This window comes from Methanobacterium aggregans, from assembly GCF_017874455.1.
In the GTDB taxonomy this organism is placed as follows: Archaea; Methanobacteriota; Methanobacteria; order Methanobacteriales; family Methanobacteriaceae; genus Methanobacterium_C; species Methanobacterium_C aggregans.
Map to the genome: position 1 here is coordinate 1 of NZ_JAGGLN010000004.1, position 57,671 is coordinate 57,671.

General features: G+C 40.1%; 51 protein-coding genes (1 of these 51 running past the window's edge). 28 read left to right on the forward strand and 23 right to left on the reverse strand.

The window, feature by feature from the left end:
• On the reverse strand, positions 1-355 hold a 355-nt coding region (locus tag J2756_RS06760), incomplete at its 3' end, for a glycosyltransferase family 2 protein (protein ID WP_209583946.1).
• 617 nt (positions 356-972) lie between these two features.
• On the opposite strand from J2756_RS06760, the gene J2756_RS06765 reads away from it, so the two are divergent.
• From J2756_RS06765 to J2756_RS06785, 5 genes are all read left to right on the forward strand, one after another.
• Entirely contained in the window at positions 973-2,403 is a 1,431-nt protein-coding gene (locus J2756_RS06765; RefSeq protein ID WP_209583948.1) for a flippase, read from the forward strand.
• A 13-nt stretch (positions 2,404-2,416) separates the two neighbouring features.
• Complete coding sequence (locus tag J2756_RS06770) at positions 2,417-3,766, forward strand: hypothetical protein (protein ID WP_209583949.1); 1,350 nt, start codon at positions 2,417-2,419, stop codon at positions 3,764-3,766.
• A 273-nt stretch (positions 3,767-4,039) separates the two neighbouring features.
• Positions 4,040-4,825, forward strand: a complete 786-nt coding sequence (locus tag J2756_RS06775) for a glycosyltransferase family 2 protein (RefSeq protein WP_209583951.1) — start codon at positions 4,040-4,042, stop codon at positions 4,823-4,825.
• 462 nt (positions 4,826-5,287) lie between these two features.
• On the forward strand, positions 5,288-6,355 hold the full coding sequence (locus J2756_RS06780) for a hypothetical protein (protein WP_209583953.1): 1,068 nt from the start codon (positions 5,288-5,290) through the stop codon (positions 6,353-6,355).
• 135 nt (positions 6,356-6,490) lie between these two features.
• The gene (locus J2756_RS06785) at positions 6,491-7,552 is read left to right on the forward strand and encodes a GNAT family N-acetyltransferase (protein WP_209583955.1); all 1,062 of its coding nucleotides are present in this window, start codon (positions 6,491-6,493) and stop codon (positions 7,550-7,552) included.
• A 263-nt stretch (positions 7,553-7,815) separates the two neighbouring features.
• On the opposite strand, the gene J2756_RS06790 is transcribed toward J2756_RS06785, so the two are convergent.
• The 5 genes from J2756_RS06790 to J2756_RS06810 form a co-directional block, all read right to left on the reverse strand.
• Positions 7,816-12,570 (reverse strand): cobaltochelatase subunit CobN, encoded by a 4,755-nt coding sequence (locus J2756_RS06790; protein ID WP_209583956.1) that lies wholly within the window; start codon positions 12,568-12,570, stop codon positions 7,816-7,818.
• 629 nt (positions 12,571-13,199) lie between these two features.
• A complete protein-coding gene (locus J2756_RS06795) occupies positions 13,200-16,157 on the reverse strand; it encodes an FmdE family protein (protein WP_209583959.1) in 2,958 nt (985 codons plus the stop codon).
• A gap of 359 nt (positions 16,158-16,516) precedes the next feature.
• Positions 16,517-16,996: a hypothetical protein gene (locus tag J2756_RS06800; RefSeq protein WP_209583961.1), complete on the reverse strand. Its 480-nt coding sequence runs from the start codon at positions 16,994-16,996 to the stop codon at positions 16,517-16,519.
• A gap of 12 nt (positions 16,997-17,008) precedes the next feature.
• A complete protein-coding gene (locus J2756_RS06805; RefSeq protein WP_209583963.1) occupies positions 17,009-17,632 on the reverse strand; it encodes an energy-coupling factor ABC transporter permease in 624 nt (207 codons plus the stop codon).
• Positions 17,633-17,764: 132 nt separating this feature from the next.
• Complete coding sequence (locus J2756_RS06810; RefSeq protein ID WP_209583965.1) at positions 17,765-18,271, reverse strand: hypothetical protein; 507 nt, start codon at positions 18,269-18,271, stop codon at positions 17,765-17,767.
• 258 nt (positions 18,272-18,529) lie between these two features.
• Here J2756_RS06810 and J2756_RS06815 point away from each other — a divergent pair, with 258 nt between their 5' ends.
• The 4 genes from J2756_RS06815 (at position 18,530) to cbiQ (ending at position 21,189) form a co-directional block, all read left to right on the forward strand.
• Entirely contained in the window at positions 18,530-18,931 is a 402-nt protein-coding gene (locus tag J2756_RS06815) for a hypothetical protein (RefSeq protein ID WP_209583967.1), read from the forward strand.
• A gap of 335 nt (positions 18,932-19,266) precedes the next feature.
• Positions 19,267-19,938, forward strand: coding sequence for a cobalt transporter CbiM (cbiM, locus tag J2756_RS06820; protein ID WP_209583969.1), 672 nt, complete (start codon positions 19,267-19,269; stop codon positions 19,936-19,938).
• On the forward strand, positions 19,935-20,240 hold the full coding sequence (locus tag J2756_RS06825; RefSeq protein WP_209583971.1) for a PDGLE domain-containing protein: 306 nt from the start codon (positions 19,935-19,937) through the stop codon (positions 20,238-20,240). Before cbiM ends, J2756_RS06825 begins: the two co-directional genes overlap by 4 nt.
• 151 nt (positions 20,241-20,391) lie before the next feature.
• Positions 20,392-21,189 (forward strand): cobalt ECF transporter T component CbiQ, encoded by a 798-nt coding sequence (cbiQ, locus tag J2756_RS06830; RefSeq protein WP_209583981.1) that lies wholly within the window; start codon positions 20,392-20,394, stop codon positions 21,187-21,189.
• Positions 21,190-21,754: 565 nt separating this feature from the next.
• On the opposite strand, the gene J2756_RS06835 is transcribed toward cbiQ, so the two are convergent.
• Positions 21,755-22,894, reverse strand: coding sequence for a type II secretion system F family protein (locus J2756_RS06835; protein WP_209583983.1), 1,140 nt, complete (start codon positions 22,892-22,894; stop codon positions 21,755-21,757).
• Between the two features lie 168 nt (positions 22,895-23,062).
• Complete coding sequence (locus J2756_RS06840; RefSeq protein ID WP_209583985.1) at positions 23,063-24,676, reverse strand: CpaF family protein; 1,614 nt, start codon at positions 24,674-24,676, stop codon at positions 23,063-23,065.
• A gap of 41 nt (positions 24,677-24,717) precedes the next feature.
• On the opposite strand from J2756_RS06840, the gene J2756_RS06845 reads away from it, so the two are divergent.
• The gene (locus J2756_RS06845; protein WP_209583987.1) at positions 24,718-25,731 is read left to right on the forward strand and encodes a 50S ribosomal protein L11 methyltransferase; all 1,014 of its coding nucleotides are present in this window, start codon (positions 24,718-24,720) and stop codon (positions 25,729-25,731) included.
• 52 nt (positions 25,732-25,783) lie between these two features.
• Here J2756_RS06845 and J2756_RS06850 read toward each other — a convergent pair whose 3' ends face one another.
• The 11 genes from J2756_RS06850 to ercA form a co-directional block, all read right to left on the reverse strand.
• Positions 25,784-27,031, reverse strand: coding sequence for a tripartite tricarboxylate transporter permease (locus J2756_RS06850; RefSeq protein WP_209583989.1), 1,248 nt, complete (start codon positions 27,029-27,031; stop codon positions 25,784-25,786).
• Between the two features lie 446 nt (positions 27,032-27,477).
• Complete coding sequence (locus J2756_RS06855) at positions 27,478-27,747, reverse strand: elongation factor 1-beta (RefSeq protein WP_209583991.1); 270 nt, start codon at positions 27,745-27,747, stop codon at positions 27,478-27,480.
• A gap of 45 nt (positions 27,748-27,792) precedes the next feature.
• On the reverse strand, positions 27,793-27,954 hold the full coding sequence (locus tag J2756_RS06860) for a zinc finger domain-containing protein (protein WP_209583993.1): 162 nt from the start codon (positions 27,952-27,954) through the stop codon (positions 27,793-27,795).
• Entirely contained in the window at positions 27,955-28,599 is a 645-nt protein-coding gene (locus J2756_RS06865) for an amino acid kinase family protein (RefSeq protein ID WP_209583994.1), read from the reverse strand.
• Positions 28,600-28,696: 97 nt separating this feature from the next.
• On the reverse strand, positions 28,697-29,038 hold the full coding sequence (gene pth2, locus J2756_RS06870; RefSeq protein ID WP_209583995.1) for a peptidyl-tRNA hydrolase Pth2: 342 nt from the start codon (positions 29,036-29,038) through the stop codon (positions 28,697-28,699).
• Between the two features lie 267 nt (positions 29,039-29,305).
• Positions 29,306-29,839 (reverse strand): PsbP-related protein, encoded by a 534-nt coding sequence (locus J2756_RS06875; RefSeq protein ID WP_209583996.1) that lies wholly within the window; start codon positions 29,837-29,839, stop codon positions 29,306-29,308.
• Between the two features lie 355 nt (positions 29,840-30,194).
• Complete coding sequence (locus J2756_RS06880; protein ID WP_209583997.1) at positions 30,195-30,770, reverse strand: PsbP-related protein; 576 nt, start codon at positions 30,768-30,770, stop codon at positions 30,195-30,197.
• Positions 30,771-30,895: 125 nt separating this feature from the next.
• Entirely contained in the window at positions 30,896-32,086 is a 1,191-nt protein-coding gene (locus tag J2756_RS06885; protein WP_209583998.1) for a YcaO-related McrA-glycine thioamidation protein, read from the reverse strand.
• 294 nt (positions 32,087-32,380) lie between these two features.
• The gene (locus tag J2756_RS06890; RefSeq protein WP_209583999.1) at positions 32,381-33,010 is read right to left on the reverse strand and encodes a site-2 protease family protein; all 630 of its coding nucleotides are present in this window, start codon (positions 33,008-33,010) and stop codon (positions 32,381-32,383) included.
• A 99-nt stretch (positions 33,011-33,109) separates the two neighbouring features.
• Positions 33,110-34,231, reverse strand: a complete 1,122-nt coding sequence (locus J2756_RS06895; protein WP_209584000.1) for a sensor histidine kinase — start codon at positions 34,229-34,231, stop codon at positions 33,110-33,112.
• On the reverse strand, positions 34,221-35,372 hold the full coding sequence (ercA, locus tag J2756_RS06900; RefSeq protein WP_209584003.1) for an alcohol dehydrogenase-like regulatory protein ErcA: 1,152 nt from the start codon (positions 35,370-35,372) through the stop codon (positions 34,221-34,223). The genes J2756_RS06895 and ercA overlap by 11 nt, the downstream gene beginning before the upstream one ends.
• A 311-nt stretch (positions 35,373-35,683) precedes the next feature.
• On the opposite strand from ercA, the gene J2756_RS06905 reads away from it, so the two are divergent.
• The 5 genes from J2756_RS06905 (at position 35,684) to J2756_RS06925 (ending at position 40,145) form a co-directional block, all read left to right on the forward strand.
• Positions 35,684-36,136, forward strand: a complete 453-nt coding sequence (locus tag J2756_RS06905) for an HIT family protein (protein ID WP_209584005.1) — start codon at positions 35,684-35,686, stop codon at positions 36,134-36,136.
• A gap of 95 nt (positions 36,137-36,231) precedes the next feature.
• Positions 36,232-37,230 (forward strand): M24 family metallopeptidase, encoded by a 999-nt coding sequence (locus J2756_RS06910; RefSeq protein ID WP_245315975.1) that lies wholly within the window; start codon positions 36,232-36,234, stop codon positions 37,228-37,230.
• A gap of 165 nt (positions 37,231-37,395) precedes the next feature.
• Positions 37,396-38,328, forward strand: a complete 933-nt coding sequence (locus J2756_RS06915; protein WP_209584007.1) for a type II secretion system F family protein — start codon at positions 37,396-37,398, stop codon at positions 38,326-38,328.
• Between the two features lie 37 nt (positions 38,329-38,365).
• Positions 38,366-38,557, forward strand: a complete 192-nt coding sequence (locus J2756_RS06920; protein WP_209584009.1) for a class III signal peptide-containing protein — start codon at positions 38,366-38,368, stop codon at positions 38,555-38,557.
• A gap of 181 nt (positions 38,558-38,738) precedes the next feature.
• Positions 38,739-40,145 carry a lactaldehyde dehydrogenase gene (locus tag J2756_RS06925; protein WP_209584011.1) on the forward strand — a complete coding sequence of 469 codons (1,407 nt, stop codon included), beginning with the start codon at positions 38,739-38,741 and terminating at the stop codon, positions 40,143-40,145.
• 171 nt (positions 40,146-40,316) lie between these two features.
• Here J2756_RS06925 and J2756_RS06930 read toward each other — a convergent pair whose 3' ends face one another.
• The gene (locus J2756_RS06930; protein WP_209584014.1) at positions 40,317-41,804 is read right to left on the reverse strand and encodes an MBL fold metallo-hydrolase; all 1,488 of its coding nucleotides are present in this window, start codon (positions 41,802-41,804) and stop codon (positions 40,317-40,319) included.
• Between the two features lie 353 nt (positions 41,805-42,157).
• Complete coding sequence (locus J2756_RS06935; RefSeq protein WP_209584016.1) at positions 42,158-42,880, reverse strand: tRNA-binding protein; 723 nt, start codon at positions 42,878-42,880, stop codon at positions 42,158-42,160.
• A gap of 612 nt (positions 42,881-43,492) precedes the next feature.
• On the opposite strand from J2756_RS06935, the gene J2756_RS06940 reads away from it, so the two are divergent.
• From J2756_RS06940 to J2756_RS06960, 5 genes are all read left to right on the forward strand, one after another.
• Entirely contained in the window at positions 43,493-43,675 is a 183-nt protein-coding gene (locus tag J2756_RS06940) for a hypothetical protein (protein WP_209584018.1), read from the forward strand.
• Between the two features lie 264 nt (positions 43,676-43,939).
• Entirely contained in the window at positions 43,940-44,272 is a 333-nt protein-coding gene (locus tag J2756_RS06945) for a PRC-barrel domain-containing protein (protein ID WP_209584020.1), read from the forward strand.
• 11 nt (positions 44,273-44,283) lie between these two features.
• Complete coding sequence (locus J2756_RS06950; protein WP_209584023.1) at positions 44,284-45,048, forward strand: aspartate dehydrogenase; 765 nt, start codon at positions 44,284-44,286, stop codon at positions 45,046-45,048.
• 276 nt (positions 45,049-45,324) lie between these two features.
• Positions 45,325-46,068 (forward strand): tRNA(His) guanylyltransferase Thg1 family protein, encoded by a 744-nt coding sequence (locus J2756_RS06955; RefSeq protein WP_209584025.1) that lies wholly within the window; start codon positions 45,325-45,327, stop codon positions 46,066-46,068.
• Positions 46,069-46,123: 55 nt separating this feature from the next.
• Complete coding sequence (locus J2756_RS06960) at positions 46,124-46,525, forward strand: Mov34/MPN/PAD-1 family protein (RefSeq protein ID WP_209584027.1); 402 nt, start codon at positions 46,124-46,126, stop codon at positions 46,523-46,525.
• A gap of 288 nt (positions 46,526-46,813) precedes the next feature.
• On the opposite strand, the gene serA is transcribed toward J2756_RS06960, so the two are convergent.
• The gene (serA, locus tag J2756_RS06965; RefSeq protein ID WP_209584029.1) at positions 46,814-48,385 is read right to left on the reverse strand and encodes a phosphoglycerate dehydrogenase; all 1,572 of its coding nucleotides are present in this window, start codon (positions 48,383-48,385) and stop codon (positions 46,814-46,816) included.
• Positions 48,386-48,687: 302 nt separating this feature from the next.
• Between serA and J2756_RS06970 the strand changes: the two genes are divergently transcribed.
• A complete protein-coding gene (locus tag J2756_RS06970) occupies positions 48,688-49,032 on the forward strand; it encodes a heavy metal-binding domain-containing protein (RefSeq protein WP_209584031.1) in 345 nt (114 codons plus the stop codon).
• 222 nt (positions 49,033-49,254) lie between these two features.
• The gene (locus J2756_RS06975) at positions 49,255-50,010 is read left to right on the forward strand and encodes a hypothetical protein (protein ID WP_209584032.1); all 756 of its coding nucleotides are present in this window, start codon (positions 49,255-49,257) and stop codon (positions 50,008-50,010) included.
• Positions 50,011-50,293: 283 nt separating this feature from the next.
• Here J2756_RS06975 and J2756_RS06980 read toward each other — a convergent pair whose 3' ends face one another.
• The gene (locus J2756_RS06980) at positions 50,294-51,289 is read right to left on the reverse strand and encodes a transcriptional regulator (RefSeq protein ID WP_209584035.1); all 996 of its coding nucleotides are present in this window, start codon (positions 51,287-51,289) and stop codon (positions 50,294-50,296) included.
• Positions 51,290-51,346: 57 nt separating this feature from the next.
• On the opposite strand from J2756_RS06980, the gene J2756_RS06985 reads away from it, so the two are divergent.
• The 6 genes from J2756_RS06985 to ahaH all read left to right on the forward strand — a co-directional run.
• Positions 51,347-52,636, forward strand: a complete 1,290-nt coding sequence (locus J2756_RS06985) for a tRNA(Ile)(2)-agmatinylcytidine synthase (RefSeq protein ID WP_245315976.1) — start codon at positions 51,347-51,349, stop codon at positions 52,634-52,636.
• A gap of 268 nt (positions 52,637-52,904) precedes the next feature.
• Positions 52,905-54,296 (forward strand): MmgE/PrpD family protein, encoded by a 1,392-nt coding sequence (locus J2756_RS06990; RefSeq protein ID WP_209584040.1) that lies wholly within the window; start codon positions 52,905-52,907, stop codon positions 54,294-54,296.
• Between the two features lie 135 nt (positions 54,297-54,431).
• Positions 54,432-55,337 (forward strand): peptidase, encoded by a 906-nt coding sequence (locus J2756_RS06995; protein ID WP_209584043.1) that lies wholly within the window; start codon positions 54,432-54,434, stop codon positions 55,335-55,337.
• Positions 55,338-55,377: 40 nt separating this feature from the next.
• The gene (locus J2756_RS07000; RefSeq protein WP_209584045.1) at positions 55,378-56,277 is read left to right on the forward strand and encodes a fumarate hydratase; all 900 of its coding nucleotides are present in this window, start codon (positions 55,378-55,380) and stop codon (positions 56,275-56,277) included.
• A gap of 137 nt (positions 56,278-56,414) precedes the next feature.
• Positions 56,415-57,287, forward strand: a complete 873-nt coding sequence (locus tag J2756_RS07005) for a citryl-CoA lyase (protein ID WP_209584047.1) — start codon at positions 56,415-56,417, stop codon at positions 57,285-57,287.
• A 109-nt stretch (positions 57,288-57,396) separates the two neighbouring features.
• Positions 57,397-57,671 carry the 5' portion of an ATP synthase archaeal subunit H gene (ahaH, locus tag J2756_RS07010; protein WP_209584050.1) on the forward strand. The gene runs 40 nt beyond the window's last position, so only the first 275 of its 315 coding nucleotides appear in the window; it begins with the start codon at positions 57,397-57,399; the stop codon falls past the right edge of the window.

Here is a 57,671-nt window from a genome sequence, read left to right on the forward strand (position 1 = left end):
CCAAAACTTGAGTTTCATCCAAAACTTGAGTTTCATCCAAAACTTGAGTTTCATCCAAAACTTGAGTTTCATCCAAAACTTGAGTTTCATCCAAATTTTTAAGTTCTTCCTCTCCTACTTCCAGTAACTCTACTGGTTTGTTACCTGGATGGTAGTCGAAGAAGGGGGATTCAACCTTCAATTTTCCATCACAGTACTCCCTTATCCTTTCAATTGAATCATCCACGGAGTGGTTGTCAACAACCACAACATGGTAATTTGGATATTCTATTTGATACAGTGATTCCAAAGCTTCAACAGTATCTTTCCAACCGTTCCAGTTCAGAATTATTATTGAAACCCTGGGATAATTCATATTTCCACCCTACACCATCATGGAAGTTGTAATTGCTCAGCTAAAGACACAGATGTTAAAGGATAGTATTTATTTAATATTATAATTAGTTTAGCATTTCTTCTGCAGTTCATGGGTAAACAGCGTGTTACTTGTATACGGGTTTTATAGACCGGGATGCTGTTTATAAATCCTGAAACTAACCTTACAAATCCATAAACCATTTATAAACCCTGAAACTAACCTTAAAAACCCATAAACCATTTATAAACCCTGAAACTAACCTTAAAAACCCATAAACCATTTATAAACCCTGATATTGATCTTATAAACCGAATACTAATTTTATAAACCCAGATACGGATCTTACAAACCATGATGCCTGATCCTACAAACCAGGCACACTGATCCTTCATTCCATCATCCAAATTCCAGCCCATAGAATGGATGATAGAATAATTCACAGCTAACCCATTCCCAGTGCGTAATAATACTAATGCTTCAATTTAACTTGCAGTTTAAACCGGGTTACAGACCAGTTTAGGTTAAAAGTTTAGGTTAAAGATATAAGGTTGGACTGATAAATACATACACATTAATAATACTGTAACTTATGATGTACCTATAAGGAGGATGAAATGGCTGCGATTCGGAGAATAGCAAAGAACACAGGTGTTTTGTTCATAGCCCAGATAATAACATACGTGCTGGGCTTTTTTATCACCATGTACACTGCCAGGTACCTGGGAGCTGGGGGGTTCGGTGTACTTTCCCTGGCACTTTCCATAACTGGTATCTTAGGTGTTTTCAGCGACCTCGGTCTGAGCACCCTCATGGTAAGGGACGTTGCACGGGACAAGTTCCTTACAGGTAAATACGTGGTGAACCTTTCGGTACTGAAGGTTTTTCTGAGTGTCCTGACCTTCGGACTTGTTGCAGCAACAGTTACAATTCTGGGCTACCCAGAACTCGTTGGCACAGTTATTTACCTCATCACATTATCAACTGTGCTGAACGCCTTTACCCTGGTTTTAAATTCTGTTTTCCAGGCCAATGAAAAAATGGAGTACATATCAGTTAACTACATTTTGAACAGCGTTTTAATGGCCGCGGGTACTGCCCTTGGAATATACTACGCTTTAGATGTGGTTTACTTCGCTTCAGTTTACGTTATCTCATGTCTCCTGGTTCTGATCCTCGCCTTCATCATCTACGTCTGGAAGTTTTCTTTACCCAAACTGGAAATTGATCTAAGTTTTTGGAAACCTACACTGAATGAAGCCTGGCCCTTTGGAGTGAGCACGGTTCTGGCTAACATTTACTACTTTGCAGACTCAGTGATACTGTCTGTGATGGTCAGTACTGAAGTGGTGGGCTGGTACAACGCAGCCTACAGGATACTGGCAGTTATGCTGTTCATTCCAATCCTCCTCAACACTGTGCTCTTTCCAGTGATGTCCCAATTCTACGTAACATCCAAAGATTCCTTCAAGCTGGTTTATGAAAAATATTTCAAGTACATGGCAATGATTGGAATTCCAATAGGTGTGGGAACAACGCTGCTGGCTGACAAGATCATCCTTCTCATCTTTGGAAGTGAGTACGCACCCTCAATAATTGCCCTGCAGATACTCATCTGGGCACTTGTAATCAGCTTCTTAAGCGGTGCATTCACGCTTTTACTACAAACATCAAATAAACAGATGGTTATAACCAAGATAACCTCTATCAACGTGGTTTTAAATGTTGTTCTCAACTTAATTTTGATACCCTACTTCAGTTACGTAGGGTCAAGTGTTGTTACAGTTGTAACACAATTATCTGCTTTTTTATTATCCATGAAGGCAGTTTCTGACGGCGGATATGGGTTAACCAGGAAAGAGAGATCATACCTGGCTAAAACAGTTTTTGCAAGCATGATCATGGGAATATTCCTTTTTTACTTCAGGGATATGAATTTATTTGCCCTGATTCTAGTGGCCACTGCAATATATTTCATAGTGGTGTGCCTGATCAACGGATTCGACGACGAGGATATTGCTATTGTTAAAAATATTATCAATAAATAGATTGAATTGAGGTATGGCCATGCATATTAAGGGAATTGGAAGAATTAAATTAGAGCACGAAGCAATTTATAAAATAATAGAAGATGGCGACAGGATCATTGTTAACACCATTGAAAAGGTGGCGTCAAAGGTGCAGAAGTTATCGAAGGCCAGTGAAACAGAGGAGGCTGGTTTCCAGGACATCATTATTTTGGATGATCTCTTTCCCCATCCAGTGTCTGCCTTCAGGTTTCAGGAGTACAACTCCTACCTGGAACACTTTGAAAAAATAAAGATTTACTCCACAGGATCAGCCCTCGAGTATATAAACGAAGAAAAACCCCTTGAAACTGTGATCAATGACTACGAAGAAAAATTTCCCCAGTTCAAAGGTAAAGTTGAAAGGTACACTCCTAAAACAATTTTACATCCTAAAACGATTTTATGTTCCGAAAGGGTTCCACAGTCAAAGGTGGCTTACACGATGTTTTTAAACAACATCTACTCCTGCATGGACACCATAGAAAGATGCAAGGTACCCTTCGTGTTCACACTGTACCCTGGCGGAGGTTTTTATTTAAATGATAAGATTTCAGATAAAAAGTTAAAAAAAGTCTTTTCTTCCCCTTACTTTAGAAAGGTCATTGTGAATCAAAAAATCACCTACGATTACCTGGTGGACAATGATCTATGTGAAGCAGAGCAAATCCAAAATATTTTTGGTGTTGTAACCCCTTTAAAGATGTTAGAGAAGGAATATAATGACAAGAAGTATTTTGGCAGGGACAAATCTGTTCTGGATATATGTTTCGTCTCCCATAAGTACACCAAAAGGGGTGTGGATAAGGGATACGATGTTTTTATAGAAGTGGCCCATGAACTGGCAGCCAAGTACCATGATATCCATTTCCATGTTGTTGGTGGTTTTGATGAAGATGAAATTGATGTTACTAAAATAGGGGACAGGATCCATTTTTACGGGCCCCAGTTATCTGATTGGTTCCATGAGTTTTACAGGGATAAGGACATTATTCTATCCCCCAATATCCCTTTTAAATTGAGGGATGGAGCATTTGACGGATTTCCAACGGGTTGCTGTACCGATGCAGGTTTGCATAAGGTTTCAATCTTTTGCACTGATGAACTGCATGAGAGTACAGGAAAATATGAAGATGAGGAGGAGATGGTGATCATTCCCCACAACACCCAGGAGATCATGAAGATAATCGAAAACTATTATCACAAACCTGGGAAACTGCAGGAAATTGCTGAAGCAGGATGTTTAAAAATAAAGGATCTTTACAGCTACGAAAACCAGATAGCTCCGAGAATAAAGATTTTAGAAGATGTGATAAAGGATCAGAAGGAAGTGATAAAGGCTTGATTAGGACCAGCAAGGAAGGATGAAAGATCAGAGAGCAGCAATGAAGAATCAGCAAAAGAGTGATAAAGGATCAGCAGCAATGAATGAACAGAAAATATGAAAAAAATAATATTTGACAACTCATTTATCTGACGGGGAACAAAAATATTCCTGATGAGTTCAAGGCTGCCCCTGCAGAACCCCATTAAAAAGAAGATTTGAATCAGTTATCCGCAGTACTTGTTTAAAATTACACTGAGATTCTTTAAAAAAGAGGGTGAGTGGAGAATTAAAATGAAAACCTGGGAGAATGTTAAGTTCTATTCTAAGATGTACGCCAGAAGAATCAGGTACGTGTATCCCATCAAGAATCGTCTGGAGAGTAAGAGGAATAAAAAGATCCTTGAAGAAAAGAGGTTAAAGAGTAAAAATACAAATGAACCACTTGTTTCAGTCCTAATCCCCACATATAATCGCCCCGAACTCTTAACAGAACGTACAGTGCCCTCAGTACTGAGGCAAAGCTACCAGAACTTTGAACTGATAATCGTTGGCGACCACTGTACAAATGACACCGAGGAGAAATTAAAAAAGTTCCATGATGAAAGGATAAAGTTTTTCAACCTTCCTGAAAGGGGTAAGTATCCAGAAAATCCCCATGAACGATGGCTGGTTGCAGGTTCAGTGCCTGCAAACAAAGCCATTGAACTATCTTCTGGTGAGTGGCTGGCACCCCTGGATGATGATGATGAATTTTCTGATGACCACATTGAAACACTCCTGAAATTTGCCATGGACAACGATTATGAGATGGTTTATGGAAAGGTTCGCATGGAAACTGAACCTGATAAATGGGAGGAACTGGGTTCCTATCCACTTGAGGGCAGCTGTATCTCCCACATGTCTGTACTCTACAGTTCCAAATTAAAATTCCTTAAATACGACCTCAACTCCTGGAAGTACATTGAACCCACTGACCTTAAGATGTGGAGGCAGATGAAGGAAGCAGGTGCAAGAATTGGATTCATTGACAGGATCGTTGGAAACCACTACCTGGAAAAAAACCAGGAAAATAAATGATTTTTTTTATTAACAAAACGTTTGTTAGAAAAAAAGGTTAGAAAAAAACATTTATTAAAAAAAAGGGATTACTACAAAAAAACCTTTGTTAGAAAAAAATGATCCATCAAACTGGCCAGAATTAAAAAAAAAGCTGAATATTGGGAGCATTGGCTTTTTAAGTGCACAGGCCATCGACTGATATAACCACACATTTCCACATAATTTATTACTCTGATGCAACATAGATACTATTAAATTTGTTGGGTGCAGACTGGTGATGGGAAACCTTGAGAAAAGATGCTAATGGCAGACATTTTGGGATCTCCATGAACGTGTTAAGCGAAATAAGAAACTGGAATAGAGCTTTATGGAAAATATTTTAGTTTAAATGAGATTCACAGTGAGGCATGGTTTCTAAATAGGTGAAATTAGATGGTAGGTTTAAAAATTAGATAATACCCATGGAAGTTGGTGATTAATATGGAAATTGGCGGTTTTCTTGAATTCCCGGAATTAAAGGATACTGAAAGAAAAGAATCAGCATATTATTACTTAACTAACCTTTACGAGGATTATAATTTCTTTGCAGACGGCAGACAGGCCATAAAATCCGTGCTGTTAAATACAGAAGATATCCGGAATAAAACATGCTATTTACCTGCTTATCTATGCGACTCTATTTTACAATCCTTCAGGGAACTGGAACTGGATGTTAAATTTTACCCCCACAGGGAACTATTAAAACCTGTTTTAGATGGAAACATCAAAGATTCTCTGGTATATTTAATTGATTACTTTGGTACAGAATCAGTCTCTGAAAAAGAGATTGAGGAGTTATTGGATGGAGACAACCTTGTGATCCTGGATGTTACCCATTCCATACTTGATAAAAACAGATTTTCTTTAACCCATGAAAATTTATATTTAATAGCAAGCCTTAGGAAGATGTTTCCCATCCCTGATGGAGGGATAGTTTACCACAGTGATCAGGACTTTAAATCCAGCGATATTCCTCCAAAAAAGTATAAAACAAAATTAGAAGCCATGATATTAAGGAAGCAATATCTAAATGGATCTGATAAATTAAAATGGGTTAAAGAACATTTTCTAAATCTCAATCAAGAATACGAATCTTACAAGTATGATTCCCTTGTTGAACCCCAAAGTATGCCATTGACTTCGTGTTACATCCTTAAAAATATATCAATTACAGATATTACGGATAGAAGATGGCAAAATTTAACTTTTATGTATGAAAAAATACTCAATATGGATTTACTTCTTTTTAATCTGGATAACATAAAAAGCCCATTCATACTAAACTTAAAATTTAAAAATGAAAATGAAAGGGATTTTATCAGGAAAAAGCTTATTGAAAATGATGTGTATCCACCAGTTCTATGGGATATAAAAGGGTATGTCCCTGAAGAGTTTAGTTACGAAAGGAGTTTAAGTAAAAGGATTTTGATGGTGCCCATAGATCAGAGGTATGGACCCCCAGAAATGTCAAAGGTTATAGAAATATTAAATTCTGTTGAAATGGTTTGATTTTAAAGGTTTTAATAGGAATTTAAACATTAAAACAATGCACAATCATTATGTTGAGGATTAAATAAGTGTTGCAGCTATACAAGCAAGTTATTTACCGTGAATTGTAACTGTACTGGATGTTGTGGGATTTAAATGAAAGTTATAACCGAAGGAAAGAAGTGGAACAGAACTCTGGAGGAAAATTTCAGCAATATTGATGTCTATTCCAAATATGAATACTACAATCTATATGAGAAGCATTATGACGTGAAATCAGAATCTATTTTTTGGGAAGATGAATATTTAAAGGTCTTTTGGCCACATCTCATCAGGGACGTATCTAAATTAAAGAGATGTGCTGATTTTTCATGCTACGACCTAACAACTCCCTACGGTTACGGTGGGCCTGTGATTCATATGAATACATCTGATAAGGTTAAAGCATCTGAATCCACCAGATCCTTCTTTGAAGATTACAAGGAATATGCTTTAAACAATGGTTATGTATCTGAATTTATAAGATTTGACCCCTTTTTAAGGAATTGGGAATTTTTTGAAGGAATTTTTCATGTTGAACATGTTAATGATGTTGTATTAGTGGATTTATCACAAGAACTGGATAAAATCTGGAATGATATTCGAAGGGGACATAGACGCCATATCCAAAATTCAATTAAGGAAGGATGTAAAGTACGATTTATAGAAAACCCTTCAGAAGAAGATCTTTCTGATTTCATAAAACTTTATTGCAGCACCATGGACAGGAACCATGCTGATCAAAAATACTACTTTTCAACAGAATTTATTGAAGATCACTTCAAATTATTAAATACTCTGCTGACAGTAGTAGAACATGGAAACAACACTATTGGAATGACCATGTTCATTTATGGAAATGATTCAATCCATTATCACCTTACCGGAACATCTACGGATACTGAAAAGGTATACCCACCTCATTTGACATTATTTGAAACAATAAAATGGGCAAAAGAGCGAAAATTTAGATATTTAAGTTTGGGAGGAGGTAGAGAAATAAATGATAATTTGTTTGAATTTAAAAGACGTTTTTCCAGGTTAACACGCCAAAATCACATTGGTAAGTTGATATTTGATGAAGATGTTTACAGTGAATTAATGAAGCTTAATGAACCAATTCCTGAAACAACGAACTATTTCCCAAAGTACAGATATGGATATGAGAAAATAGTGTAGTACAAATGAAAACTTCTCGTTTTTACATTCATTAATTAAAGTTGAGCTGTCAGGGTTAGGCTGCACAACAAGTCCTGAAAAACATAAGCCCAACTCCAGAAGACCCACAAGAACAATTCGAAAACTCATAACTCAATTCGAAACATCCTAAAAAAACTCTAAAACTCTAAAAATACAAAAAAGGGAGGATCTGAAATCCCCTCAAAAAATACATTGAATACTATTTTTTCTGGACTAAGCTCGTATGAAACTCTTTTCCTGCTTCACCTCCTTCCCCTGAAGTATCCTGCACCAACAAGACCCACAAGAACTATTATGCCCAGTATTGCAGCTATTGGCATGCCTGTCTGGGAGGAACTTGAACCGTTGTTCTTGGTGATCTCGTAGGACTTCTGACCAGTGCTTCCTGCCTGTGAAGAGGAGCTTCCATGATTACTGGACTGGGAACTGCTCTCCCCTGCACCGGTTGAAGCCGAGGTTGATGCTTCCACAGATGTGGATCCCCCGTTACCCTGGGAACCCTGAGAATTCTGGGAACTTGAAGGGTTAGATGTAGGTGCACTTCCTGCAAATGCAGCACTTCCTGTTGCAGCGTAAAGTTTGCTCTTCAAAGCTGCAAGCATATCAGGGTTTATGTACTGGGTTGCCCATTTCATCATGGCTACGTTACCGCAGCTGCAGTCGCAGCAGGCAACACCGTGCTCCATGACCATCTGTGCCCAGGTGTTTGCAACGAGTTTCATGGTTGCAGTGTCTGGCTTCCAGTAGCCCTTGTAGGCTGCTGTGAGCATGGTTCCAGTCATGCTGATCATGGAGTAGGCGTTGTTTCCAGTGGAAAGCCACTTTGTAACGCCTGTGTTGTACTGGTCCTTGAGGTAGGTGTTCACTGCCTCGTCCCACATCCAGCCCTTAACAAGTTCTGGATTGGTGACCTGCCATCCCCAGAGGTTGGAGATGAATTTATTGGACATTTCCCTTGCACCGCTGTAGCCTTCACCCATCATCCCATGTATCCACTGGGGGTTAAGGTAACGGGTTCGAAGTTCCATTCCCATGTAACTTTCAAGGGACATGACCCTTGCGTTGTTGCGGTTTGCATAGGATAGAACGTTGAGATCAGGAGCCCTTCCATTGTTGGTGCGTTTTATGGCCAGTGAGAGTCCTCCGAAGTAGTCGAAGAAATCGTCGTTGTCCAGTACACCGTAGACATTGGAGCTTCTGCTGTGGTAGGCTGTTCCAACCCCCTTGAGAAGTTCCTTGAAGAGCTCGGTGTTGGGTGTTCCCCAGTTCCTCTCGGTGTAGGAGTGGCCCATCCTCTCAAGGTACATGTCAGCTATGGTGTCTGTGCTGTTCCATGTCCATGACTGTTCCACTGCCTTGCTGACACCTGCGCCGTACTCCCCCACAGCATCGGAGAATATCCTGGTTATTGCAAGTTCACCTGCATCGTTGGATGAAACACCCCTTGCCTTAAGCTCCTGAACAGTCTGCAGCCAGTGCTTGGCAACGTAGTTGGTTTCAAGTGATTCACTTCCATAGATGCCTGTTGGGAAGGTTGCGTTGGTTGAGTAGCCAGCTGTTATAAGGGGCTGCAGTGCGTAGTCAAGGCTGTTCTTGAGGCTGCTGTACTTGGGATCAGTGCATATGGTTTTGTAGGATGCTGCAAGTGCAACACGGTAGGATCTGTCCATGTTCACCAGTAGTTTCGGGAACAGGTCCCTGAAGAGTCCGCTGGTGGTTGTTATCACATCGATCCTTGGGCGTGTGTAGTTTGCAGGCAGTGGTGAGAGTCCCATCTCAACACGGGTTTTATTGAGGTCTGCTGTGAGTTCTGAGCTTGGTGTTGCAACCATCTTACCCACCGTACCTCCCTCATTGAGCCATTTCTGTGTTTTTTCAGGTTCCACTCCAAGCATCCTGAGCACGAAGGACACCATGGTTCCGTCATCACGGGAGGTTTCAACGCACCACACAACCGCTGCTATCTTCTCAGGAAGGTCTTTCTGGTCGAACTGTGCAAGTGCCATGTCTGCAAGTTTCTTACCAAGTTCCCATGCCGATTTCTTAGGAAGCTGGTTGTCGTTGGTTGAGTAAAAGTTCTTACCAGTTGGCAGGGCGTTCACGTTGTTTATTGGGTCGTTCCCTGTTGCCGGGGACACGTAGTTTCCACTGAGTGCACCTAAAAGTGCGTTCATCTCGTAGGTGGGGCTTTCACTCAGGAGCTTCCTGTAGTCCTCGATGTTTCCTCCGTTGACTGCTGCCATGGCCTTGGCCATCATATCAATTTCCTCACTGCTCCAATTTCCTCCAAAGGTGTGGAGACCATATGGAGTTAGTGTGCCCTCCATTTCATCCAGGAAATCATCGACCTTGGTTATGTCTGCATCTGTGAGGTTTCTGGGGTTTTTTATGCCAAGTTCACCTGCTAGGTTGAGTTTCACCACGTTGCTACCTATCTCTGTCTTGTAACCTTCCTTAAGCTGGCTTCCATCTGGATCTGCACTGTGGAGTTTGTAGTTATCAAGGGATGTTTTCAGGACAGTGTAATTTCCGTAGAGGGCTGTTGAGTTCATGGGAGGGGTCAGGTGGTCTATTATCACTGCGTTTCCCCTTCTCTTGGACTGCAGTCCCTCTGCAACTCCATCCATGCTGTAGATGTATATGGATGGAACATCACCAGAGACTATGTCCGAGTAGTCGAAGCTTGTAAGTGCAACTTCCTTCCTTGGGAGCCATTCGTAGGTTGCGTGTCTTCCAAGGTGGACCTGTGCATCTGCTCCAAAAACCTCATTAACCCATGCATACCATGCAAGGTACTGGTGGGGTGGTGAAACTGCTGTGTTGTGGTAGAGTTTCTCCACATCTGCCTCCCATCCCCGCTGGGGTTCGGGACCTATGTAAACATTTCCAAAGAACATTCCCGGGATGACCACGTACTCAGTGCCATTTTTCTTCACTGTCATTATGTTTCCAGGTGCATCACCCCATCCTGAAAGGCCTGACATGTTCAGTGCCCTGAACTCAGCCTTTGCAGTGTAGAAATCGTTCCATTTGGTGGAATTTCCATTGGCAATTGCTTTTAATGCCATGTTCATCCTTTCAAGGAGTGTGTCTGCCTTTGCTGATTTATCTGCGTATGTATCTGCCAGGCTCTTTGTTTGGTTGGTCCATTTGTCTATTGCTGTTAGGGTTGCGCTGGTTGATCCACTGCTGATTCCGATTTTGGTGAGTTCCTCTATGTAGCCTGTTGGTCCCTCAACCACCTCCTTCTGGACTATGGGGTCGAGTTTGGCAAACCATGCCTTGTACTTGTCTGCCTCCCAGAGTATGGTGTTTGGGTTTTCTGCAAGTTTTTCAAGTTCTCCTGGTGCCCAGTTTGCAACGTTGATCCCCCTCTGGATCATCTCATCCACGAGCTGGGTTGAGTTGTCTGGGATGTTTCCCACTGTGTAGTTCTGGGCCTTGAGTGTTTGGAGTATGTTTATTATGCTTTCAGGGACGTTTAGGTAGCTTGCACCTATGTTCTGTTTGCCTGGTGGGTAGTTGTAGTAGATCATTGCGATCTTCTTGTCACTGTTACTTGTGGTCTGGAGGTTCACCCAGCTGGCGATCCTGTCTGAAAGGGCATCGATCCTCTCTGTTATTGGTTTGAACCTGGATATCTGTGCTCCTGTCACTGGATCTATCATGGTTTCGCTTGCTGCAACGAAGGTGGGTTCTATTATTCCCTGGGTCTCTGCATTGGCTATCTTGTAGTAAACCTCGTTCCAGGGCAGTCCTTCCTGTGAAACAAGCCAGTCCCCCTCTGTTCTTTTATCTGTTCTCATGGCCTTGAAAACAGGCACGTTGAGGCTTTCAAGCAGGGTGTTGGTGTTGTTGTTTCCCAGTGTGAAGTCGAAGAAGCTCACAACTGCGTTCACCCTGTTCTGGGGGTCTGTGAAGAACTTGGTCATTGCTGAGTGTACACTGGCACCTGATGATCCAACGATGGGTATCACGTTGAATCCCCTGGCAACCAGGGCGTCTATGAGGCTCTGGTAGTGGTCCATGTTTCCGTTTGTAACGTAGCTCACATCATCCACGATTCCAACTGTGGGTGCACTGCTGTTTTTTGAGTAGGTTTTCATGTAGTCTTCAAGGCTGTTGAAGGTTTTACCGTCCCTGTAGAGCATCTCCTTTCTGGTTGAAACCCAGGGCTCTGGATCCCATGAAACATTCCATGAACCACCATTGGAGAGTTCGTAGTTTTTTATGGAGTATTTAAGCTGGTTTTCAAAGTTCTGGGTTCCCTTCTGGGTGTAGTAGCACGCCATATCGATCCACTCCACACCCTTGGGGTTGTACTGGGGGCTTGAAGAGTTCAACCACCTTGACCTGTAGGATTCAAGTGCAGTGGTGTTGCTGTTTTTAACTGCCAATCGCAGGGAGCTCAGGTCTGAGTCTGATACTCCGCTGAATATCTTGGTACCGTTCACAGTGTTCATTCTGGTCAGGTTGCTGGTTGTGCCCTGATCATCCATCATCATGAAGTCCTTACCATTGAGGATTTCCTTGTTGGTTGATATGAGGTTCCAGAGTTTTTTGTTCACTGTGTCTGATATCCATTCACCTATCACTATCTGGGAGCCTTCGATCAGGGCCTTCAATTCACTGTTGTTCATTGCTTCTATCTGCTTGTAGGAGCGCACCTCAAATGAAACTGGTGCATCGTAGTTTCCCACGGGATTGAGGAGTTCCATGACCCTGTATGCAGCATCGTTTATGGATTTTATGTTGGCATCTGAGCTTATAACGAAGACCTTGGGATCAACCAGTCCTCCCTTGGAACCTTTGGTTTTAAGGTCAGGGAATGTTGACGTGTTCGTTGAAATCTCTGAATTGACTGAAGTGCTTGAAGAGTTTGAAGGGGTGGATACTGTAAAATTAAGATCTTGAACATTATAATTTTCTGTTTCCACTGGTTCAACTCCAGAATCATTAATCTGTGCTGCTGTAACCGGCCCCATGGAGCTCATCATTAGTATGAAGCATATCATCAATGAACTGAGTTTTTGGTTAATACATTTCACCTCCTTTTTATTTTTTTTAGTGTGCAAAGGTAGATAAGAGTAATACTATATATAGTATTTGTGTTATTACTGGTCGGGGAGAAATGAGAGGATTAGTAATACAAAATGGTGAAAAGTAATATTTTTATCCTAATTATAAATGAATTATTAATACTTTATTGGGATGGTCCAATTTAGGGAGGGTTTAAAAGTATTACAGGCCGGAATCCTGGAGTACAAGAACTGCTGGGAAGAATCCCATGTTTTAAGTTGATTGAAGATGGTTCACCCTCCAGGTTGAAAAATTCAGAATGAAAATCCCATTGGATCATTTACATAAAAAGTGGAGGGTTGAAAAAAGTGGCAGAAGTTACTTGTTAAACAACTTAAACTTACTACTGCTTCTTTCAACAATGTTTGGAATGGTATTGCCACACCAAACCCTAATCTGTACCCCAACTTATTTAACACTTTCTATTTAGTTTGTATTAATAATTTTGGGGGTTAAAAAGGCTGATAAGTAATAAATGGGAAAAGTTATGAACCATACAAAAATTCAAAATCAGCTTTTAAAAAAAGAAAAAAATGGGAAAGGGTTTTTACTGTCCGAATGAACCTCCTCTGTAGAGGAATCCAATACCTGCAAGACCAACAATAATTATGATTCCAACGACAGCTGCACCAACTGGGAAGCTGGACTTGGAAGAATCATTACCACTTGTCTTTGAGACCTCGTAGGACTTCTGTCCCTGAGCTTCAGCTCCTGGAGTGGTTGTTTCGCTGGTTGTTGAAGCTGCACTAACAGTTGCAGTGCTTCCAACTGAACCCTGGGAACTGGAAACTCCAGATCCATTACCTGAACCGTTATCCTGAGCACCGTTACCTGATCCTTGGGATCCTCCGTTTTTAGAACCCTGGGAACCACCGTTGTTGGTGTTTCCATCCGGAACCTTAATAAGGCTCGCCAGGCTCTGCTGTGGAATGGTCTTGAAGTAGGCAAGTGCACTCATACCATTGGCACCTCCCTGTTTCAGGGCCTTGAACTGGCTCTCAGACAGGTAGTTACCGTTGCTTGTAACTGTTGTAGGCGGACTCTTCACCCGAGGATTGGGCCTGCCATTGTACATGTCTATGTATGCCTGTATAGTTGCTTCCCTCTGGGCTTCACTGGTTGTAAGGTCGCTTGTATCGATATCAGCCCATTTAAATGTGATAACGTATACGTGGGCAACCTTGAGCTTGTCGTCCCACACTGCAATGATTCCCTCCTCTTTTCCACCGTTTATGAAGTCAGATGCAACTTCATCACTTGGCAGCCTCTGGTTAAGGTAGGTTCCCATTCCAGGGGATATGCCTAGGAGGTAAACCAGACTGTCGTCCTTACAGTAAATGCTGTCACCTATGTAGGTGTAGCTCTGACTATCCGATGTTAATGGGATGTTCTTGAGTACGTAGTCTGACATGAAGAATCCAGGCTGTACACCCGGACATGCATGGTCGTGGAAGAGGAAGGTTACGATCTGGTCGAATGGTGGGTTGTTCCTCCAGGCATTGGATATGCTCTGTATGTTGAAGAAGTTTCCATCAACGAAAACCTTGCTTCCAATGTATGAAACATTTGTGGCATTGTTGAGTGCTGCTGGACCGATGTCGTTGACGTTCTGAACGTTGCTGCCGTTTCCAACTATGAAGCTATTCGTTGCGTTGTCGTAGCGCATGTAGATTGAGCTGAGTGTTGTTCCGTCCAGTCCCCTGAGCACGAATGTGAACCATAATGGCTTCCATACACCTGTGTGAACAGGCAGCAGGGTTGATCTGCTGAGCCTTGAGCCCAGAACCTGGTATATACCGTCCCATGCTGCTTCTGTTGTCTGGCCGTTAAGGTAAACGTATCCTGCTGATGTGAGCACTGCAAGGTCCCTGTCATCCTTCTCAATGTCGATACCAAGTTCCTCCTTGAATATCTTCTTGGCGAGGTTGGCAGCCTGAACACCTATGTCCTTCATCTGGTCGTAGCTTAAGTTGGAAGATGTGCCTGTTGTGGTGTTTGCCCTTGTTGCGTTGGCCAGGTGCAGACTGTCTATGTAAGCCATATCAAGTCCATGTGCCTGCTGGGCTGGTATTCTCACGCTTCCATCTTTATTGGTGATGTTGTCTGCTGTTCCAACCAGGTAGTAGTAATGGGTTTCGTTGAGTCCTTTCAGTTCCCTGTAGAATTCAATGAAGTACTCTGGATTGGTCTTCATCTTGTTCATTATCCATGTGTTGAACTTGAGTTCAGCAAGGTTACCCTCTAATTTGATACCAGTTTCCTTCTCGAATGCTGTTCTTGTTTCGTTGCGTTTGAACCTCAAAATTATGAGATCTCCGGTTTTGGTCTTGTCGTACCAGCGTATGAAGGCCAGCATGCTGCTGTCGGCCCCAGTTGCACTGGTGTCGTATCCGGAGTATCCACTTTTACCAGGGGTTGCATCGAAGAAGTAGAGTGCTGCATCATCAACAGAATCTCCAGTTACACCTATGACCTTGTAGGATGTTACATCCCCGGGAGAACCTGGTCCTGTGCTGGTTGCCTGTACAGGCGGATAGTACTTCATCATGGCCTGGGTTATTATGTAACCGCTGATGGTTCCCTGACACACGTGTCCATGAAATGCAGCTTCACGTAGAAGATCTGCAGGTGCTCCTGCTGCCCATGCATTTGCAAGGCTTGCGTAGGAGAATGTGTTGGCTGAACCCACCTTTGCAAGGTAGTTGTTCCACTGGAGCTTGGTCATGTTCTCGGATATTGTACCTGTGTAAACAGGGACAGCTGTACCGTTCCTGAAACAAACTGCAGTTAAAGTATTCCCCCTAAGGACAACAAAGCAGAAGTCCACGGGATCAGTTGCTGTCTGCCTGAGCATCAGTATGTTTCCCTTACCGTAGCTTATCCTACCATTTGAACCGTTGAGTATACCCTCAACACAGTCTTCACTGGTACTTCCGTTGAGTTTTGGCACACCTGCAGTTGTAATTGCAAGAACTTTGTCTGCTGTTGAGAAGTTCAGAAGCTGGTCTGCCTTGGCTGTGACATCCCTTCCAAGTTTGTAGGCTGCTGTTGCCTGCATGTTGAAGGTTGCACTGCCGTAAAAGTTAGGATCGGTAGCATCAGAAGAAGTGTACACAGCAATCTTCTGTTCCTGAGTTATGTAACCCGGAGCAGAGACAGAGATGTTAAAAGTTGTACCGTTCACAACACCAGGATAGTCGAAACTCACCTTGTAACCCTTAAATGCAGAGTCGTAGGTTTTGGTGAAATTAATTGTCTTACCTGTGCTGTCCTTAACCTTTATCTCAGGATTTATCCCACTGTCTGAACTGTAGGGATAGTTAACCTTAACACCGATGACTGGGTCAACAGGTGCTGAACTCTGGGTAGAAGAGTTAGAAACATTCAAACCTTGACTCGATTGCAGAGCACCTCCATCAGTAGATGAATCTGCTGCAGAAACTGCACCACAAAGAACCATTACCATGAGCATGGTTAAACCAATTATCAATCCTTGTTTTCTCATCTTTTCACCTCCTTTATCTTTTATTATGCAAGATTAGATGATAGTAATACTATATATTAAGTTTGTGTTATTACTGAACTGAGGGTTGGGGAAGAATTAGTAATAAATTGGCTAAAAAGTAATATTTTTATCCTAAAATTATATAAAATCGTAATAATAACTTGTGAAATCAAATGAGGATTGTATTAAAAAAGGTAAAACCGAAACAATTCTAAAAAGATAATCCTATTCTAAAAAAATAACCTAAAAACATGAAAGCAGAACCCCCTCAAGATATAAAATGATTTCATTATAAAAAAAATAAAAAAAATCCTGATAAACTCAATCAGAACTCGAAAAAAAGAAGGGGAATGAAACCTTCAGGAGAGCTTCCTCTTCATGAAAAAGGCACCTGAACCAATCCCTGCAACAAGACCAATGAGAAGTCCACTTAAAAATGGAGTTACAAAGCCCGTGCTTGTGTTGGTTGCGGTTAACTTGTTCAGACCCTGTTTTATTGCTGTTTCATTGGCAGAACAAACAATTATCCTGTTTGAAAGGTCTGGATGCTGGGAAAGGAATTCGTTGACTGTTCCCTGGTATGCAACTGCCAGTATCTTCTTGTTTGGATTGGAAAGGGTATGTTCAAGCTGATGGGTAACATCTGCATCTGATTTGAATTTGTAGACAGTGGCGTTCACCCCTGTTTCATCCACAACCTGTTTGGCAAGGTGAGCAGTTGAATTGTCTGTGATAACAATGGTTGACTCTGGTGTGACGTCAACACCATGGGCACTGACAGCAGCCATGTTTAAAGAGATTACAATCAGGAACAAAGTTATCTTCATATTATTCTTCATTTTTATTCCTCCTCAGAGTTTGTTCAGCTTCAAGAGTTCTGGTTTTGACCGGGATATGAAGCTTACGATTAAAAGGTTTGCAGTTGCCTCTAAAACTGCAACGAACAGGTAGAAGGGTACCAGCGTGGCCAGGAGCATGTCCAAAGTTGCAACTCCTGCTGCAAGGAGTATGAGAACCTGGGCTATGCTTGCCAGCACTACCCCCATGAAGGTGCCTGAGAACACACCAAGCCGTGTGTCGATGTTTGATGCCAATTTACAGAAGATGTAGGTTGATAAACTCAAAACCACCCCCATTGTCACTGTGTTGGCACCCAGGGATGTGATTCCTCCCATTCCCAGAAGGAAGAACTGTGCAATGAGGCATAGAAACTCCACTGCAACACCACTAAGGGGTCCCAGGAGTATTGCAACCAGGGGTATCAGGAAGAAGTGTATGGGAACACCGAAGGGTGATGGTATGGATAAGGATGATGCTACAACTGTTGCAGCAGCAAGAATTGCTGTTTTAACTATTAAACCTTCCTTTTCCCCATGCCTGGAAAGTTTGAATGAGTAAATACCTATGAATATGATGGCTACCACCCAGTAAGCAATGGATTGCCACAGGGGTATGAGTCCGTCTGGTAAATGCAAAGAATAAACCTCCTTTATCTTTTGGTTGTTTCCTTTAAAGACCAATAGTCTAAAAAAGGTTGAATTTCCACTTTTGGTGAAATCAACCCTTAATTTATAATTCCAAATTATCTGAATAGTTTATGATATGGATCATTCAACATTGATCCAGCCGCCCCTGAAGAGCATGAAAACAGCTGCCACTGCAAAGAAGATTACCAGGATAACTGCGGTTAAAGCCCATGGAAAATCATCAAGCCCATTTGAACCCGTGCTGTTCCCATCTCCTGAGTTGTCAGCTGCAGATGTGTTTTCAACTGTTTTCACTCCATCGTCAGAGTTAGATGCAGCTTCAGCCTGAGCAGATCCTGATCCATCAGAAGCACTGCTTGATGATGAAACACCACCTGACGACGAACCACTGCTCCTGGTTCCTGTACTACCAGTGCTCTTTGAAACTGTGCTTCCAGAAGAGGTTGTTGTGGTTTTTCCTGTTGTTCCTGTTGTTCCAGAACTTGTAGTTGTTCCAGAGCCCTGATCCGAAGTTGCATCATCAACTTTTTCAGGTTCACCATGCCCTGGATGGGCTGTTACAGCACCAAAAAAGGTCAAATTAAAGATCATTACAATTATGAGCAGACCAAGAGAGTTCTTAATCATTTTTATGCCATCACCTCCATGATTTTTTTTATTATTTGAAAAACTAATGGGAGTAATACCATATATAAAACTATGCTTACTATGATCAGGGTTGCCCTTTGATCCACCAAGACCTTTCAAAATCTGAAAATAAGAATCAGTTAAAAGTTTAATATATTATCATCCCTGTCAATTACATGGATTAAGTAATACTTTTTATAAGAAAATTATTTATAAGGGGGTGTACTACCATTATCCACAGAAGTAGGAGGTAATGATATGGAATATGAACTGAAGTACCTGATACTTGGATACAGGAAGCACACAAATAAAACACAAAAAGAACTTGCAAATGAACTTGAAGTACCCAAGGACATTGTAGTTGCACTGGAGTATGGATCCCACAAACACCCTAGTCCTGGCCTGAAGGGTAGGATCGATAAAATAAAGGAAAAATTCAATTCTGATGAGTTACAGAATCTCATCTACATAGGCCGCGGACACCGGATAAAGGAAGAACTAGGCCCTGACTTCAGGTACTACCTAAGGGGCCTTGAGAAGATCCATGCCATAAATTCAGAGAACTTCAAAAAACTCGATGCTGAAGGATGCATGTGGACCATAGGCCGTGTGGATATGGATGAATTTGAAGTTGCAGTTATGGGTAGATCAATTTCATGAACAATCCCCATTTTTTTTAATTTCTCAAGGCCCTTCACGAAGGCCAAAAAACATCCCCTGAAGTTAGTTACTACTTTTCCACCTCAAACCCCTGTTTCAGTAATAAGTTAATTATTACTTTTAATAGTTAGGAGAATGATGCAGTAATACCAAGGAAAACCTTTATATGATAAGAATTCTAATTCGATTAGTGAAGAAGCTAAAGGGCTTAAAAGCCATTTTAAATGCGTATTACGATTTTGGATTTAAATCCATTTGAGTAATACTATATTGGTGTGCTTCTTAGTCCTTGACATGAAATTTCATTAGATAAAATAAAAAAATGGAGGTTCAAAATGCATATACCGGATGGATTTATACCCTTATGGCAATGCGCTATTTACTTTGTTATACTTATAGTAGCATTGATTATCTCCCTCAGATGGGCAAGAAGAGACCTTGATGAGAAGAGAGTACCTTTAATGGCAGTTTTAGCAGCAGGTATATTCGCCATAATGTCCATGAACATTCCCATACCCTGGGGAACAAGTGGACACATGGTGGGTGGAGCCCTTGTAGCCCTTATATTCCTGGCCCCTGAAGCAGCCGTCATAGTCTTTACCCTGGTGCTGATTGTACAGGGACTGTTCTTTGGAGATGGAGGATTAACAGCACTGGGCGCCAACGTACTGAACATGGGAATCATAGGCGGATGCGTGGGACTTTACTCATTCAAAGCCCTGAGAAAACCAATAGGCAAGGTGCCTGCAATAGCAGTGGCATCATGGCTGTCCATATTCATAGCAGCAGAAGCAGTTGCAGTGGAAATGTGGCTTGCAGGAACGTTCCCACTGGGAGCAGGACTCATGTTCATGGGACTTTACCACTCTGTAATAGGTATCATAGAGGCAATACTGACAGTTGTTGTTATACTCGCCCTTGAAAAACTAAGGCCAGATCTCCTTGCCTGGAACAGGAAAAAAACAGGAGATCTCAAGGCAGACACAAGTGAGGTGGCATCAAAATGAATCCTAACGACAAAAAACTTGTGATTGTGGGTTTGGTTATCTGTGTCATCATAGCCGTTCTTGCACCGTTCATAGCTTCACCCAACCCAGATGGACTTGAAAAATCCGCTGAACAGGTTGGTACAGCAGATGAATCAGGAATATATGAATCACCATTTCCAGATTACATAATCCCTGCATTCGGTGAAAACCCATACTCTGGCATAGTTGCTTTGATCATCGGTGTTTTGATTGCCCTGGGATTCGGTTATGCCGTAGCAGCAATTATTAAAAGGAAAAAACCTCCAGAAGCATCTAAATAAACCATTGAAACTACATATCCCTTTTGGGATATGTTACTTCTTTTTAAATTTTTTAATAACTGATTTTTTAAATAACAGAATTTAAAAAGTAGAATTTAATAGTAGAAAAGTAGTAATATAACCAAAATATCAAAATTAAGAGATGAAAACTATGAGCGGCCTTGGATCCATCAACGAACTAGAAAAAATAACCATGCAGAACAGCCCCCTCCACCGCCTGGACGGTAGGATCAAGCTTGTAGTTCTACTTGCCATCATAGTCTACGCAGTCTACACCACTGACATCCTGATACTGGCCCTGATGGAGATCTACCTACTCGTTCTCATATTCCTATCCAAACTCTCATTCAAGGATTCATTCATCAAGATACTATTGATACTGCCCTTTGGTGGGGCTATAGCACTATTTCAGCCATTTATACATGCAGGCACAGTTATTTACACATTACCCTTGGGTATACACATCACAGCCCAGGGACTGGCCTTTGGATTGCTTTTGATCTCCAGGCTGGTGGTTTCTTTAACCTGCATAGTTCTATTATCATCCTTAAGTCCCATGCAGGAAGTTGTTGATTCATTCAAGAAGCTGGGAATGCCCAGGGACCTGGCCATGATATTCAGCCTCTTCATAAGGTACCTCTTCATGTTCTACGACGAACTTCAGAGGATAAGGCATGCCCAGGCCAGCAGGAACTTCGATATATTCAACAAGAAAACCGCTTACATGTGGAGGTTGAAGCAGGTTGCCTACACAATAGCCATGATGTTCCTCCGCGCCTTTGAAAAGGGCGAAACTGTTTATTTCAGCATGCTGAGCCGGGGTTACAGCGAAGAATCAGATATCTACACTGCAAACAAAAAACTTGGAATCAACGACTTCACATTCGTATCAACAACAGTTGCACTTATTCTCTTCCTTGAGTTAATGAAGTACATGGCCTTCGTCTAAACTTCCCTTAAATTCCGGCTTATTTTAATATTTATCATGGCACATCCTCCATGGGGATCCATGAGCTTCCCCGTATACATACATACAAGTACGGTAGCTGAAGAGTCAAAAAACATGATTTGTTAAGGGAGATAAACAATCCTGAAATGACTGAAATAGTTAATCAGTGAGTGGGGATTAAATGTTTGGTTGAATAATTTCTAATTTTATTTGAAGAGTTTTAATGAAACAAAGATTTAATGATATTATTATAGGTTAATTCAGATTAATTCTGTTTATCACATCTCTCTCATCAAATCCTTTTTTCCAAATTTATTCAAGCTGAGCTACTGATAGTTTATAAAAAGAAAATTAAGTTTTTATAAAATAAGATTATGGTTTAAAAAATAAGGTTAAGCCTTATAAAGGGAAATTGAAATCCATGAAATAAAATTGAAGTCTATGAAATAAAATTGAAGTCTATGAAATAAAATTGAAGTTTAACAAAATATTTATGAAAAAATAAGGAATTGATTTTTAAAAATAATTAAAAATAGATATTCTGGAAAAATAAATAGGGAACCCCTTAAATCTGCGGTTCCAGCCTTTTTATCATGAAGGCCATGAATGCCACCACCATTGGGAATAAGAAAAGGTACATGATGAGTAGGAGTATAGGTGGTATGAAGGGCCCCATAACTGTTGAAGCTGCTATCAGCATGATCATACATATAACAGGCCCTAATATTGCAACGAACATGTATATCATGGTGAATGAGTTGAGCTTCTGAGCATAGTCCTTGAGTTTCATCCTCATTTCGTAGGATGTATCTTCAGCTATAACATTAAGAGTTTTTGACAGATCTCCACCACTTGAAAGGGTTCTTGTTATCTGATGAACCGCCCTTTTAAGTCCCTCTGATTGTATTCTGTCACTCATATCCATCAGGGCTTTTTCCGTGGTTTCACCGTACTTTATCTCTTCGAGTGTCCTTGCAAATTCCTCTGAAAGTGCACCGTACCCTGACATTGCCACGGACCTCATGCTGTCATGAAGTCCTATTCCTGCCTTTAACTCTGTTGACATCTGCCTTAAAGCATATGGAAGTTCCCTTGAGGCCTCATTGGACCGTTTACCCTTTTGGATGTTGGGAAGGAATATTATGAGTATGGCCATCATGAATATTGCAACACCGAACACCAGGCCCATCTCTATTCCAAAGCCCAGTACAACCATTATCACAACTACAACTGCAAAGGAAACCGCACCCATAACCACTATCAACTTAGGATCCAGTCCTTCCTTTTCCTCCTCCTTAAGAAGTTCTTCCAGTGAAGCTTTAGTGTAAGATGCTTTTTTAGCCTGTTCTGCCTTTGCTTCCTTTGCCTTGTCTCCACGTTCATACTTCTTATCAACAAGCTCTTTAAAGATTTCAATCTCGTCTTTATCCATCCTCATACGTTCTATTGTCCTTGTAGAACGTTTAGGTGTTGAACTTCTCCTCAAACCCTCAGTCAAACTTGATGATTTCATTGATGGTCTTTTTGAGGATCTGGATTCACCCTCTGAAGATGTTTCAGAACCCCCATTAGTGAACTTTCCCTCAGATCGTCTGTTACTCAACTTGTTTACTGGTGCAGAAACTCCTTCACCCACTTTTTTGCTTGAATCAACAGTTATGCCACCAATTCTGTTGAAAAACTTTTTGAACCCGTCAAAAACCATTTTATATCACCAGTCAATCTATTTTAAGGCTTTGAATTTCAGTAATTACTTACACAAACCTTCCTTCATATTATGGCCATTTAGTTATATTGATCCTTTCTAAAACGTATGATCCATTATTCAGTATCTTATCTGCAACTGCATGTATATACAAATGTGTACATCCCTCTACAGTATTATATCCAGTACTTCCTCTGAATCCTTGTAGTAGTTGTTGATGAAGGATCCAACTTCATCTATTGAACGAATATCATTGTCTGCCATGTACTCCAGCACAAGCCTTCTCTTCTCAATTTCTTCCTCAATTTCTGTGATTCCGATTCCCCTTAGTTCAGCTATGTCCCTGAGGGTTTGACTTGCAATTCCAACGTATTCCACCTTATCAGCAACGTTGTTCCATTCAAAAACACGGTTAAGCTGCACGTTTCCTTCTTCCATACCCACAACTTCTGCAACCTCAGTGATCCTCCTTATTGAACCACCTTCAGGCCTGTACATCCTGTTCTGCATTATTATGAAGTCAAGAGCAGGTATCATTATGTTAGGAACGTTCATGGGTGGGTTCACCAGTCTTGTTATGGTTTCCCTGGCAGTGTTTGAGTGAAGCGTACCCATACCAGAGTGTCCTGTGTTCAAAGCTGTGAAAAGAGTTACTGCTTCACCACCCCTAACCTCACCAACGATCACCCTGTCAGGTCTCTGACGCAGGGAATTCTTAACGAGTACGTCCATTGTAAGTTCTCCCTTACCCTCAATGTTTGGTGGGCGGGTTTCCATACGCAGAACATGGTTATGTGGAATCTGAATCTCCAGAGTATCCTCTATGGTTATTATCCTTTCACGTGGCGGTACAAATGCAGCTACAGTGTTCAGGGTGGTTGTTTTACCTGAACCTGTACCTCCAGCTATTATTGCGTTACAGGGTTTTACTCCCAGCCCATCTGTGCAGACCCAAAGGAATCCTGCAAGGTGTGATGACATGGTTTTGAAGTTTATGAGATCAATGACAGTTAATGGGTCCTTTCTAAACTTCCTTATGGTCAATGTTGAACCGTCTGCAGATACTGGAGGGATGGTTGCGTTTACCCTGGAACCATCCTGTAAACGGGCATCCAGAATAGGTGTCTGCTGGTCTATTCTCCTGTTAACCTGCCTGGCTATAACATCTATGATACCCTTTACCTCTGCATCATCATCAAAAATAACGTTGGTTATCATCATTCCCAGTTTTCTGTGATAAACAAAAACGTTTTTACCTGTTCCTATGACCATGATCTCCTCAAGGTCATCATCCTTTATCATGGGGTCCAGCTTCCCATAACCCAGCATTTCCTGTGATATTTGAGCAGCAAGCCTGTCAACATCCCTTGCTCCCCTCATCTTAAGGAATTCCTTCACTTCATCAGTGAATGATCCCTCATCCAGCCGGAATTCTTCGCCCTGAGAAACTGCAACTTCAACGAGTTTTTCCCTGACCTCGTTGAAGAGTATTTTTTCCTTTTCTGAGAACTTTGGAACACTGACGTTGTAGTTGGGTATTAAACCCTCCTCAACTATCTCAGCCTTGAATACATTGGAAACCTTTTTAATCTTTTTCGGCTTTTTAGGTGACTTAGGTGCTTTAGTCAGTTTTAAAAGCTTTTCTTCAAGGTCGTCTTCGTGTGATTCCTTTTTTTCCTTTACCCGATCAGGAATCTCCTCTCTTTCTTCTCTAGGCCCATCATCATCTGCAGCAAATTCCCCGAGAAGATCCCTGAGTATCTCTTTACGTTTATCTTTCATAAGACTCATCTATTTATATAAAGTATCCAATATTTAAGCATATGTACATAAGCTGCCTGTGCCTAGGTGACTGCATAGAACCTTCAGGCCATGTTTTAGATGTTATTGGAACATTTTACGATCCATGTGATAGTTGTGAAAACTGGAATCTGAAGAAGTTCACACCTCTGGCAGAGCAGATAGATCTGGATAGTGTGGATGCTGATTTTGGAAACTGCAGATGCAGTAAGAGGCATCTTGACGTGGTTATGGCCCATGTTCTCAAGATCCTCATTGAAGCTGGTGTTAAGGACAGGAAAACAACCCTCAGAAACGCATGTGTTCCCCTGATAACCCCTGCATACCCCACAGGTACAGCCCCCTACCTTCCTGAAAACTCCCTTGTGATACTGGTGGAGGATCTTGATTCTGCCTCTGCAGAGAAGATCCTCATGGAAGTTCCTGAAGTTAAAGGTGTTTTAAAAGGCGTTATGAAAATAACAGTTGGATTGAAGGATGCTGATTCAGATCCTCAAACCTACGAACTCCTTGCAGGCTGTGACATGCGCTGTGACGTGGTTAAAACACCCTACGGAGCTCTTTGTATCTACAAAGCTCAGGGCGAGATACACGTGGAGTTTCCCAAACCCATCTCCCCCAAGGTAGGTCTTCTGAGGAAGTACCTCGATGAACATTCTCAAGCAAGTGTTCTTGATTGTACCTGCGGCCCTGGAACCCTTGGAATTGCATGTTTAAAAGCAGGAGCCCGGAAGGTTGTTTTCAATGATCTATGGTATCCTGCAGCAAGAACAGCAGCCCTGAACCTTGAAGTCAATGGATTTCCAGTGAAAACCCCTGAAAATATGGTGGAAATTCAGGGCAAAAATTGGAGCTCCCCTGAAACTCCAGTCGCAGTGGGGGACAATTTTGAGGTTTACTCCGCAGACCTCAGGGACCTTGGGAACATCCTAGGTGAAGAGTTTGATATATGCATCATCGATGCATTTCCAGGCGTGGAAACTGCTGATCTTGTGGAGGGTGTGAAGGGTATCTGCAGGAAGATCGTGGTTATTTAAAATTTTTATTTTTGTTTAATATCTTTAAGTTCTTCAAGTTTAAAATGTTTTTTCAGGCCATTCCCATGTAAATAATAAGTGCAGGGACTATTAAAACCCCCATTAAATTTGATTTATTAACACCAAGGTAGTGGGGAAGCAGTCCCAGTGCAACCGCAGTTACATAGACCATGAGTATGAATGGCACGTTTGAATGTTCCATAACTGCAAATAAAACCACTATGAATGTCATCAATACGATCACAGCCCATGATAATTTGGTGTAGTTTATTCGTTCTATTGATTCTGCTGCAAGATCCCCGCACTTCAGGCAGAGGATCAGGGATAGGGAAACTGCAGTTAGGGATGCGAATATGAAGAGGACCAGATGGTTGAAGTCAAATACCTGAATGAGCTTGTCTATGTACACTGCAATACCGCTTCTGGGATTTCCAATTAGGTAAATGGCTATGAGTGAGAATAGTGCATCTGAAACATTAACACCACTCATTGCAACGAGAAATCCTTCCCTGTTTGCACCGGCATCCCCACCCCCACTAAGTTCCTGGGCCAGTATGCTTCCCTGAGCCGGCCCCATTCCTGGTAAAAATCCTAGGATGGTTCCTGCAATTCCCCCTGCAAAAACTCCCCTCAGAACAGTTCCACTGAACTTGAAGTTATGGAACTTGTTCTGGTTTGGAACAACTGAACTCTGGGACATGCTGTAGAGTAGGGTGCTCACACCAAAAAGTCCTGAAAACATGCAGAGAAGTGAAACGTTTGAGGAGATGGGTGTGCTGAACATCACCCACCCCATGATCCCTGAAAGAAGAAAAAGAGTAACAGCCCATAGAAATGAGATCACACTATTGCTGAGGCGTATGAACATGTAAACCACAACCCCTGAAAGGATTATCCATATGTAGGGCTTGAGCCATGTGTAGAGTGGAGGTAGGAACATCATGAAGATGGGCAGGAGTAGAATGGTGACCAGGATGGATCCAAATCCTCCAACTGCAACGAGTCTTATTGCTTCTTTACCCCTCCCGTGAAGCAGGAAGTAGTGTCCCGGCATGATGGACAGCACAGTTCCCTCATCAGGCACTCCAAGGAACATGGAGGGGATGAACTCAAGGAGGGCATGGGATATGGACATGGATATGAGGAACACTGCAAGCACTTCAGGGGACAGGAAGGTCAATAAAAATGCAGAGGATGCAAAGAGGAATGCACCAACTGTGTTTACATGGATTCCAGGGATTAGACCAGTTACTGTTCCACACATCACCCCTAATAGGCATACAAAGACGAGTTCCCACAATTTTAACACCTGAATCATTCTACATCAGAGTCCAGCTTAAAAAGGACTCAGCACATATCTGAACAACAATTTTAATGATATTATTTATTTAATTAGTAATACTATTTATTGTTGTTGCAGCGTAGTTTTTTGAAAATGTGCAAGGTTCCAAAAATCGGTGGGATTGAATAAAAAAAGATCCCTTAAAAGCAGGGACTCTAAAAATACCAGAAGGGTAAAGGTATCCTGAGTAAATTGAATGAAAATTTTGGATGGAACAATCGTAACTGTCTATAAATACTGATCCTTGAAAAATGAAGGTTAAAAAGTAGTTTGAATACTTAAAGTAGTTTGAATACTAAAAATAGTTACTAAAAATAGTTTGAATGTTCAGTAGTTCATAATATTAAAAATGAAGGTTAAAAAAAGTTTTGTGGTGGATATTCAGGTGAATATCCTAAAAGGTTTTACATCAACCTTCTTACATCAACAACTTCTATGCTTGCTATGTCCTGGAGCTTTGAAAGGTTTTCCTCAACTTTTTCAGTACCGCCTTCTTCATCTTCCACTACAACCATTACGTTGAGGGCTACAAGACCGAAAGCTATTGGTTCTTCCTCAATCTTGTGAAGTTCGGTGTTTTCTGGTATTGATTTTCCAATCTCTGCTTTGATACTTTCTAGATCAACGTCAGGACTTTCAGGCATTAATTTTATTGTTGCTACAACTTCTCCCATCTTAGATTCCTCCAGTAAAAATTAAACGTGTAATCTGTACAAAATTTATGGGCCTTTGAAACCGCATTCGCACTTGTATAAGTGGCCAAATGTCCTGCATTTCTGGCACCTGTATAATATTTTATCGCATTCAGGGCACTGGAATTTCACGTAGTTTTCCACAGGGGATATTTCCTGTTTACAAGATGTACATTCTATTTTCTCCATTTAATAACCTCCAATGAGTGTATGTAAAACGTTTTTACCTTCAATTAACGATAGAACCCTCTCAGGGTGCTTACCATTTACAATATAACACTGAGATTTGTGTTGAAGTAAAAGCTCGGGTAAAAATTCATCAACTGATGTTTCACCAAAATTTAGTAGTTTTTTAGCACTTACATTTTTTATAAGTTTCGCACCATCAAGGGATGGTTCATGCGTGTATATACCATCTACATCTGTTGCTATTAATAGTTTGGCTTTTAGAAGATGTGATATATAAAAGGATATGGAATCTGATGTGACCCTCCACGAGTGTTCCAGGGGATCCAGATACTCCATAAGATTTGAGGGCAGGAGAACAGGAAGCTTACCCATTTCAACCAGTTTCTTGGCATCTTCAAGGGAGTGAACTGCTTCAGCACCCTCAACCTTATCTGCAACAAGGGTTCCGAGAATGTCCATGCACATTATGGCACTTTTATGGTTTGCAGTGTCTGAAAACCGGAATTCTGCATCGTAACTACGGAGTGTGTTGGCAAGAACCCCACCACCACAGATCACCATGGAATGTGTGCCAACAAGGGCTCTGCAGAGTGCTGCAGCATCCTCAAGAAACAGACTGCCACCAACCTTCACAATCCAATCCATAGTAAAATCACTTCTCTTAAATTTATATGATTTAATTGATTATTAACCTTATATTTTTATTTTGGGAGTTTAAGCTCTGGAATTATTTTATCTACCGTTATTTAAGGAGTTTCAGCTCCCGGGTTATTTTATCTATCTTTTCATCAGCATCAGGACCTATTCCAAGGCAGGTTATGGTTGATTCTGGTATTTCAGTGTGTCCTGCATCCCTCACAAGACAGCTTGCTACTCCTGCTGCCTTAACGAGTTCATGAACTTCATAGAGTTCTTCCAAACTACCAACCTTTACAACAACCTTTTTTTCGCCTTCCCTCTCCCATTTCTTTACGGAATTTTCATCGGCCCTTTTGTACGCCCCTAAACTGCCATGGCATGCCTGTGCAGCGATTTTACCCCGGCTCATCTTAAGATCAGCCCTCATAACTATTACCTGTTTCATTTTTTTTACACCGTGAACCTGAAAATCAAAATAAGTTTTTAAACTTGAATTTAAATCTCAACAGAGTATCTACAGCCATTTTATTATAACTTCCCCTATAAATTGGAGGGGTAGGTTACCCTGATGAAGTACAGTTTTATAATTTATAATTTGATCCAATATAAAACCACTCAAAAAGGATCAGCTGATTATAAAAAAAATGGAAAAAAGAAATGGGGAAAAAATATCCCATCCTAAAACTGTTTTACACATCTGTTATTTACGCATTTATATTACTTTGAAGCTTTTAACCACCATGTCGAAGTTTTCCTTCTGACTGTCGAAGTCTGAAGCCTTTGCACTAAATGTTATTGCATAGATGTAGTTATTTTTCTCAAATATGATGATGCTCTCTTTCTTGTCCACTGAACCTATTTTCATGGTGTAGGTGAATTCCCTGGCAGGAGATCCATCAACTGTGAGGTTTGACTCTGATACCACCACAGCACCAGCACTTACAAGTGCAGATTTACTCGCTGAAACTCCTTCGTCCAAACTGCCTGTGCTGTTGGTTTTCTGGACAGCTACAACTGTCTGGTAGGTCTTGTTTGAAATACTGTCCTCATCTGCCACTGCTGCAATCATAGGTGCAGCTCCCTCAACCTCAGTGCTCATCTGACTCGCTGATAACTTGGTCCAGCCCATTGGATAATCAAAGGAAACCCCACTTTCATTGTAGGTTTGACTGGTTGATGTTGTACATCCCGATGCAAAAACCACAACTGCTAAAATTGCCAAAACTAAAATTGTGTATTGTTTCATGCTGATCCTCCCATCATAATCCCTAATTATTTTATTCCCTTAAGAATTAATAAATTTATCTAAAATCCATTAAAAGAATTAAAGATAAAATAGAGTTAAACTGTAAATATTTCAGGGTACTTGGTATTAATTAAAAGAATGTTGAATAATTTAGTTGTTTACCTCTTCAATGATTAATATTGAATAAATAAGGGGAGTCCTTCAGAGAACCATCTTAAAATCCTTTTTTAGAAATTAAAAGCAGGAATGAATTTATCAAATTTATTGAAGAAAAAAAGTGATTATAATATCTAAAATAATTCATTTTAATGATTTAAAAATAAAAATGGATAAAAAGAAGAATTCAAAGGAAATTTCAAAGTAGATTATTGAACATGTTCTCTAAATAATTATTTCTCTGCTCTCCAGTAATTTTAAAGCTTCTAACTACCATGTCAAAGTTTTCCTTCTGGTTGGCAAAGTCTGAATCAGGTGCACTTAGAGTTAATGAGTAAACTGTGTTGTTTTGAGCTAAAACAACTAAACGTGCCTCTTTCTTAACACCACCCATTGTAACGTTGTAAAACACATCATGGGCCTTCACCCCGTTGACTGTGATGTTCTTATCCGAGATCATAACGGCTTTCTTATCCTTCTGAAGATTTGCCTTACTTGCTGCAACTATTTCATCCAGTGTCCCTGATTGGTTGGTTTTCTGTACCATTACCATTGTTATGTAACTGCTGTTCTGGGCGTTGTTGGAATCTCCAACCACTGCAATGGTGTTATTTGATTTTATGTCCCAATCCTTTGCAGAGAGCTGATTCCATGTTCCAGGGTACTTGAAGTAAACCCCGTTTTCATTGTAGGTTTGGGGTGTTAATCCCCTGTAAACTGATAAAACTGATAAAACAACGATTACAATTAAAAACATGGCTGTGTACCATTTCATGTCATGTCCTCCATAAGCCAACTGAGAATGATTAATTTGAAATTTGAATGATCCCCTACGGGATCATTGAATCATCAATTGATAATATAAAATATATTTGAATCAATGCAAGCCTTTGAACCCCATCAGGCCAATCTTTTCCCTGCCCGATCCATGTCCACAGAGTAAACCTCTAAACCCGGAATTATAACCCTTACAACAGGTATTTCTATATTTGAACGGGTTAAGTCAGAGTACAGAACATCGTTAAAACCGCATTTTCCGAGTATCTTCATGGCCATGCTTATATCTTCCCTGAATGAAGATCCGGACCTGTTTTTAATTTCTGAAAGGTTTATAGTTTCTTCTGAATCTCCAAACCAGTGCTTGTTGATCCTCTTCATGCGTTCGTAACCTGCTTTTCTCATGAAAACTGCCCGGACTGTGTCTTCTCTTGTTCCATGTATCTGGGTTGCCCTGCTCTGTGCCACCTCTGTTAAAGCCCTTATAGCTGCTATTTCAGGGTCAAGGTGAGTTCCAACACCTAGTGTTAATAATGCAGGGTCTTTAAGAACAGGATCATCTGAAACTGCGGCTATTGTGGATATCTTTATATCTGCAGTGAGATCCATGAGTTTCACATTGATCCCTGCGTCCCGGAATTTCATGAGTAAATCCTTTATAAGAGGATTTTCCGTGTTTTCACAGTCAATTTCAGGTTTTGAACTGCGGTGGGCCTCGAATATGCTCCAGGCATCCCTTTCAACAACCTCCATCATGCCATGGAAAACTGCTTCTTCGATCCTGTTTCCAGATGCAAGTCCATTGGTGTTGGATTTGAAGAGCTTCAAACTATCCTGAAGATTGTATGGGTGATAAACAGCATTTGCAGGGACCATGTACTCCCTTTCATCCTTTAAATCCCTGGCTTTAATCCATTCAAGTCTGGATTCCTCTGGATTGAACTGTGTATTTGGGAGTATCAGGGATCTTGGATCCAATGCATTGTCCACTTCCTCAAAAACTCCGGATATTATCTTCTCCCTGTCAGAGTCATGGATCTCTGCAGAGTACCTTTCAAAGGATTCCATCATTGCAGAGGCCTTTGCCTGGGTTTTTGTAGCACCTTTACCTGCATATATACTCACAGCACCATCTGCAGCCATTGGCCTTATTGCGGAGTAGACTGGCACACCCACACGATCCAGATGTGTTATCTCCGCAACCCTTGTAACACCTGCAGCCTTCAGTTTCCCCTCAACATTTTTTATTGTAGCTTCAGGGGCTATGGACCTGTGTGTACATCCAAAATACTTTATTGGAACCTCTTGGAACATTTGATCACTTGAAACCTAATTCTTTTAAAAAATCATTCATAAAAAATTATACATGGAAATTCGTACCTATGGATTAGCTTTAACCTTCATGTCTTAAAATTTTTTGGTAGGAAGCTCAGCATACCTTCCAATGCAACTTCTTTTTTAAGGGGTTTTTTAAGGGGCATTTCTTTTTCTAAGATATAAATTCAGGTCAAAATAAAAGGTTATGGACCTAATCAGTGCACCTGATATGGTTACTTCTGATTTAAAAAGAAGTTCATGGTTTAAAATGAGTGAAGATTTGAAACACCCTCACATTCCAATGATCCTCATGGTTAAAAATGCTTTAACCGTCAAAATTAAGGCAAAAACTGTTACTATTCCCCATATAACAGGATTCCATTTTAGAACCTTAGCACCGTCCAGTATAGCTACGGGTATGAGGTTGAAGAATGCCAGGAAACTGTTTATTGCAAATCCCAGAAGGATGATGTTGGATATCTCGTAACTTAAGAGATCCGCTGGTGATGTTGAAACCAGGGGCATGAGTGCCAGGAAAAAGACTGCAAGAACCATGTTTGTAAGTGGACCTGCAATGGATATTTTACCGTTTTCCTCCCTTGAGATGTACTCGCCCTGAATGTAAACAGCTCCAGGGGCTGCGAAAACAAATCCGAATGCAGCCATTACGATCGCCAGTATGAGTCCCTGAACCCACATCCTGAACTCGGCACGAAATCCATATCTGATTGCAACGAATTTATGTGCAAGCTCATGGAGCACGAATCCAAGCCCCGCTGCAATGAAAGTTGCAGGAATAAGATATATAACATTTTCAATAACGTTACTACTTCCAATACTGAAGATGTATGCAAATATTGCTGCAATAACAGTCATTGAAATGAGTATGTCCCTGACTTCATGGGCTGTGAATTTTATCATACTTATAGGAAACGTAGCTCATCATTTATAATGATTTCCCTAATGATTTATCTTAAAAAAAGATCATGACCCAAAAAAAAATATTATAAAAAAAAACTTTTATATCCTTCTTTTGTACCTTAGTTCCTCAAAAGATATCCGGAATTTAGTTCCTTCCTGAGGCATGAGTTCTATTGTACCTTCAAGCTGTTTTACAAGGGTGGCTACAAGTTGTAATCCCAATGTTTTAGTTCCAACAATGCTGAAATCATCTGGAACTCCAACACCATCATCTGAAATTTCAAGAAGGATAGTTTTATCTTCAGCCCAGAGTTTAATGGTTATTTCCCCAACCCTATCCTCTGGAAAGGCGTACTTGATTGAGTTAGTCACTATTTCGTTGATTATGAGTCCGCAAGGTATTGCTGTGTCTATTCCAAATGTGACGTCCTCCACATCCACAACCAGTTTTACACTCTCTGAATCCACAACGTAGGACTGGAATAGGTAGGTTGTCAGGTTCTTGATGTACTCACCAAAATTTATCTTGGTGAAATTTCTGGACATGTAAAGCTTTTCATGTATCATTGCCATGGATTTCACACGGTTCTGACTTTCCTTAAACACTTCCAGGGCATCTTCATCGGTCACATATCTTGATTGAAGGCTTAGAAGGCTTGAAATTATTTGCATGTTGTTTTTAACACGATGATGAATTTCCTGAAGCAGAACATTCTTTTCATCAAGGGATGCCCTTATCTGATCCTCAGATTCCTTACGTTCGGTTATGTCACGGGCAACCATGACCATATAAAGAGCATCACTAAAGTTAACAACTGTAACACTTATTTCAAAGGGTATTTCCCTGCCCGAAACATTTTTAAGATGTGTAACTATGTTTTGCCTGCCCTTAGATGTACCACCTTCAACCATATCCTTAAACAATTGTTTAAGACGATTTTTGTCAGTTGAAACAACCAGATCTTCCATCGACATATTCAGAAGCTGTTTTGCTGAGTATCCAAGATGTTTGGAAACAGCCTTGTTGAGATCTGCAAAACGTCCTGAGGGAATTTCAAGGAGAAAAATAGCATCGTTAGTCTCATCCAATAATGATCTGAACCTTTCAAGCTCATCAAGTCTTTTTTGAAGTTCAGGATAGTAACTCTTTCTTATGGACGATTCTCCAAGGCCTATGATCTTCTCACGCAAAGATCTCCATTCAGCATCATTAAAGGGCATTTTTAAAGATCTCCATAATTTCTTCCTTATCTGGCCTTCTAGGGTTTGTAACAATACATGGGTCCAACATGGCTACGTCTGCAAGCCCATCCAGGTCATTTTCGGAAACACCACAATCTTTAAGGGTTTTATTAATACCTACCCCTTTTTTAAGGATTTTTATTCCTTTTATCAACTCTGATTTTACTTCTTGGCCATTCATCTCAAGTCCCATTGCCCTGGCGATTTCTGCGTACCTTTCTGGTTCTTCCTGAAAGTTGAATTCCACAACGTGTTCCATTAGGATCGCATTGCATTCTCCATGGGAAAGATCCATTAAACCCCCTAAACTATGGGCCATTGCATGTGCAAGTCCTAAACTTGCATTTGAAAAAGCCATACCAGCATGAAGGCTTGCCAGCATGAGATTTCCCCTTAAATTGATATCTTCAGGATCTGCAATTACAGGAATGATGTTGGATGTTACAAGGCGAACAGCTTCGAGAGCATGGAGATCAGTCACAGCAGAACTTGCATTGGATACGTATGATTCCAATGCATGACTCAAAGTATCAAAAGCTGTGTAAACTGTCATATCCCTTGGCATGGTTGTTGTGACAACGGGATCAATTAACGCAACATCAGGAACAAGTGTTTTACTTATTATACCCATTTTAATGCACCTTATCGGATCAGATATTATTGAGAACTGGGAAACATCAGCTGAACTGCCTGCCGTTGTTGGGATGCAGATGAGGGGAGGTGCAGGTAATCCAACCTTATCAACACCTTCAAATTCAGTTATGTGCTTTTTGTTGGAGCTTACAATTCCTATACCCTTTGCACAGTCCATTGGACTTCCCCCACCAACTGCAATGATCACATCACATTCTTCCTCTTGGTATATTCCAGCCCCTTCCATAACATCTTCAACCCTGGGATTGGGATTTACATTGGAATAAACCCTGTACTGAAGTCCTCCATCCTTCAGGGCATGTGTAACATCATCCAACCATCCTGAGGCCATAACACCGGGATCCGTGACAATGAAAACCCTTCTGGCACTGAAATTTCTTGCATAACGTCCTGCCAGTAATCTGGCCCCATTACCAAAAATAAATTCTGGTGCAAGGAATTTTCGAAGTTCAAATCCAGTTACCATACCGCCCTAAACCCCCCCATTGAATCCATCCTTTTTTTCACCAGTCAAATGAAGTTTCATGAAACTGATGTCTGGTTATAGGTTATTAACATGCCAGTATAAAATTTTTTTCAGATTAAATTTATTTAATTATGATAATCAAAATCACAAATATAAATAGGACCATGGGATTGATCTAGAGAATTTTTTGCATATGATCTATGAATTCTACATAAAATAAGGAAAGATAAGTTTTAAAATCTTGAATGCATAAAATGTAGAACCAAGATTAAATGCACAGCTCTTAATAAAATAGATAAAGAGGGAGTTTAATGACAAGTAAATGCGAATATTGCCAGTTAAATGGAGGGTACGGTGAATTAATCTATGAAACAGACTGCTGGATGATATTTCTCGCTCCAAGCCAGCGGTACCTTGGAACATGTGTCGTGGCTTTAAAACGAAACTGCAAAAACTTATCTGAACTTGAAAGCTGTGAATGGACAGACTTCGCAGATACAGTCCGGAAACTGGAACATTCCTTGGATGAAGCCTTTAATCCAACACTTTACAACTGGAGCTGCTTTAAAAATGCAACCTTCAGGAGTGAAAAACCTGATCCTGCAGTTCACTGGCATTTCATACCTCGTTACAGGGGAAAAATTGAATTTGCAGGGGTTTCATTTGAAGATCCTGACTTTGGTTACATACCTCAGCCCATAGAAAAAAAGGTTTCAAAGGAGGTTATGGTAAAAATCAGGGCAGAACTCTCAAAAAATCTCTAAGGCCACTGATGAACATGCCAAAAATTAGGAAAAAATTAAAACCCAGTGGGATATCAACTTAATTAATTTAAAAACATGCTAAATGGAGATTAATATTGAGCAAAAAACTATCAGGAATACTCGGCAAGATGCAGGAAAAAAATATGGATTCATTGATAGCTTTAAAACCTGAAAACATACATTACATAACAGGTTTTAATCCCTCAAGCTTTTCTTTACTTCTATTGAAAGATGAACCCGTACTTTTTACCTCTAAATTAGATATTGAAGCTGCATCCCATATTTCCACAGTTCCAGTTGAAGAACTGAAATCTTTAAAGGATATAAAAGAACTTTTAAAGGGAAAAGTTGGAATAGAAAGTTCAATGACTGTTAAAACCTACAGAAAGTTATCAAACAATTTCAAAGCAGATATAACGGATTTAATAGAAGTATCAAGAATGGTTAAATCCCTGGATGAAATTCAGAATGTTAAAAAAGCACTTGAAATTGCTGAAAAGTCCTTTGAAGACGTGGAATTTTCAGGAACTGAAAATGAAGTTGCTGCAAAGTTAGAGTACAACATGATGGTCAGGGGATCAAATAAACCTTCCTTCGAGACCATAGTTGCATCCGGTAAAAGATCCAGCCTTCCACATGCCTCGCTAACAACAAAAGAAATTGAAAGCCCCGTTGTTGTTGACTGGGGGGCGGTTTACAATGGTTACGCATCTGACACCACACGTACCATTATAGAAACAGAAAAACAGGAAGAAATATTTCGTATAGTACTTGAAGCAAACAAAAAGGCCGTTTCTGCAATAAAACCCGGTGTGAAAACTTCAGATGTTGATAAAGCTGCAAGAGATGTTATAGAAGAGTATGGTTACGGGGATGCCTACATCCACTCAACAGGCCATGGTGTGGGACTTGAAATTCATGAAATGCCATCATTATCTCAAAAAGATGACACAACACTTGAAAAGGGCATGATTGTAACAGTTGAACCTGGAATTTATCTTGAAGGAAAATTTGGAGTTCGTGTTGAGGACATGGTCCATGTGACAAATAGGGGTAAAGTTCTGAACAAATTAAGTCATGAATTAACCTTCTAAACTTTTTTTAAAGGTTGATTAATCCATGAATTTAAACCATACAAATTTTTAAGAATGCATAACAAGGATGGTTGAAGTGGATCAGAGAATTCATGGAGTAGATATATTAATATATGGAAGTGTTGATATACTAAAATAATTGAATATTATTAAAAAGGTGAAAAAATGGCAATTATACCCACTGCATTGTCACCATTATCCCAAGGTATAGATGATCTGGTGCCTGATAAATACTTGGTTTTAGTACAGGAAAATCTCATAAGGGCAGGCATTTATGTTAAGGCATCCGATATTATAACTCTCATGCTTGTTTTTGGTGTTGGTTTAGCAGCACTTGCACTTGTTTTATTCATGGTACTTGGAATGAATCCAGTACTAGGTGCTTTACTAGGTTTCATAGCCCCTTTTGCCATAATTTTGGCATGGCTGTTCTTTGCAATGGAGCGAAGAGTCGATGCAATAGAACAAACCACACCAGACTTTCTGAGGCAAATTGCATCACTTCTAAGGGCAGGTGTTGGTATTGAAACTGCAATGGAGGATATCTCAAAACAGGGAAGCGGACCATTAACAGAAGAACTGAGAAGGGCTGTCATTGAAATAAAGATAGGCAGCAGCTTCGAAGAAGCACTTCTTTCAATGGGGGCACGCTTAAAATCCAAAAATCTTGACAGAACATTCAGAATGATACTTGAGGGAAAAAGGGTTGGAGGAAGCCTTTCTGATGTTATTGAAACTGTTGCAGAGGATTTAAGGGCTGTACTTGCATTGAAACGTGAACGAAAAGCCAACGTTATGATGTCAGTGATGTTCCTTTTAATAGCCGCAGTAATAGCCGCCCCATTCGCACTTGGAATGATAATGACCTACTCCTCATTTATTGCATCACTGGGTAAAGCAAATGCCCTGGCAGATGCTGCTTATACAGCTGCAACTGGATACATCATTATACACTCAATAATAGCCAGCCTGTTAATGGGAATCGTTTTGTATGGAAATGCCAAGAAGGGAGTTAAATTTGCGTTGGGCGTGGTACCTGTTTCATATGGAATATTTTACCTATCAGGAACCGTAGCCATGTCTTTATTTGCAATGTAATATTATTATGCGGCAGAGATTAATGAGGGTGTTGGAAATGAATATGAGAAAAGATGAAAATGGGCAGGGTTCAGCAGAACTCATTCTCGTTGTTGGTGGAATGATTGTTATAGCAATTGCTGCTGCAGTTTTCTACAAGAACTACCTCATAGGACTTGGAGATGACATCAACAACACCGATGTGAAAGCTGTTACAAATAAGATACAGGCGTTAAAAAACGACTTCTAAATTTTTTTTTGTATTGTACAATGTTTTTATTGACAATGAAGTGGAAGCCTAATCTTCAGCCCACCCAATGAAAGATAACCAGAATAATTTGGGAGTTTAAGGGCAGTTCTTTTTACTGGGAGTGTGTGAACCTTTATTTATCTTCTAATTTTATATCCTTAGTTTATAGGAGTTAAAGAGCATGAAAATGTTTATAAACGGAAATTTAATGGATAAAGATGAAAAGATAGACGTTAAAAATCCTTTTAATAATAAAACAATAGACACCGTTCCTGAAGCTACAAAAGAAGATGTTAGAAATGCTCTGGAATCTGCAGCGAGAGCAAAAAAAATTCTTGGAGATATGTCAGCCCGTAAGATCTCGAGGATACTCTACGACATATACGAAGTTGTTCTGGAGTCCCAGGAGGAGTTTTCCAGGATCATAACCCTTGAAACGGGTAAACCCCTAAAGGATTCCCGGGATGAAATGAAACGTTCAGCTCAAACATTACAGCTGGCAGCTGAAGAATCTAAAAGGATATATGGAGAAACAGTTCCCATGGATGCGGGTATAGGTGGCAGAACTGCCCTTGGATTTACAATGAAAATACCACTAGGTGTTGTGGCTGCAATAACTCCCTTCAACTATCCTATTAACCTTGCAGTTCATAAAATAGCTCCTGCACTTGCAGCAAAAAATAGTGTGGTTTTCAAACCTTCAAAGGAAGCACCCCTTGCAGCATTAAAACTTGCAGAGCTCATGGGCAGTCACCTTCCAGATGGTGCTTTAAACGCAGTTACAGGCCCTGGAAGTGTTGTTGGGGACGAACTTGTAACAAACCCCATTGTTAACAAAATATCCTTCACAGGGAGTGTTGAAACAGGATTATCAATAGCAAGTAAGGTCAGTATGAAGAAGTTGACCCTTGAACTTGGTGGAAACGACCCCATTATAGTTCTAGATGATGCAGACCTTGAAAAAGCAGCAGTTTCTACAGCCAAAGGAGCCTACCTCAATGCAGGTCAGGTCTGCATAGGAGTGAAACGCATAATTCTCCAGAAGGGAATTGCAGATGAATTCACTGATCTGCTCATCAGCGAAACCCGGAAACTTAAGATGGGTGATCCCATGGACTCTGAAACAGACATCGGCCCATTGATAAACGAGGAAGCAGCCCGAAAGGTTGAAAGGACAGTTGAAGAGGCTGTGAAAAATGGGGCTCAACTTCTCCACGGTGGCAGAAGGGAGGGTGCATTCTACACCCCCACAGTGCTGGACCTCGTTGATCCTGATATGAGACTGGTGTGCCAGGAAACCTTCGGACCTGTAGCGCCCATAATCAGGGCAGAAACCGTTGATGAAGCCTTCACTATTGCCAATAACACACCTTACGGACTTCAAGCAGGCGTTTTCACAAACAGCATGGAAAGCGCACTTAAAGCTGCGAGAACCATAGAAGCTGGAGGAGTTATGATAAACAAGCAACCAACCTTCAGAACTGATAACATGCCATTTGGAGGCTTTAAAATGAGTGGAATGGGGAAAGAAGGAGTTAAATATGCTGTTGAAGATATGACCCGTACCAAGCTCGTGGTGTTTGGTTGAACTTATGAATTTTTAAACACCAAAATCTTTTCTTCAACACTTATTGAAATTGATTGGATTTTTTTAATCAAAATGCAGAGGGGATCAAATAGGGATAATATCAACAGATAATTTATTTTATATTTATTTTATAAAAAAAATAGGCAATAAAATAAGTGAAGATAATATAATCTAACCTGCTCTTTCAGGATAAACAACCTTTATTCCATCATTTTCAAGCACCTTGAACATCTCTTTGTGCTCGGTGTGAATGGGATACAGGGTTTCTGGCTCTATTTCCCTGATCATATCAAGGAGCTCTGGACCTGAGGCATGGCCTGAAACATGCATCTTGTGCATTGGACAGAGGTTGAAGTGCTGCAGCCAGTTTTTAACCCTTCTTTCACTGAACATCATCTCATCATCAAAGGGTTCTGTCATGGATTTTATGTAAAGCCCATTTTCCGGTTTTATGTCAATTAACTCCTTGAGTTCGAAGTAATCACATCTGAAGAGGTATTTCTCTGGTTCACCCCTGATGTCCATGTAGTTCACGGTGTTCTCCCAGTCCAGAAAATCTCTTTCCCATTTCTTGTACTGGGAGTTCACGTAAGAAGGTTCTATCTCTGAGGATTGGATCCACTGACCATTGAAGCATGCAAAAGAATCCTCACCCAACAATCCCCAGGCCCTGCGGGGTACGTAAACTGCCACATCTTCTATTTCAGGATATCCTCTACCTTTGAATAGGTTGAGCATGTAGGCCTGCTTCAGGTTCACAACAAGGATCCTGCCTGCAGCTTTAGCAACGTTGTGAAATGTTAAAAGCCTGTCAAGGTCCCGTACAGGGAAGTTAACAATTACAGGGCCTTTAAAGTCCCTTATTAACTCTTTGGCCTTGTGTTCTATGTCCTTCTCTGTTTCAGTTCTCTCCTCAGCCATTCGGGTTCCCTCGCATAGCATGACATTTGGATTTGATTTTTTAGCTTCTTTAACAAACTTTTGAGTAATTTCTGGATGTCTGCCGTGAAATCTGAGGTCTCCACTGTAAACTGTCACTTCTTCGTCTGATTCAAGTATGTAAGCTGCTGCACCTGGAAGTGAATGGTCAACTGGTGCACTTCTGATCCTGAAATCACCTATTTCAAAGGTTTTGTAGGGTTCAAACGTTTTTATCTCCCTTTCAAGGGATGCATCCTTCCCCCCGAGCTTCTTGTAACCTTCACCATTTTTCTTGGGAACGAAGTGGAAGTCCTTCTTCACTTGGAGTATGTCTGCAAATGAAACTGTGCTTGTTTCCTCTAAAACCTTCAGTATCAAATGGGATTCCTCGCTCATGTAAAGGGGAATATCCTCCCGGAGGTGGTGTATGTAGGCAGAGTGATCCATATGGGCATGGCTCAGGAGAAGTCCGTCAACTGCAGGTTCCTCTGAACATTCCATTCCACAGTGCTTAAGATAATCCTCCCTGTATATTCCCTTTATTTCAGGTAGAAGTCCCAGTTCCATGAAATCATTAATTCCGTTGGCTTTTCTGGGCTGTAAAAACTCTGAAAAGTACAACCCTGCCTGGTTGAAGCTCATTCCAAAGTCCAGGAGGATGGATGTTTGAGCTTCGTGGATCAAAATCTTGTTACCACCGATCTCATCAACTCCACCGTAAAAATCTATTCCAACCATGTTTTTTCCACCATTTTTTATAATTTTTTACACAGAAACTTGTTAAATTTGTTAGAAAAATCTTATGTTACAAAAATTTATTTTAAGATATGAATGTATTTTAGGATATAAATGATAGTTTTTATTAATTTATCTTTTTTTAGTGATTTTAAGGGTGTTGATCTTGATGTTTGGTTAGCTATTTTATCCTAAAAAATCCCTTTTCTATTAAAATTTTACTACTAAAATTTTATTCATATTAAGGAAAGGCCTATTAAAACCCTGTTAAAAAATAAGCACTTAAAAAAGCATGGAATTGTTAAAAAAATGTTTTAAAATTTAAAAAAAGGTTTGGGATGTACTTTAGAAGGTTCTCACTTTAAAAATTCTTCAACAAGACTTCTGGTTGTATTAAGGGCATCCAATGGAAATCCATGTGGAAGCTGGCCGATTTCACCTTCAACATCCTTAAGGACGGATCCGCCCATGCCAAGGAACATTCCCTCGCTTGTGACTCCCATAAAGTTTGTTGGAGGCAAAAGTGAAACCCCTACATTGTTACCCTCTTTAACGGTCATATCATTGGTTACAACTGTTGCAGCCCGATCTCCAATATTTACATTGCAAACAAGGAGGTTATCTGCATTAGGATGTTTTCCAATACTTACAACTTCACCTTTCCTTATGTCAATTCCCACGATAGGGTCATCTACCGCCCCGAGTAAAAGTCGTTTGTCTATACTTGAAATTGTGTTTAAGCAGAATTTAATCTTTGATATGGCTTCTCCAAGCTTTTCCTTCTCTTCTTTGTGCACTAGCTTTAAAAACTCTGTTTGCCATCCTTCACCACCCAGGGCTTGGGTTATTTCGCTTACTTTCTCCTTCAAATCTTTTATCTGTGAAGATTTGGCCATATCTTCAGGTTCCATGTAAGAATAGTAAAGAGTCTGTATTTCAGGGATCATCTCCCTTGCAGTATTCATGGATTTCCTCTTATTCCATATACCCTTTAAATTTGCCCCTCCAGCTGTTCTTATGAATAAATCTACTGCTTTTTCCGCAACTCGAAGTCTGTAATCTTTACTTGTATCCCACATTCAATCACCATCAATGAATTTCTTTCATTATAATTTATTCATTAAACCATCATTAAGTTTTTTTTGTATCTTATTTTTTATTTTATTATCTTATTTTGTTTTATCTATCTTCTTATAGAATTAAAATCAAGATTAAAATCATTTCCAATCAAATCATTAATTTTAAGGTAAATTAAACATTATTCTACAATTTTATTCCTTTTAAAAGAGTTTCAGTTAATAATTGTATTTTATAAGGGATTGTACTTTTAAATGGATTGTACTTTTAAAATGGAATTTTAAAAAATTGAATTTTAAAATTAATAGTAGTTTCTCAAAGGATTTAAAATTGTCCATGAATTTGGAAGGTGTGGACCTAAATTTTCAACTTATTCCATGAAGATCATCCCAAGCATCAATTTATAATTAAAATCCAAGAGCCCCTAAAATCATGAAAAAAATGTTAAGTTGATTTTTCAGTTGGAGTATCTCCGGGTTCAATGGTTTTCCGTGTTTTAAGTAACAAACAGAACTAATAGATCATGAATAATGAATTGAATCTATTAAGATATTTAAAGGCTGGATTCTAAAGTTAGATTATCAACTCACTATTCACTTGTATAGGGCGTATGAATGAAAAACCTGGAAATTGTTGATGGAGAAGAATTTGAGGTTGTATCCTGCAGCCCCAGATGTTACAAATGCAAATTCAAGCAGAAAATTGTTGTTCCAGAGCTTAAAAGGGTAAGTTTATCCTGCAGGCATCCCAAGGGCCCTGGAAATCCTGTGCACTGCATATACTTCAGACATTTATGATCCAGGATCCTGCACCCTGCTTTTATTTGGGAGATTCACAACGTTACAACCCCCATCACATTATACCTCAGATTCTTTTTAGTTTTTCCATGTTTTTTTCCATGTTTTCATTCAAAAATAGGTATTCTTAACCCCTCGATAGTAAAGTTTAAGTATACAGATGTTTTAAATTATTATTCAATAGATATATTGATTGAATTTGGATTAACTTTGAAGAAAGACCTTCTTTAATGGAAGACCAAAGCAAAGGGTAGGTGTTAAATAATGGTGGAGTTATCAAGCCTGTACAATTTGGATGTGTACACAACACGTGGAAATTACGTCGGAAGAATCCAGGATGTTATCCTGAACATAAAAAAAGGCAGGGTTTCAACCTTAAAAGCCGTGGCCATGAAAGCTGACAAAAAGAATGTTGGTCTTAAAGACGTTATAAAAACCAGCATACGCATAGTCCCAGAAGACGATGAAATCCGACCTCTCAAGGAAGAAGGAACAATAGATATATCATACGATAGGGTTCAGGCAGTTGGTGACATTCTCCTAATCAGTCCTGAAGTACGTGAAACACCAACAGCCATAACTCAAGAGGAACCATAAGGAAGAGTTTCATGAGGGTTGGGATACTTGGCTGCGGCGCCATAGCTAACATAATCACTAATTTTGCAGTTGAAGGAAAGCTTGGCGTTGACCTGAAATTTTTTTATGACAGAGACCTGGAACGGGCTGAAAACCTGGCATCACAGGTTGATGGAACTGTTGCCCTTAAACTGGAGGACATGCTGGACAATGTCGACCTTGTTATAGAGGCTGCAGCCCCACAGGCAGTTGGAGAAGTGGTTCCCCAGGTACTTGAAGCTGGGGTTGACGTCATCATCATGAGTGTTGGTGCCCTTTTAAACAACGAGCTTCGGAAAAGGCTTGAGAAAACTGCATCAGAGAATAATGCAAAGATATACGCACCATCTGGAGCCATTGTAGGACTTGATGGTATCAAAGCAGCTTCAATAGGTAAGATACAGAGTGCCTCACTTGTAACGCGTAAACCTCCAAAATCCCTTGGAATTGTAACAGATGAGGAACAGGTTCTCTACGAGGGAAAAGCTGGAGAGGCTGTTCAAAAGTTTCCAATGAACATAAACGTGGCTGCATCTTTAAGCCTGGCCTGTGGAAGGGAAGTGGATGTTAAAATCATAGCAGACCCCTCAGTTAACAGGAACATGCATGAAGTTCATGTGGTTGGAGACTTCGGAGAGTTCACAACAATAACAAAAAATATGCGATGCTCAATGAACCCTAAAACAAGTGTTCTTGCAGCCTACTCTGCAATCAAACTTCTTAAAAGTTTGAATGAAAACATACGTGTGGGCACCTGATTTTAGAGATTCCCATTAATATACTTCTGCGTTAATCTTAATCTGATTATTTTATGATACCTATTTTTCTTTTAATTTCAGATCTTGCAGAAAATTATGGATAATTTTTTCATTTAATTTTTAATGGATGCAAATTTAATTAGAGGGTTACTACAACTTTTATATAATCACAAGTTTGAATGAGTTAAAAAAACAGCTGAAATAAAATCACTGAACTTTTTTAGAACTATGGTATGTAAAAATGATAGTATCTGTGAAACTAAGAGTTGAATCAACATGAAGGAATGTGAAATTTTCTCCAATCTGAAGATTCCCTGCGGGTCCAAGATCCTTTTGAGAATGGATGGACGGGGTTTTTCAAAGCTCTCCCGGAGAATTGGATTTAAAAAACCCTACGATATAGATTTTGCCAGGGCAATGGTTGAAAGCTGCAGGATGTTCTCAGAGGAGTTTGCCCCATCCTTGGTTTACACCTTCTCAGATGAGATAAACGTACTGCTCTCAGACGTTCCATTTGGGGGGCGTGTTGAGAAGCTGGACTCTGTTTTTTCAGGTTTCATATCCAGTGCATTCACAGTATCCCTCATGAAGGTGCCTACCTTCAGGAAGTACATGGATGGATCCAAACCCATATCCTTCGACTGTCGCATCATACCAGTATCCAGGGACATGGTTGTTGATTACTTCAAAAACAGGCAGGACGAAGCCTGGAGAAACTGTATCAACGGATACGCCTACTGGATGCTCAGGGAGGATCACAGCAAAGAGGAAGCTGTTGAACTACTGCAGATGAAAAAAAGCCGGGACTTACATGAACTGATATTTGAAAGGGGGATCAACATAGTGGAAGTTCCTGCATGGCAGAGGCGGGGAATTGGAATGTACAAGAAGAGGGTTCAGGTTGAAGGTTACAATCCCATATCCCGGAAAAATGTTGTATCTGAACGTTTAAAACTCTTAGAGGACTGGAATCTGCCCCTATTTGATGAAACATTTTTAAAAAATACTGAAATCCTTTAATATTATTTAGATCATGTGAAGTTGGATTTGAATCATATAAAACTGGTGAATTGAAATGTTGGGATTTGGAAGGAAAAAAATCGAATATGTGCAGATCGACAGTGAGCTCATTGAAGAAATCATGAACATTGCAAAGGAAGCTTATCCAAATGAATTCAGTGCAATGCTCCAGGGAAAAGTTGAGGATAATATTTTAAAGATAGAAGGACTGATATTTCTCCCGGGAGCTGCCTCTGAAAGCGGCGCTGTAATGGAGATATTCATGATGCCCATGTTAACAGATGCAGTTGGCTCTGTGCACAGCCATCCTGGATACGATGCAAGCCCATCAACTGCAGACCTCCAGTTCTTCTCAAAACAGGGCTCATTCCATATTATAATAGCCCAACCATATGATGTTGACAGTATCAGGGCTTACGATACCTTTGGCGAGCCTGCAGAATTTGAAATTGTCTGAAGGGAGTGAAACTATTTAAAAGTTTAAAATCTTTGAATAAAAAAATGGTTTTTTATAACTGGGACACGTGTTAAATTATAAAATAATTAAACTTTTTTTTAATTGTAAACCTATAAAAATATAAAAATTAGTAAAAAAGAGATTTAAAAAAAATCAGGCCTTGAAGGTATAAATAAAGCCATATTATCCTTTAAAAGATAAATAAAAAGTTGATATTTAATTATATTTAATATTAAGGCAAAAACTCAATATTTATAATTAAATCTCATGAATTTAAGCTTCAAAGTATTACAAATCCACTGCAACAGCGTCGTAAACATTTTCAAGCTTTTTAAGTTCTTCGATCACGTTGGATGGAACACTCTGGTCAACACGCAGAACCATGACAGCTTCACCACCAAGTTCTTTACGACCCACCTGCATTTTAGCTATGTTTATGCCGTGTTCCCCCAGTTTTGTGCCTATTGAACCAATTATTCCAGGTATGTCCCTGTATCTGACGATTAACATGGTCCCCTCGGTTTCAACATCCACCTTGTAGCCGTTTATCATGACGATCTTTGGTTCACCAACGAAGATTCCTTCGATACTCATCTCTGTGTCATCGGATTTAACATCAATTTTTATAAGGTTTTTGTAGCCCTTAGCCTCACATCGTTTAGATTCTGTTATGATTATGCCCCTGTTTTCAGCCATTGCAGCTGCATTCACCATGTTCACTGGTTCTGTGAGTATGGGGTTCAAAACTTCCTTGATTATCATCCTGGTGAGAACACCTTTTTTCTGGAATTCTGCAAGTTCTCCGCAGTAAGTGATGTTAATCTCATTGATGTTGCCTTTGGCTGTTTGTATAATGAATTTTCCAAGTTTCTCTGTGAGTTTGAAGTATGGTTTTATGACTTGAAAGGTTTCAGGGTCAAGTACCGGCATGTTAAGAACGTTTTTGGGCGATTCACCTTTTAGAACCTTTTTAACCTCATTTGCAACGATTATTGCTGCATCTCTCTGTGCTTCTGCTGTTGAAGCAGCTATGTGTGGTGTCAGGACAACGTTGTCAAGTTCGCAGAGGGGATTGTTTTTTGGAGGTTCAGTTTCAAATACATCGAGACCTGCACCCCTTATCTGGCCTGTTTTTAATGCTTCGTAAAGGTCTTCTTCGTTTATAATTCCTCCCCTTGCACAGTTAACTATGAATGCATTTTCCTTCATTATCTCGAACTGTGGCTTTGCAAGGAGGTGTTTGGTTTCAGGGGTTAATGGTACGTGTATGGTCATAACATCTGAGTTTTTAAGAAGGGTTTCAAGGTCAACAACTGTTACTCCAAGCTCTGATGCTGCTTCCTCAGTTATGTATGGGTCGTAGACAAGTGTATCCATTCCAAATGCTTTTAAACGGGTTACAACCTGGCTTCCAATCCTTCCCATCCCAATAACACCAAGGGTTTTGCAGTTGAGCTCCAGTCCCATGAATTTTTTCTTCTCCCATTTAGCTTCCTTAACAGATTTGTCTGCAATTGCTATTTTCCTTGCAAGTGAGAGTATGATTCCAATTGTGTGTTCTGCAACAGTTACTGATGTTGATTCTGGTGCATTTACAACCATTATTCCCCTTTCAGTTGCTGCGGGAACATCAACGTTGTCAACACCAACTCCAGCCCTTGCTATGATCTTGAGTTTGTCAGCAGCAGCTATGACATCAGCAGTTAACTTGGTTCTGCTTCGGATCACTATGGCATCAAAATCTTTTATAACCTTTAAAAGATCTTCTTTTGTGATTGAAGTGTCCACAACAACTTCTGCCGCATCTTTAAGCTCATCTATTCCTTTTTCATTTATTTGATCAGCGATAAGTACTTTCATCTTTTCAGCTCCAAATCTCATTTTTATATTAACATCAGATTGAAATTTTCTATATAATTAATTGGATTGAAATAGTTTAAAATTTGTTGTTAGTTCTAATCTTAATGAATGTTTTAATGAATGTTTTTAAAATTGAGCTTATTGAATTGATGCACATTCTTAGGATAAAATAGAAAATTACAAATCAACCTTAACCATAAAAAAACACCCAATGAATTATAATGATGAATACAATTAATAGAAGGATAGCAATAAAAGGATTGTAATAGACTGTAAAAATAATGGAAATACGAGGTGTTAATATGGTTTCTGTGGATGAATTCATAATCGTTAGCTCAAACTACATTCCAGGATACGAAGTTCTGGAAACCAAGGGATTTGTATACGGACTTACTGTGAGAAGCAGGGGTGTTGGAGGGCAGGTCGGTGCAGGAATCCGTTCTATGTTTGGTGGAGAGATAAAGGAGTACGTGCAGATGATGGAACAGTCAAGGAACGAAGCCCTTGAAAGATTGATCCAGCACGCTGAGGAAATGGGTGCAAATGCAGTTATAAGCACACGTTACGATTCAAACGATGTTGCAAACATAATGCAGGAAATACTTGCCTACGGAACTGCAGTGGTTGCCCAGAAAGTTGAAGAGTAATATCTTCAATTTCTTTAGAATTTATTCCTAATATCAACATATTCCTAATATCAACACAACTAAATCTTAAAAATGAGATCAAAATATTTTAATCAATTATTTACACCTAAATTTTTACACCTAAATATCAATCAGATCATACTGAATATTACATTAAAAAAAGTATAATCAATAAAAAAAATGATTAAAATTCTATTTTAAAATTCAAAAAAGGTCATAGAAATGCTTGAAGGAACTATTAACATCAGTGGGAGAGAAATTCCAAGAACCCTTCTTGGAACATCACCCTTCACAGGAATTGAAGCTGCACATTTCGGTCATAGAGCCATGCTCTACCAGCTAGATTTTCATGAAAATCCGGAAAAAGTCGCTGAAATAATCAGAAAATCCTATGAAATGGGAGTAAGAGGAATTCAGCTTATTCCACATCCATGGATAGTTGAAGCCCTTAAAATGGCCGTAGAAGTGGGCTGTGACATGGATATCATTGGTACGGTTCGTCCAGAAAATTCTTCAGATGATGTTGCCACCCTCTCTGAACTCGGTGCATCTGCCATGATCCTGCACCCTGCAACGGTTGATAAAATGGATTTTCAGGCTGTTGAAGAAGATTTACAGTTAGTTAGGGATGAAGGTGCAGTTTCAGGAGTTGCAACCAGTTTTCCCTTCCAGATCACTGAAAGACTCATTGGATCCTCTGTTTCTGACCTTTTCGACATTTACATGATACCCCTGAACAGACTGGGTTATCTGATGGACTGTGAGGGCTACCAACCTGAAGACCGTGTGAAACTCGAAGGCATGATCAAAAAACTGGATAAAACAGTTCTTGCCAGTAAAACCCTTGCTGCAGGAATATTACAACCATCTGAAGCATTTGATTACATTAAAACAGTTGATTACGTAGATATGGTGAGTGTGGGCATTGGATCAGTTGCTGAGGCAGAGGAAACCTTCAGGATCATTGCATCCAAATGATTCATTGAAACAAATAGAATCCGCTCATGAAGGTTGAATTTCCTTTATTTTCCCATTTTTATCTTATTCTAAATCTTATTCTAAGATTTGAAGAAGGTTTTATAGGATTAAAAGTATTTAAGCAGGTTTTATAAAATTTATAAGATTTTTACCGGTTCAAATGAACTGAAGGATCATTTTAAAAAGGATCATTTTAAATAAATATTAAAAGAAGGATCTGCAATATTTGTTTTTAAATTTAATTGATTCAATAGGTTTAAAATAAAAATAGAATGTTAAAGGATTAACTGCACTCTTTACGTTCGCGCACAACCCTTAGAAATTCCTTTGAAGTTTTCATCTCTTCCATTTCCCAGCTGTGAACCACTGGAATTCCCTCGATACATTTCAAGTTCCTTTTACCTTCCATTATGAAAACTGCATCAGTACCTGTTACTCCTGAAAGATCCTTCACATTCACTGCCATCTTCTTTAAAACAGTTTGGTTCCTGTTTTTTTCAAGGTTAGTTATTAATGGGCCCTGATTTTTCTGGATGTCACGTAAAACCTCTGCTTCAGGCTTTGCAAGGGCATCAAATGGTGTTCTGTTGGTTGGTACCACACCAAAGCCAAGGTCAACCAGTTTTCTTGGCTGGTTTTCAGTTTTACCAGTTTTTGCATTGGGCCTTGTAACAGTTGTTTCATGTTCTGGAACCTTAAAAAGATCCACTGAAAGTGTTATCCTCATGTTTAAGATGCTCTCAAGGATCATTGCAGTTTCTGGAAATGCACGTACCATTCCATGTTCGTACTTGTAGATGGTTTCCCTTGATACATGGGCAAGATCCGCAAGATCCTTCAAGGAAAGGTTCTGTTCTTCCCTGGCTTCTTTTATCACATTTCCATCCATCCTTACGAAGTATCCTCCACGATCCGCGAATATTTCAGGATATATCTCCTCAAGGACCATGCTCCGCAGGGTTTCAATGGCAATTACAGGTATTCCATGTCGTTCATAAACAACGTCCTCTTCCAATAATTCACTTTTAGATTTAAGACCCACTATGAGTGGTGATGCCATGAACATGCTTGATAATTTTTTTATTTCCTCTGCCTGTTCTCCTGTGAAGCCGTCAACATTTATGAGAACCTTCATTAGGAGAAGTAGAAATTCATTTCTTGCAACCATATCGAAGCAGCTTCTATCATATATATTAGAAGTTTCAAAACCATGACTTGATAGAAGCTCGTTTATTTGAACTAAAATATGATCTCTTTGAGCGGGGATGTTACCTTGCATTTGGGATCACCTAGGTGAATTAATTATGAATTATGCTATGAAATTATGGATGATATTATGAATGATATGAGTAATGTATTGTTGAATGATGTATTGTACGTTGGCATTGATGACACTGATTCCCAGGAGGGAATGTGCACCACTTATATAACTTGTGTTATAATTCGTGAACTTAAAGATTGTGGTTTTAAAATCCAGGGCTACCCGCGTCTAATACGCCTTAACCCATTTGCACGTTTCAAAACCCGTGGAAACGGTGCATTATCCTTTAAATTACTGGTTGATTCAGATGAAGAAATTGAAAAAGCTAAAAAAATTGTTTTAAAGGAAGTTGAAGAACTTTCAGAGCTTGGGGAGGAGAGGACGAATCCTGGAGTTGTGTTCTACAGTGGAAAGATCACCCATGAGTTGAAAGAATTCTCAATCAGAACCATACAAAATATAGTAACCATAGAAGAAGCAGAAGAACTTGCAACCAGTGTGGGGGCAGAATTCTTTAAATTTAAGAAGGGAAGGGGAATAATTGGTGCACTTGCAGCCATAGGATGCCCCCTTGATGATCGGACCTACGAATTTCTGGCATACAGAACCCCTGAAAACCGTGGAACTGAAAGGATGATAGGCCATGAATCTGTCAGGGAGATGAACAGACAGACCTACCCTGAAACCTTTGACAACGTTGATGATGGTTACACTGCAATAGAACCCCACACACCCTGTCCTGTTTTGTATGGTATACGTGGTGAAAGCCCTGAAGCTGTAAAAAAAGCCCATGATATGGTGGAGGTTGGTGAAACCATTGAAAGTTACTGCATCTTCAAAAGCAACCAGCACACAGATATGCACCTCCAATTTATTGATGAGATCAGTGAAATGGAACAGTTCAAGTGCTACATATTCGAGGCAGAGGTATCCCAGAATCCCCATGTGATCGAGGGAGGTCATATCATATTCACAGCGGCTGATGGATCCGGGGAGATTGAATGTGCTGCCTACGAACCAACCAAGCAGTTTCGAGATGTTGTGCGGAAACTGGCCCAGGGTGACAAGCTCAGGATCTACGGAGGGATAGGTGAAAAGGGAACTCTAAACGTTGAGAAGTTCGAGATCCTGGAACTTGCACCCACCTACAAAACACTTAACCCCATCTGCAAATGCGGAAAGCGTATGAAATCAGCAGGTGCTGGTAAAGGTTACAAATGCCCTAAATGCGGTGAAAAACTTCGTGAAGCTGAAAAAGAGAAGATACCAGTTTCAAGGAGTATTGAAAAGGGTTTCTATGAAGTTCCGCCGTCTGCAAGGAGGCACCTGAGCAAGCCCATTGTGAGGATGGGTGAATCTGATTAACAAACCTTTTTAAAATCTTTTTAATGTTTTATTTAAAATACCCTTTTTGGGGATCTTATAATTTTTTAATGTTAGTTGTTTTTTTAGTAATTTTTATGACTTATTTTTTTATGAAAACAGTTTTTATTGTTTTATCTGATCTAATTCCACATCATATTTAATAATAGTTCAATGCTCCTTATTGTTCAATAACCTTCATTATTAATAATAATTATGTGGATCTTAATAATTCCTGGGATGGTGTTCCACCAACATAAGTTTATGTTTGATGAGACAAGTTTATAGATCGATGAAAATTGCAGAGAAACTTGCAGAACTCACAGCCAAAACCAGCTACAGTAAAATCCCTGAAGAAGCTGTTCAAATGGCGAAGCTGTGCTTTGTAGACTTTTTATGTGTTGCACTCAGGGGATCTCAGGGTGAAAGCAGTGAAAAAGTTAGGAACATCATTTTTCAGGGTGGAAGTTCAAGCATCATTGGGGCAGGAAAGTCCAGTCCACTTGATGCAAGCCTTGCAAATGGAGTTGCAGCCCATTCAATGGATCTTGACGATGGCCACAGATTTGCACAGCTTCATCCAGGCTGCTGCGTTATCCCAGCTGCACTGGCACTCTGTGAATCCCAAAAAAAAGATGGAAAAGATTTTATAAGCTCAATTGTGGCGGGTTACAACGCTGCAGTAACCATTGGAATGATTGCAAACCCCCAGCACAGAATGAATGGTTTCCACAGTACAGGGACCTGTGGAACCTTTGGGGCAGCAGCTGCAGCATCCAGAGCAATGGACCTGGATTTAGACGAAACTGTGAATGCCCTTGGGCTTGCAGGTACTCAGGCAGCAGGCCTCCTTGAATCTGACCATGCAGGAACCATGGGGAAACATCTCCATGCAGGTAAAGCAGCACAATCAGGAGTTATCTCTGCACTGCTTGCAAGGGAAGGTTTCACAGGAGCTGAATCCATAATCGAAGGAAAAGAGGGATTTTTAAATGGGATGGCAGGCGGGTGTTCTGAAACCTTACTGGAGTCCAGGAAAATTATTTTAGATGATGATCTTTTAAGAAACCCCCACATTCTCGAGGTTTACTTCAAGAAGTATCCCCTATGCAGGCACCTGCACTCCTCGATAGATGCACTTATGGCCATTTTAAGTGAAATTGAAAATGATGATGTGAAACATGACCTTGAAGATGAAATTAAAACCATTATCATCAGGACCTACAGAATTGCCTCAGAACACAACAACTACCAACCACAGACCCCAGAATCTTTAAGGCAGAGTTTGCCCATGAGCATTGCAACGGCAGTTTTAAATGGTTTAAACCTGGAAGAACTTGATATGAGTTCCATGAAACCTGAAATCAATGCAATTTCCAATAAAGTTAAGATAGTGTTTGACGAGGATCTGGATGATCTCTACCCATCCATGCGACCATCTGAGGTTACATTAACCCTTAAAAATGGGAAAAAATACATTAAAAGGGTTGATCTGCCTTTGGGAGAACCTGAAAATCCCCTTAAGAGGGCTGAAATCATTGAGAAGTTTCAAAGGCTCAACCCTGACTTTGATGTTGAGGTTCTGGAGGTTATTGAGGATATAGAATCCTGTAGTATGTGTGATTTGATGGATGTTCTTGATAAAAATTTGAATCATCCATAGCAGGACTGGAAGTGAATATAATAGAAAAAATCCACAGTTGTTTTATAAAACCTGATATTTTTTTATTGGAATTAAAAGTTAAAATAAATCTTAAAAAATTAAATAACAATATTTTAATTATTAAAAAGTGATTTTATGGATACGAAGGATTTTTTAAGTAAAATAGGTATAGATGAAGGCATTCATGAACCATCTGAATCAGATAAAAGGTTTCCTGATGGAGCCCAGTACAGGTTTGAGGTTCCAGGAATCCAGAGCCCTGGAGCCATGACCTCACTGCTGGACGCTGCAGATAGTTACGGCGTGAGAATTCACAGGGTAACCCAGACCAAAGGAATCATGCTCCTCACAGACTCTGAAATTGAGGAAATGGCTGAAATTGCAAAGGATGCTAAAATAGAGCTCTTTCTAAGTGTTGGGCCTCGTGCAACCTACGATACAAGTGCATCTGCCAACACATCAGAGGGTGCGAGGATCGGTTACAGGCTTCGTGGTTACCATAACCTCGTATACGCAGTTGAGGATGTGAAACGTGCTGCATCCCTTGGTGTCAGGGGAATAGTTGTCTACGATGAGGGTCTGCTCTGGGTACTAGGTAAGATGCGTGAAGCAGGAGAACTGTCTGAAAAGGTTCATTTCAAGGTTTCAGCCCACTGCGGTCATGGAAACCCTGCATCTGCAAAACTCCTTCAGGAGATAGGTGCAGATTCATTCAACCCTGTTCGTGACCTGCAGATACCCATGATGGCAGCTATACGCAGGGCAATTGATATCTCCCTGGATCTTCACATGGAAAATCCTAAATCTTCAGGTGGTTTCATAAGGCACTACGAGGCCCCTGAAATAATAAGGGCAGCATCCCCTGTTTACCTTAAAACTGGTGGAGCTGTTGCAGCCCATCATAGCTGGGACACAAACCAGAAGCAGGCTGGAGAGCGTGCAAGGCAGGTTCTTCTTGTTCAGAGCATGATCAACCGTTACTACCCTGATGCAGAGATTTCAAAAAGGGACACAGAGGACATGTCAATTCCTGAAATTTAATTTCAGATAATAGATAATATTAAATAGGGACGTATATTAAATGGAAATAGCTGAAATAGTTAAAAATGCAGTTTTGGAGGCCAGCACAACCTTCCGCAGGGATCAGATCCATGCCTACAGAAGGGCCATTGATATGGAAGTGAATGAAAATGCCCGCTGGGTTCTTGAGCTTCTTCTTGAAAATGCAAAGATTGCCCAACGGGAAAAAATGCCCCTCTGTGATGATACTGGAATTCCACACATTTACCTTGAAGTTGGGGAGGATACTATCCTTCCAGGAGGCTTTTTCAAGGAAATCAAAGAGGGTGTGGCATGGGGTTTAAGGGATCTTCCAGCAAGACCCATGGCTGTACGTGGAAATTCCATTCAAAGGTTAGAACAGAGTAGTGGACTTTATGAAGACCCCGGAATGTTGTTTCCACCTTCTTTCTTTGTTGACACCATCTCAAGGGACATTTCTCGAGATCAGGGGTCTGAAAATGGAGTTGGAGATGGGGTTAAACTTCATGTTCTCATGCTCGGTGGGGGTCCAGAGATCAGGGCACACACTTATAAAGTTTTCCACAAGCGGGATCATAGAAAAGTATTTTGGGAAGTGAAAACATGGTTGAGATCAGAGATTCCCATGCTTGGCTGCACTCCATGCATTCCAGCCATAGGTATTGGGAGAACTCATTTTGAAGCTTCGTCCTTGATGCTGAAAGCAATGGCATATGGGGACCTTAACAAACAATCCGAACTTGAAAAGGACATAACTGAATCTCTTAACAGTTCCAATACAGGTGCTCTTGGTATTGGTGGCTCTGTAACTGCCCTTGGATCCTTCATCAAAGTAGGTCCTCAAAGGGCCAGCGGTGTTCGAATAGTATGTGCCAGACCATGCTGTTGTGTTGAACCCCGAAAATCGTCTGTTTATATACCTTCCAAATCTCTGGGATGATTCTAAGGATTTAAAAGAGAGATTGGAAATACTTTTCCTAAGATCCTACTCAATTTAAATTGAATTAAAGAATATAAAGAATAAATTCATGATTAGGATCTTCAGATTTTGGAATTAATTATGTTGAAGTGATTAAAATGGCAACTGAAAGAGAAACCATGGAAAAAATTCTTGGGTTTGACAACGTGAAATGGAGAACATCCATAACAAAGGTTGAGCCAAACAGGATCACAACAAGAGGATACTCACAGGAAGACCTCATAGGTAATATTTCATTTCCGGAAATGGTGTATCTCCTGATAAAAGGAGATATGCCCTCTGAAAATGAGTCGAAGATGTTGGAAGCTGTTCTTGTATCATTCTGCGATCATGGAGTTACACCTCCAAGCACCCAGGTGGCAAGGTTAATGGCGTCTGCAGGTTCACCTATGAATTCATGTGTTTCAGGAGGGATTCTAGCCTTTGGAAAACATCATGCCGGAGCACTGGAACTTTCAATGAGGTTGCTGCAGGAAACGATTTTTGAAGGGTTTTCAGATTTCACAGGAGAAATGTCTTCTGAAAATCTTAAAAAGAAGGTAAACACACTTGCAGAGGTTATTGTTGATAAATTCGCCCAAAATAACCAGAAGATACCGGGTTTTGGACACAGATATCATACGGAGGACCCCCGGGCTAGAAAGCTCTTGAAACTTGCAGATGATTATGGTTTTTCAGGATTACATACACAACTGGCCCTTTCAATTCAGGATATTCTCTATGAAACAAAAGACCTTCGTATGAACATCGATGGTGCCAATGCAGGAATACTTTCAGACATGGGCTTTGATTGGAAGCTGGGAACCGGTATTTTTATGATGGGAAGGCTTCCGGCATTAGTTTCACATGTTCATGAAGAGCAGACAAATGAATCTCCATTTAGAAAGCTTTTTGAAACAGATGAAATAGAGTACAGTGGCCTTGAGGAGGGAAAAATGAATATATTGAATAAAATTGCAAATAAAGGCTGAAAATAGGATTAAACCCATTGGATAGATGTATTGAATACACATTTTGAAAATTAAATAGTAAAAGATATATATAATACTCAATAGACTTTGGCATATCATGGTGATTTAAATGACAACAATATCGGAAGCTATTACAACCATTAAAAAGGCTGAAAATGATGCTGATAACTTGATCGCGGATGCGGAAAAGAAATCAGCAGATCTGATCGAAGAATCTCATTCTAAAGCTGACGAAGCTGTAGAAAAAGCTAAAAAAGAGGCCCAGGAAAAATCTGAAGCCATTATCTTTGAAGCTGAGACAAAAGCTCAGAAAGAAGCCTACCAAATATCCAACAAAACTGATGAAAAAATAGAAATAACAAAGAGGAAAGCTACAGATGCGGT

What these genes read in the sequence shown, in the direction of transcription:
- J2756_RS06940 (WP_209584018.1), top strand. Translation starts at nt 43,493, where the DNA reads ATGAAAAACCTGGAAATTGTTGATGGAGAAGAATTTGAGGTTGTATCC.
- cbiQ (WP_209583981.1), top strand. Translation starts at nt 20,392, where the DNA reads ATGAGCGGCCTTGGATCCATCAACGAACTAGAAAAAATAACCATGCAG.
- serA (WP_209584029.1), bottom strand. Translation starts at nt 48,385, where the DNA reads ATGAAAGTACTTATCGCTGATCAAATAAATGAAAAAGGAATAGATGAG.
- J2756_RS06780 (WP_209583953.1), top strand. Translation starts at nt 5,288, where the DNA reads ATGGAAATTGGCGGTTTTCTTGAATTCCCGGAATTAAAGGATACTGAA.
- J2756_RS06785 (WP_209583955.1), top strand. Translation starts at nt 6,491, where the DNA reads ATGAAAGTTATAACCGAAGGAAAGAAGTGGAACAGAACTCTGGAGGAA.
- J2756_RS06960 (WP_209584027.1), top strand. Translation starts at nt 46,124, where the DNA reads ATGTTGGGATTTGGAAGGAAAAAAATCGAATATGTGCAGATCGACAGT.
- J2756_RS06995 (WP_209584043.1), top strand. Translation starts at nt 54,432, where the DNA reads ATGGATACGAAGGATTTTTTAAGTAAAATAGGTATAGATGAAGGCATT.
- J2756_RS07000 (WP_209584045.1), top strand. Translation starts at nt 55,378, where the DNA reads ATGGAAATAGCTGAAATAGTTAAAAATGCAGTTTTGGAGGCCAGCACA.
- J2756_RS06810 (WP_209583965.1), bottom strand. Translation starts at nt 18,271, where the DNA reads ATGATTAAGAACTCTCTTGGTCTGCTCATAATTGTAATGATCTTTAAT.
- J2756_RS06845 (WP_209583987.1), top strand. Translation starts at nt 24,718, where the DNA reads ATGTACATAAGCTGCCTGTGCCTAGGTGACTGCATAGAACCTTCAGGC.
- J2756_RS07005 (WP_209584047.1), top strand. Translation starts at nt 56,415, where the DNA reads ATGGCAACTGAAAGAGAAACCATGGAAAAAATTCTTGGGTTTGACAAC.
- J2756_RS06770 (WP_209583949.1), top strand. Translation starts at nt 2,417, where the DNA reads ATGGCCATGCATATTAAGGGAATTGGAAGAATTAAATTAGAGCACGAA.
- J2756_RS06920 (WP_209584009.1), top strand. Translation starts at nt 38,366, where the DNA reads ATGAATATGAGAAAAGATGAAAATGGGCAGGGTTCAGCAGAACTCATT.
- J2756_RS06865 (WP_209583994.1), bottom strand. Translation starts at nt 28,599, where the DNA reads ATGGATTGGATTGTGAAGGTTGGTGGCAGTCTGTTTCTTGAGGATGCT.
- J2756_RS06935 (WP_209584016.1), bottom strand. Translation starts at nt 42,880, where the DNA reads ATGTGGGATACAAGTAAAGATTACAGACTTCGAGTTGCGGAAAAAGCA.
- cbiM (WP_209583969.1), top strand. Translation starts at nt 19,267, where the DNA reads ATGCATATACCGGATGGATTTATACCCTTATGGCAATGCGCTATTTAC.
- J2756_RS06765 (WP_209583948.1), top strand. Translation starts at nt 973, where the DNA reads ATGGCTGCGATTCGGAGAATAGCAAAGAACACAGGTGTTTTGTTCATA.
- J2756_RS06930 (WP_209584014.1), bottom strand. Translation starts at nt 41,804, where the DNA reads ATGGTTGGAATAGATTTTTACGGTGGAGTTGATGAGATCGGTGGTAAC.
- J2756_RS06855 (WP_209583991.1), bottom strand. Translation starts at nt 27,747, where the DNA reads ATGGGAGAAGTTGTAGCAACAATAAAATTAATGCCTGAAAGTCCTGAC.
- J2756_RS06895 (WP_209584000.1), bottom strand. Translation starts at nt 34,231, where the DNA reads ATGCCCTTTAATGATGCTGAATGGAGATCTTTGCGTGAGAAGATCATA.
- J2756_RS06915 (WP_209584007.1), top strand. Translation starts at nt 37,396, where the DNA reads ATGGCAATTATACCCACTGCATTGTCACCATTATCCCAAGGTATAGAT.
- J2756_RS06905 (WP_209584005.1), top strand. Translation starts at nt 35,684, where the DNA reads ATGACAAGTAAATGCGAATATTGCCAGTTAAATGGAGGGTACGGTGAA.
- J2756_RS06775 (WP_209583951.1), top strand. Translation starts at nt 4,040, where the DNA reads ATGAAAACCTGGGAGAATGTTAAGTTCTATTCTAAGATGTACGCCAGA.
- J2756_RS06925 (WP_209584011.1), top strand. Translation starts at nt 38,739, where the DNA reads ATGAAAATGTTTATAAACGGAAATTTAATGGATAAAGATGAAAAGATA.
- J2756_RS06975 (WP_209584032.1), top strand. Translation starts at nt 49,255, where the DNA reads ATGCTTGAAGGAACTATTAACATCAGTGGGAGAGAAATTCCAAGAACC.
- J2756_RS06840 (WP_209583985.1), bottom strand. Translation starts at nt 24,676, where the DNA reads ATGAAAGATAAACGTAAAGAGATACTCAGGGATCTTCTCGGGGAATTT.
- J2756_RS06790 (WP_209583956.1), bottom strand. Translation starts at nt 12,570, where the DNA reads ATGATGAGCTCCATGGGGCCGGTTACAGCAGCACAGATTAATGATTCT.
- ercA (WP_209584003.1), bottom strand. Translation starts at nt 35,372, where the DNA reads ATGGTAACTGGATTTGAACTTCGAAAATTCCTTGCACCAGAATTTATT.
- J2756_RS06875 (WP_209583996.1), bottom strand. Translation starts at nt 29,839, where the DNA reads ATGAAACAATACACAATTTTAGTTTTGGCAATTTTAGCAGTTGTGGTT.
- J2756_RS06885 (WP_209583998.1), bottom strand. Translation starts at nt 32,086, where the DNA reads ATGTTCCAAGAGGTTCCAATAAAGTATTTTGGATGTACACACAGGTCC.
- J2756_RS06825 (WP_209583971.1), top strand. Translation starts at nt 19,935, where the DNA reads ATGAATCCTAACGACAAAAAACTTGTGATTGTGGGTTTGGTTATCTGT.
- J2756_RS06890 (WP_209583999.1), bottom strand. Translation starts at nt 33,010, where the DNA reads ATGATAAAATTCACAGCCCATGAAGTCAGGGACATACTCATTTCAATG.
- J2756_RS06980 (WP_209584035.1), bottom strand. Translation starts at nt 51,289, where the DNA reads ATGCAAGGTAACATCCCCGCTCAAAGAGATCATATTTTAGTTCAAATA.
- J2756_RS06815 (WP_209583967.1), top strand. Translation starts at nt 18,530, where the DNA reads ATGGAATATGAACTGAAGTACCTGATACTTGGATACAGGAAGCACACA.
- J2756_RS06990 (WP_209584040.1), top strand. Translation starts at nt 52,905, where the DNA reads ATGAGACAAGTTTATAGATCGATGAAAATTGCAGAGAAACTTGCAGAA.
- J2756_RS06950 (WP_209584023.1), top strand. Translation starts at nt 44,284, where the DNA reads ATGAGGGTTGGGATACTTGGCTGCGGCGCCATAGCTAACATAATCACT.
- J2756_RS06860 (WP_209583993.1), bottom strand. Translation starts at nt 27,954, where the DNA reads ATGGAGAAAATAGAATGTACATCTTGTAAACAGGAAATATCCCCTGTG.
- J2756_RS06835 (WP_209583983.1), bottom strand. Translation starts at nt 22,894, where the DNA reads ATGGTTTTTGACGGGTTCAAAAAGTTTTTCAACAGAATTGGTGGCATA.
- J2756_RS06945 (WP_209584020.1), top strand. Translation starts at nt 43,940, where the DNA reads ATGGTGGAGTTATCAAGCCTGTACAATTTGGATGTGTACACAACACGT.
- J2756_RS06985 (WP_245315976.1), top strand. Translation starts at nt 51,347, where the DNA reads ATGAATGATATGAGTAATGTATTGTTGAATGATGTATTGTACGTTGGC.
- J2756_RS06970 (WP_209584031.1), top strand. Translation starts at nt 48,688, where the DNA reads ATGGTTTCTGTGGATGAATTCATAATCGTTAGCTCAAACTACATTCCA.
- J2756_RS06795 (WP_209583959.1), bottom strand. Translation starts at nt 16,157, where the DNA reads ATGAGAAAACAAGGATTGATAATTGGTTTAACCATGCTCATGGTAATG.
- J2756_RS06955 (WP_209584025.1), top strand. Translation starts at nt 45,325, where the DNA reads ATGAAGGAATGTGAAATTTTCTCCAATCTGAAGATTCCCTGCGGGTCC.
- J2756_RS06880 (WP_209583997.1), bottom strand. Translation starts at nt 30,770, where the DNA reads ATGAAATGGTACACAGCCATGTTTTTAATTGTAATCGTTGTTTTATCA.
- pth2 (WP_209583995.1), bottom strand. Translation starts at nt 29,038, where the DNA reads ATGAAACAGGTAATAGTTATGAGGGCTGATCTTAAGATGAGCCGGGGT.
- J2756_RS06800 (WP_209583961.1), bottom strand. Translation starts at nt 16,996, where the DNA reads ATGAAGAATAATATGAAGATAACTTTGTTCCTGATTGTAATCTCTTTA.